This is a genomic window from Iodidimonas gelatinilytica (assembly GCF_008579125.1).
Taxonomy (GTDB): domain Bacteria; phylum Pseudomonadota; class Alphaproteobacteria; order Sphingomonadales; family Rhodothalassiaceae; genus Iodidimonas; species Iodidimonas muriae.
Map to the genome: position 1 here is coordinate 57,377 of NZ_BKCL01000003.1, position 55,613 is coordinate 112,989.

At 55.3% G+C, this 55,613-nt stretch carries 54 protein-coding genes, 1 tRNA gene and 6 pseudogenes (2 of these 61 running past the window's edge); 32 read left to right on the forward strand and 29 right to left on the reverse strand.

Translation table 11 applies throughout. The annotated features are described in order from the left end of the window. The 3 genes and pseudogenes from dnaK to hrcA all read right to left on the reverse strand — a co-directional run. Positions 1-1,627, reverse strand: a pseudogene (gene dnaK, locus JCM17844_RS05000) (molecular chaperone DnaK) (it extends 295 nt beyond the left edge of the window). 211 nt (positions 1,628-1,838) lie between these two features. Continuing rightward, on the reverse strand, positions 1,839-2,501 hold the full coding sequence (gene grpE / locus JCM17844_RS05005; protein WP_210431403.1) for a nucleotide exchange factor GrpE: 663 nt from the start codon (positions 2,499-2,501) through the stop codon (positions 1,839-1,841). Between the two features lie 70 nt (positions 2,502-2,571). Beyond that, a complete protein-coding gene (gene hrcA / locus JCM17844_RS05010; RefSeq protein WP_149999948.1) occupies positions 2,572-3,603 on the reverse strand; it encodes a heat-inducible transcriptional repressor HrcA in 1,032 nt (343 codons plus the stop codon). A gap of 204 nt (positions 3,604-3,807) precedes the next feature. Between hrcA and rph the strand changes: the two genes are divergently transcribed. The 3 genes and pseudogenes from rph (at position 3,808) to hemW (ending at position 6,304) form a co-directional block, all read left to right on the forward strand. Continuing rightward, entirely contained in the window at positions 3,808-4,527 is a 720-nt protein-coding gene (gene rph, locus JCM17844_RS05015; RefSeq protein WP_149999949.1) for a ribonuclease PH, read from the forward strand. Between the two features lie 13 nt (positions 4,528-4,540). Next, complete coding sequence (gene rdgB, locus JCM17844_RS05020; protein WP_149999950.1) at positions 4,541-5,143, forward strand: RdgB/HAM1 family non-canonical purine NTP pyrophosphatase; 603 nt, start codon at positions 4,541-4,543, stop codon at positions 5,141-5,143. Further along, positions 5,076-6,304 (forward strand): annotated as a pseudogene (hemW, locus tag JCM17844_RS05025) (radical SAM family heme chaperone HemW). The gene rdgB and the pseudogene hemW overlap by 68 nt, the downstream one beginning before the upstream one ends. On the opposite strand, the gene JCM17844_RS05030 reads toward hemW, so the two are convergent. Next, positions 6,282-7,679, reverse strand: a complete 1,398-nt coding sequence (locus JCM17844_RS05030) for a penicillin-binding protein activator (RefSeq protein WP_149999951.1) — start codon at positions 7,677-7,679, stop codon at positions 6,282-6,284. The pseudogene hemW and the gene JCM17844_RS05030 overlap by 23 nt on opposite strands. A 45-nt stretch (positions 7,680-7,724) precedes the next feature. Between JCM17844_RS05030 and rsmI the strand changes: the two genes are divergently transcribed. From rsmI to gshB, 4 genes are all read left to right on the forward strand, one after another. Then, a complete protein-coding gene (gene rsmI / locus JCM17844_RS05035; RefSeq protein ID WP_210431405.1) occupies positions 7,725-8,324 on the forward strand; it encodes a 16S rRNA (cytidine(1402)-2'-O)-methyltransferase in 600 nt (199 codons plus the stop codon). A gap of 35 nt (positions 8,325-8,359) precedes the next feature. Continuing rightward, positions 8,360-8,608 (forward strand): hypothetical protein, encoded by a 249-nt coding sequence (locus JCM17844_RS14490; protein WP_210431406.1) that lies wholly within the window; start codon positions 8,360-8,362, stop codon positions 8,606-8,608. Continuing rightward, positions 8,527-9,000 carry a YraN family protein gene (locus tag JCM17844_RS05040; protein ID WP_149999952.1) on the forward strand — a complete coding sequence of 158 codons (474 nt, stop codon included), beginning with the start codon at positions 8,527-8,529 and terminating at the stop codon, positions 8,998-9,000. The genes JCM17844_RS14490 and JCM17844_RS05040 overlap by 82 nt, the downstream gene beginning before the upstream one ends. A 91-nt stretch (positions 9,001-9,091) precedes the next feature. Next, the gene (gshB, locus tag JCM17844_RS05045; RefSeq protein ID WP_149999953.1) at positions 9,092-10,030 is read left to right on the forward strand and encodes a glutathione synthase; all 939 of its coding nucleotides are present in this window, start codon (positions 9,092-9,094) and stop codon (positions 10,028-10,030) included. A 6-nt stretch (positions 10,031-10,036) separates the two neighbouring features. On the opposite strand, the gene JCM17844_RS05050 is transcribed toward gshB, so the two are convergent. The 5 genes from JCM17844_RS05050 to hisB are packed head-to-tail and all read right to left on the reverse strand — an operon-like array spanning position 10,037 to position 13,119. After that, the gene (locus tag JCM17844_RS05050; protein ID WP_149999954.1) at positions 10,037-10,375 is read right to left on the reverse strand and encodes a phosphoribosyl-ATP diphosphatase; all 339 of its coding nucleotides are present in this window, start codon (positions 10,373-10,375) and stop codon (positions 10,037-10,039) included. Further along, positions 10,376-11,137, reverse strand: coding sequence for an imidazole glycerol phosphate synthase subunit HisF (hisF, locus tag JCM17844_RS05055; RefSeq protein ID WP_149999955.1), 762 nt, complete (start codon positions 11,135-11,137; stop codon positions 10,376-10,378). It lies immediately after the preceding gene. Beyond that, the gene (hisA, locus tag JCM17844_RS05060) at positions 11,131-11,871 is read right to left on the reverse strand and encodes a 1-(5-phosphoribosyl)-5-[(5-phosphoribosylamino)methylideneamino]imidazole-4-carboxamide isomerase (RefSeq protein ID WP_149999956.1); all 741 of its coding nucleotides are present in this window, start codon (positions 11,869-11,871) and stop codon (positions 11,131-11,133) included. Before hisA ends, hisF begins: the two co-directional genes overlap by 7 nt. Further along, complete coding sequence (gene hisH, locus JCM17844_RS05065) at positions 11,868-12,524, reverse strand: imidazole glycerol phosphate synthase subunit HisH (RefSeq protein WP_149999957.1); 657 nt, start codon at positions 12,522-12,524, stop codon at positions 11,868-11,870. The genes hisA and hisH overlap by 4 nt, the downstream gene beginning before the upstream one ends. A 1-nt stretch (position 12,525) precedes the next feature. Next, positions 12,526-13,119: an imidazoleglycerol-phosphate dehydratase HisB gene (gene hisB / locus JCM17844_RS05070; protein WP_149999958.1), complete on the reverse strand. Its 594-nt coding sequence runs from the start codon at positions 13,117-13,119 to the stop codon at positions 12,526-12,528. 242 nt (positions 13,120-13,361) lie between these two features. Between hisB and hslV the strand changes: the two genes are divergently transcribed. Further along, positions 13,362-13,922, forward strand: coding sequence for an ATP-dependent protease subunit HslV (hslV, locus tag JCM17844_RS05075; RefSeq protein WP_149999959.1), 561 nt, complete (start codon positions 13,362-13,364; stop codon positions 13,920-13,922). Next, a complete protein-coding gene (gene hslU / locus JCM17844_RS05080; protein WP_149999960.1) occupies positions 13,919-15,232 on the forward strand; it encodes an ATP-dependent protease ATPase subunit HslU in 1,314 nt (437 codons plus the stop codon). Before hslV ends, hslU begins: the two co-directional genes overlap by 4 nt. Before the next feature lie 17 nt (positions 15,233-15,249). On the opposite strand, the gene JCM17844_RS05085 is transcribed toward hslU, so the two are convergent. From JCM17844_RS05085 to JCM17844_RS05100, 4 genes and pseudogenes are all read right to left on the reverse strand, one after another. Further along, a complete protein-coding gene (locus JCM17844_RS05085) occupies positions 15,250-15,864 on the reverse strand; it encodes a Smr/MutS family protein (RefSeq protein ID WP_149999961.1) in 615 nt (204 codons plus the stop codon). Beyond that, positions 15,861-16,241, reverse strand: coding sequence for a 3D domain-containing protein (locus JCM17844_RS15840; RefSeq protein ID WP_235898933.1), 381 nt, complete (start codon positions 16,239-16,241; stop codon positions 15,861-15,863). Before JCM17844_RS15840 ends, JCM17844_RS05085 begins: the two co-directional genes overlap by 4 nt. 27 nt (positions 16,242-16,268) lie before the next feature. Continuing rightward, a pseudogene (locus JCM17844_RS05095) lies at positions 16,269-17,098 on the reverse strand (MltA domain-containing protein); the annotation flags it as partial. A gap of 22 nt (positions 17,099-17,120) precedes the next feature. Continuing rightward, positions 17,121-17,789, reverse strand: coding sequence for a Tim44/TimA family putative adaptor protein (locus tag JCM17844_RS05100; protein WP_149999964.1), 669 nt, complete (start codon positions 17,787-17,789; stop codon positions 17,121-17,123). A gap of 156 nt (positions 17,790-17,945) precedes the next feature. On the opposite strand from JCM17844_RS05100, the gene JCM17844_RS05105 reads away from it, so the two are divergent. Both JCM17844_RS05105 and secB read left to right on the forward strand, forming a co-directional pair. Next, complete coding sequence (locus JCM17844_RS05105; RefSeq protein ID WP_149999965.1) at positions 17,946-18,431, forward strand: FxsA family protein; 486 nt, start codon at positions 17,946-17,948, stop codon at positions 18,429-18,431. 179 nt (positions 18,432-18,610) lie between these two features. Then, positions 18,611-19,150, forward strand: a pseudogene (gene secB, locus JCM17844_RS05110) (protein-export chaperone SecB); the annotation flags it as partial. 108 nt (positions 19,151-19,258) lie between these two features. Here secB and dnaQ read toward each other — a convergent pair. The 5 genes and pseudogenes from dnaQ to JCM17844_RS05135 form a co-directional block, all read right to left on the reverse strand. Next, positions 19,259-19,945, reverse strand: coding sequence for a DNA polymerase III subunit epsilon (gene dnaQ, locus JCM17844_RS05115; RefSeq protein WP_149999967.1), 687 nt, complete (start codon positions 19,943-19,945; stop codon positions 19,259-19,261). Then, a complete protein-coding gene (gene coaE, locus JCM17844_RS05120; RefSeq protein ID WP_149999968.1) occupies positions 19,938-20,612 on the reverse strand; it encodes a dephospho-CoA kinase in 675 nt (224 codons plus the stop codon). Before coaE ends, dnaQ begins: the two co-directional genes overlap by 8 nt. 4 nt (positions 20,613-20,616) lie before the next feature. Then, entirely contained in the window at positions 20,617-21,486 is an 870-nt protein-coding gene (locus tag JCM17844_RS05125; RefSeq protein WP_149999969.1) for a shikimate dehydrogenase, read from the reverse strand. After that, a complete protein-coding gene (locus JCM17844_RS05130; RefSeq protein WP_149999970.1) occupies positions 21,483-22,091 on the reverse strand; it encodes a Maf family protein in 609 nt (202 codons plus the stop codon). Before JCM17844_RS05130 ends, JCM17844_RS05125 begins: the two co-directional genes overlap by 4 nt. Further along, positions 22,078-22,916: pseudogene (locus tag JCM17844_RS05135) on the reverse strand (pyruvate, water dikinase regulatory protein). The gene JCM17844_RS05130 and the pseudogene JCM17844_RS05135 overlap by 14 nt, the downstream one beginning before the upstream one ends. 414 nt (positions 22,917-23,330) lie before the next feature. Between JCM17844_RS05135 and hemE the strand changes: the two are divergent. The 3 genes from hemE to rho all read left to right on the forward strand — a co-directional run bounded on the left by hemE (position 23,331) and on the right by rho (position 26,358). Further along, positions 23,331-24,374 carry a uroporphyrinogen decarboxylase gene (hemE, locus tag JCM17844_RS05140; RefSeq protein ID WP_149999971.1) on the forward strand — a complete coding sequence of 348 codons (1,044 nt, stop codon included), beginning with the start codon at positions 23,331-23,333 and terminating at the stop codon, positions 24,372-24,374. 15 nt (positions 24,375-24,389) lie between these two features. Beyond that, positions 24,390-24,821, forward strand: coding sequence for a protoporphyrinogen oxidase HemJ (hemJ, locus tag JCM17844_RS05145; protein ID WP_149999972.1), 432 nt, complete (start codon positions 24,390-24,392; stop codon positions 24,819-24,821). Between the two features lie 280 nt (positions 24,822-25,101). Next, positions 25,102-26,358 carry a transcription termination factor Rho gene (gene rho, locus JCM17844_RS05150; protein WP_149999973.1) on the forward strand — a complete coding sequence of 419 codons (1,257 nt, stop codon included), beginning with the start codon at positions 25,102-25,104 and terminating at the stop codon, positions 26,356-26,358. A 173-nt stretch (positions 26,359-26,531) separates the two neighbouring features. Here the strand turns inward: rho and JCM17844_RS05155 are convergent, their stop codons facing one another. From JCM17844_RS05155 to JCM17844_RS05165, 3 genes are read right to left on the reverse strand one after another with little or no spacing between them, the layout of a single operon-like run. Further along, on the reverse strand, positions 26,532-27,236 hold the full coding sequence (locus tag JCM17844_RS05155) for a dienelactone hydrolase family protein (protein ID WP_149999974.1): 705 nt from the start codon (positions 27,234-27,236) through the stop codon (positions 26,532-26,534). Positions 27,237-27,275: 39 nt separating this feature from the next. Then, on the reverse strand, positions 27,276-27,743 hold the full coding sequence (locus tag JCM17844_RS05160; RefSeq protein WP_149999975.1) for a methylated-DNA--[protein]-cysteine S-methyltransferase: 468 nt from the start codon (positions 27,741-27,743) through the stop codon (positions 27,276-27,278). Between the two features lie 4 nt (positions 27,744-27,747). After that, positions 27,748-29,748, reverse strand: coding sequence for a thioredoxin domain-containing protein (locus JCM17844_RS05165; protein WP_149999976.1), 2,001 nt, complete (start codon positions 29,746-29,748; stop codon positions 27,748-27,750). Between the two features lie 91 nt (positions 29,749-29,839). On the opposite strand from JCM17844_RS05165, the gene JCM17844_RS05170 reads away from it, so the two are divergent. The 6 genes from JCM17844_RS05170 to JCM17844_RS05195 all read left to right on the forward strand — a co-directional run bounded on the left by JCM17844_RS05170 (position 29,840) and on the right by JCM17844_RS05195 (position 35,843). Continuing rightward, positions 29,840-30,085 (forward strand): DUF6489 family protein, encoded by a 246-nt coding sequence (locus JCM17844_RS05170; RefSeq protein ID WP_149999977.1) that lies wholly within the window; start codon positions 29,840-29,842, stop codon positions 30,083-30,085. Then, positions 30,082-31,449 (forward strand): tRNA uridine-5-carboxymethylaminomethyl(34) synthesis GTPase MnmE, encoded by a 1,368-nt coding sequence (mnmE, locus tag JCM17844_RS05175; RefSeq protein WP_149999978.1) that lies wholly within the window; start codon positions 30,082-30,084, stop codon positions 31,447-31,449. The genes JCM17844_RS05170 and mnmE overlap by 4 nt, the downstream gene beginning before the upstream one ends. A 129-nt stretch (positions 31,450-31,578) precedes the next feature. Then, positions 31,579-33,453 (forward strand): tRNA uridine-5-carboxymethylaminomethyl(34) synthesis enzyme MnmG, encoded by a 1,875-nt coding sequence (mnmG, locus tag JCM17844_RS05180; RefSeq protein WP_149999979.1) that lies wholly within the window; start codon positions 31,579-31,581, stop codon positions 33,451-33,453. Beyond that, positions 33,450-34,079 carry a 16S rRNA (guanine(527)-N(7))-methyltransferase RsmG gene (rsmG, locus tag JCM17844_RS05185; RefSeq protein WP_210431411.1) on the forward strand — a complete coding sequence of 210 codons (630 nt, stop codon included), beginning with the start codon at positions 33,450-33,452 and terminating at the stop codon, positions 34,077-34,079. Before mnmG ends, rsmG begins: the two co-directional genes overlap by 4 nt. A gap of 34 nt (positions 34,080-34,113) precedes the next feature. Then, on the forward strand, positions 34,114-34,911 hold the full coding sequence (locus tag JCM17844_RS05190) for a ParA family protein (RefSeq protein WP_150000177.1): 798 nt from the start codon (positions 34,114-34,116) through the stop codon (positions 34,909-34,911). Next, the gene (locus JCM17844_RS05195; RefSeq protein WP_149999980.1) at positions 34,908-35,843 is read left to right on the forward strand and encodes a ParB/RepB/Spo0J family partition protein; all 936 of its coding nucleotides are present in this window, start codon (positions 34,908-34,910) and stop codon (positions 35,841-35,843) included. The genes JCM17844_RS05190 and JCM17844_RS05195 overlap by 4 nt, the downstream gene beginning before the upstream one ends. 95 nt (positions 35,844-35,938) lie before the next feature. Here JCM17844_RS05195 and JCM17844_RS16430 read toward each other — a convergent pair whose 3' ends face one another. The 5 genes from JCM17844_RS16430 to JCM17844_RS05225 all read right to left on the reverse strand — a co-directional run bounded on the left by JCM17844_RS16430 (position 35,939) and on the right by JCM17844_RS05225 (position 42,725). Further along, positions 35,939-36,505: an NAD-glutamate dehydrogenase domain-containing protein gene (locus JCM17844_RS16430; RefSeq protein ID WP_149999981.1), complete on the reverse strand. Its 567-nt coding sequence runs from the start codon at positions 36,503-36,505 to the stop codon at positions 35,939-35,941. Continuing rightward, positions 36,502-39,714, reverse strand: a complete 3,213-nt coding sequence (locus JCM17844_RS05205) for an NAD-glutamate dehydrogenase (protein ID WP_268885082.1) — start codon at positions 39,712-39,714, stop codon at positions 36,502-36,504. The genes JCM17844_RS16430 and JCM17844_RS05205 overlap by 4 nt, the downstream gene beginning before the upstream one ends. Before the next feature lie 199 nt (positions 39,715-39,913). Next, positions 39,914-40,834 carry an NAD-glutamate dehydrogenase domain-containing protein gene (locus JCM17844_RS05215; RefSeq protein WP_149999984.1) on the reverse strand — a complete coding sequence of 307 codons (921 nt, stop codon included), beginning with the start codon at positions 40,832-40,834 and terminating at the stop codon, positions 39,914-39,916. A 231-nt stretch (positions 40,835-41,065) separates the two neighbouring features. Next, positions 41,066-42,463 (reverse strand): RimK family alpha-L-glutamate ligase, encoded by a 1,398-nt coding sequence (locus JCM17844_RS05220; protein ID WP_149999985.1) that lies wholly within the window; start codon positions 42,461-42,463, stop codon positions 41,066-41,068. Between the two features lie 187 nt (positions 42,464-42,650). Further along, positions 42,651-42,725 (reverse strand) — tRNA-Gly (locus tag JCM17844_RS05225). Positions 42,726-43,017: 292 nt separating this feature from the next. Here JCM17844_RS05225 and JCM17844_RS05230 point away from each other — a divergent pair. From JCM17844_RS05230 to JCM17844_RS05255, 6 genes and pseudogenes are all read left to right on the forward strand, one after another. Beyond that, positions 43,018-43,386 carry a thioredoxin family protein gene (locus JCM17844_RS05230; RefSeq protein WP_210431413.1) on the forward strand — a complete coding sequence of 123 codons (369 nt, stop codon included), beginning with the start codon at positions 43,018-43,020 and terminating at the stop codon, positions 43,384-43,386. Beyond that, positions 43,326-43,946 carry a tetratricopeptide repeat protein gene (locus tag JCM17844_RS05235; protein WP_149999987.1) on the forward strand — a complete coding sequence of 207 codons (621 nt, stop codon included), beginning with the start codon at positions 43,326-43,328 and terminating at the stop codon, positions 43,944-43,946. The genes JCM17844_RS05230 and JCM17844_RS05235 overlap by 61 nt, the downstream gene beginning before the upstream one ends. A gap of 74 nt (positions 43,947-44,020) precedes the next feature. After that, positions 44,021-44,631 (forward strand): annotated as a pseudogene (locus JCM17844_RS17165) (LON peptidase substrate-binding domain-containing protein). A gap of 42 nt (positions 44,632-44,673) precedes the next feature. After that, the gene (locus JCM17844_RS05245) at positions 44,674-44,868 is read left to right on the forward strand and encodes a Trm112 family protein (RefSeq protein ID WP_149999988.1); all 195 of its coding nucleotides are present in this window, start codon (positions 44,674-44,676) and stop codon (positions 44,866-44,868) included. An 11-nt stretch (positions 44,869-44,879) separates the two neighbouring features. Next, positions 44,880-45,221, forward strand: a complete 342-nt coding sequence (locus JCM17844_RS05250) for a gamma-butyrobetaine hydroxylase family protein (protein ID WP_149999989.1) — start codon at positions 44,880-44,882, stop codon at positions 45,219-45,221. 98 nt (positions 45,222-45,319) lie between these two features. After that, positions 45,320-46,057 carry a hypothetical protein gene (locus tag JCM17844_RS05255; protein ID WP_149999990.1) on the forward strand — a complete coding sequence of 246 codons (738 nt, stop codon included), beginning with the start codon at positions 45,320-45,322 and terminating at the stop codon, positions 46,055-46,057. Positions 46,058-46,085: 28 nt separating this feature from the next. Here the strand turns inward: JCM17844_RS05255 and JCM17844_RS05260 are convergent, their stop codons facing one another. Both JCM17844_RS05260 and ubiH read right to left on the reverse strand, forming a co-directional pair. Further along, complete coding sequence (locus JCM17844_RS05260) at positions 46,086-46,640, reverse strand: GNAT family N-acetyltransferase (protein WP_149999991.1); 555 nt, start codon at positions 46,638-46,640, stop codon at positions 46,086-46,088. Then, positions 46,637-47,881 (reverse strand): 2-octaprenyl-6-methoxyphenyl hydroxylase, encoded by a 1,245-nt coding sequence (gene ubiH / locus JCM17844_RS05265; protein ID WP_210431416.1) that lies wholly within the window; start codon positions 47,879-47,881, stop codon positions 46,637-46,639. Before ubiH ends, JCM17844_RS05260 begins: the two co-directional genes overlap by 4 nt. A 289-nt stretch (positions 47,882-48,170) precedes the next feature. Between ubiH and JCM17844_RS05270 the strand changes: the two genes are divergently transcribed. The 4 genes from JCM17844_RS05270 (at position 48,171) to JCM17844_RS05285 (ending at position 53,123) form a co-directional block, all read left to right on the forward strand. Continuing rightward, positions 48,171-50,477 (forward strand): FtsK/SpoIIIE family DNA translocase, encoded by a 2,307-nt coding sequence (locus JCM17844_RS05270; RefSeq protein ID WP_210431417.1) that lies wholly within the window; start codon positions 48,171-48,173, stop codon positions 50,475-50,477. 137 nt (positions 50,478-50,614) lie between these two features. Then, positions 50,615-51,325, forward strand: a complete 711-nt coding sequence (locus JCM17844_RS05275) for a LolA family protein (protein ID WP_149999992.1) — start codon at positions 50,615-50,617, stop codon at positions 51,323-51,325. A 321-nt stretch (positions 51,326-51,646) separates the two neighbouring features. After that, positions 51,647-52,228 carry a hypothetical protein gene (locus JCM17844_RS05280; protein ID WP_149999993.1) on the forward strand — a complete coding sequence of 194 codons (582 nt, stop codon included), beginning with the start codon at positions 51,647-51,649 and terminating at the stop codon, positions 52,226-52,228. 79 nt (positions 52,229-52,307) lie between these two features. Beyond that, positions 52,308-53,123, forward strand: coding sequence for an exodeoxyribonuclease III (locus JCM17844_RS05285; protein ID WP_149999994.1), 816 nt, complete (start codon positions 52,308-52,310; stop codon positions 53,121-53,123). A 104-nt stretch (positions 53,124-53,227) separates the two neighbouring features. Here the strand turns inward: JCM17844_RS05285 and JCM17844_RS05290 are convergent, their stop codons facing one another. Next, on the reverse strand, positions 53,228-53,926 hold the full coding sequence (locus JCM17844_RS05290; RefSeq protein ID WP_149999995.1) for a response regulator transcription factor: 699 nt from the start codon (positions 53,924-53,926) through the stop codon (positions 53,228-53,230). A gap of 116 nt (positions 53,927-54,042) precedes the next feature. Between JCM17844_RS05290 and ribA the strand changes: the two genes are divergently transcribed. Together ribA and JCM17844_RS05300 are read left to right on the forward strand one after the other, a co-directional pair. Beyond that, positions 54,043-55,173: a GTP cyclohydrolase II gene (ribA, locus tag JCM17844_RS05295; RefSeq protein WP_149999996.1), complete on the forward strand. Its 1,131-nt coding sequence runs from the start codon at positions 54,043-54,045 to the stop codon at positions 55,171-55,173. After that, on the forward strand, positions 55,170-55,613 hold the 5' portion of the coding sequence (locus JCM17844_RS05300; protein WP_149999997.1) for a L,D-transpeptidase family protein. It continues 96 nt past the right edge of the window; the window shows 444 of its 540 coding nt (coding positions 1-444); the start codon lies at positions 55,170-55,172; its stop codon lies off the right edge, out of view. Before ribA ends, JCM17844_RS05300 begins: the two co-directional genes overlap by 4 nt.

A 55,613-nucleotide genomic window follows, 5' to 3' on the forward strand; every position in this document is an offset into this window, starting at 1 on the left:
TTCTCTGTCTGGTGAACAAGGGCTTCCGCCTGATTCTTGGCTTCCACCATTTCCCGGCGCTGCTTGTCTTCCGCCGCATGGGCTTCGGCGTCCTTGACCATCTGTTCGATATCGGCATCCGACAAACCACCCGAGGCTTGAATGCGGATCTGCTGTTCCTTGCCCGTGCCTTTGTCTTTTGCCGACACATTGACAATACCATTGGCATCAATATCGAAGGTCACTTCAATCTGCGGCACACCGCGCGGTGCAGGCGGCAAGCCCACCAGATCAAACTGGCCAAGCAGTTTATTATCGGCGGCCATTTCACGCTCGCCCTGGAACACCCGGATGGTCACCGCACCCTGATTGTCTTCCGCCGTGGAAAACACCTGGGATTTCTTGGTGGGGATGGTGGTGTTGCGTTCGATCAAGCGTGTGAACACACCGCCCAGCGTTTCAATACCCAAAGACAGCGGCGTCACATCAAGAAGCAGAACATCCTTCACATCGCCTTGCAACACACCGGCCTGAATGGCAGCGCCAAGAGCCACCACTTCATCGGGATTCACACCCTTATGAGGATCGCGGCCAAAGAAGGATTTTACCGTCTCATGCACTTTGGGCATACGGGTCATGCCGCCCACAAGCACCACATCATCGACTTCACCGGCGGCGATCCCGGCATCCTTCAATGCTTTTTTGCAAGGGTCCAAAGTGCGCTTGACCAGGTCTTCCACCAGCGATTCCAGCTTGGCGCGGCTTAATTTCATGGTCAAATGCTTGGGGCCGGACTGATCGGCGGTGATGAACGGCAGGTTCACTTCCGTTTGCGTGGCCGAGCTCAGTTCGATCTTGGCTTTTTCCGCCGCTTCTTTCAGCCGCTGCAAAGCCAGTTTGTCGCCGCGCAGATCGATGCCGTTTTCTTTTTTGAATTCGTCGGCAAGATAATCAACAATACGCAGATCGAAATCTTCACCGCCAAGGAAGGTATCCCCATTGGTGGCTTTCACTTCGAACACGCCGTCGCCGATTTCCAGAATGGACACATCGAAGGTACCGCCGCCAAGATCATAAACGGCAATGGTTTTGCCTTCAGCCTTTTCAAGGCCATAGGAAAGAGCCGCAGCCGTCGGTTCGTTGATGATACGCAGAACTTCAAGACCGGCGATTTTCCCGGCATCCTTGGTGGCCTGACGCTGGGCATCATTGAAATAAGCGGGGACGGTAATCACCGCCTGATCCACCGTTTCACCCAAATAGCTTTCGGCGGTTTCTTTCATTTTTTGCAAAATGAAGGCAGAAATCTGTGACGGCGAATATTTCTCGCCGCGCGCTTCCACCCAGCATCGCCATTGCCGGAATTGATGATGGAATAAGGCACCATCTCTTTGTCTTTGGTGGTGGTCGGGTCCGCAAAGGTGCGGCCAATCAAACGTTTGATGGCAAACAGCGTATCCTTGGGATTGGTCACGGCCTGGCGTTTGGCGGACTGGCCCACCAGCCGCTCGCCATCTTCCGTGAAGGCCACCATGGAAGGCGTGGTGCGCACACCTTCGGCATTTTCAATGACTTTGGGGTTCTTCCCCTCCATGACAGCCACGCAGCTATTGGTGGTGCCAAGATCGATTCCGATTACTTTACCCATAAGTTTAACCTTTTCCTTCAGCCGGTCCGGTGGGCCACATCAATGCACCCGCACAGACCCCCAATCAGGTTGATTTTGTTCATAAGACCGAACTGCGTCCTTTAACGCCCAAGGGTTAAAGAGGCAACATCCCGGCCCGCGCCTCTGCATATAGGGGCGCTGTTTAAGCCCCGCAAGTCAGTCTTGTTCCGCTTTTCGCAAACTTATTTGCTCAGGCGGTGGTATCCACACCCTGAGCCGCCTTCGACGTACCGGCTTTTGCCACTGTCACCATGGCGGGGCGCAACAGACGATCCCGGATCACATAGCCGGCCTGATACACATCCACCACCGTTCCCGGCGCTTGAGCGTCGGTTTCCACTTCGGCCATGGCCTGATGGAAATTGTGATCGAATTTTTCGCCCTTGGGGTCGATGCGCTTGATACCGTGCCGCTCAAAAGACGAGAGCAAGTCCCGCTCGGTCATCTCCACACCGTCCACAAACACCTTCAAGGTGCCATCCTCTCGTGCCGACGCGGGCAGGGCATCAAGGGTGCGCCGCAGATTGTCGGAAACCGCCAACAGATCGCGGGCAAAGCTGGAAATGGCATAGGCGCTGGCGTCCTGTTTTTCCTTTGCAGTGCGCCGCAATACATTTTCCACCTCGGCACGGGCCCGCATGGCGGCATCGCGCAAGGTCTCCACTTCGGCTTCAAGGGCTGCAATACGGGCCTTTTCGTCCGCACCGCCCTGTTGCGATTGATCCTGTGCCGCATCCCCGGCTTTCCCGTCCGCTTCATGGGCGTCAACTTTATCGGTCGGCGCCGGGTTTGGCGCGTCCGTCATCTTTTCAAAAGCAGTGTCCTGCCTGTTTTTCTCGTCCGATCCGCTCATAGCGTTCGACCGCCTCCAATTTTTACACCAATGGCTACGTTAAGATCACAGCCGGGTCTTGGGCTTCACCTTATAAAAGCCGCCCGATAACCTTGGCTGTGTAATCCACCATCGGAATGATCCGTGCATAATTGATCCGGGTTGGACCAATCACACCGATCACGCCAACGATCTTGTTGTCGCCCTTCATATAGGGAGAGACGACGAGGGAGGAACCCGAAAGTGAAAAAAGGTTGTTTTCAGAGCCAATAAAAATCTTCACACCTTCGGCATCGCGGGCCGATTCCAGCAGCCGCGTCAGTTCCTGCTTGGTTTCCAGTTCGTCAAACAGCTTACGAATACGCTCCAGATCCTCCAGCGCCCGCACATTTTCCAAAAGATTGCCGCGCCCCCGCACGATCAACGAAGGATTGCCATCCCCCGTCCATGTGGCCAGCCCCTCTTCCACCACCTTGCTGGTCAGCGCATCCAGTTCTGCCTGTTGCTGCGCCAATTCCCGTTCAATCACCTGACGCGCCTCTTCAAAGGTGCGGCCTTTGAAGCGGTTGCTCAGATAATTTCCCGCCTGCACCAAAGCAATGGGCGGCAAGCCTTTGGGAAGGGTAATTACCCGGTTTTCCACCGCGCCATCATCCGACACCACCACCACCAAGGCCCGATCCGGCGGAAGCGGCACAAATTCCACATGTCGCACTGGTGATTCGGTTTTGGGGGCCATCACAAGGCTGGCACAATGGCTCAGTCCCGACAAAAGATTGCTGGCATCTGCCAACACATCTTCACGCCGCCGCCCCTGCCCTGCACATTGCACATCAATATTGGCGCGCTCTTCATCCGTAAGATTGCCGATTTCCAGCAGGCCATCCACAAACAGGCGCAGACCCAGTTCCGTGGGCACGCGACCCGCCGAGGTGTGGGGAGAATAAATCAGACCGGTTTCTTCCAGATCGGCCATCACATTGCGGATAGAAGCCGCCGAAAGGTCAATGCCGGGCTGACGCGAAATGGTGCGAGACCCCACAGGATCACCGGTATCGAGATAGGATTCGACAATGGTACGAAAGATCGCGCGCGAACGATCGTTCAGTCTTCCGATCTGCATGATGCCGGTCCCGTCCTTTCTCCTTCGTCTAAATCATGTAAGGGCCCCGACGCGCCTCGTCAATCAAGGGGGTGGACGCCGCATGGCCGCACCGGCTAGACAACGGCTGGAAATCTTGGAAAACCACCGAGCATCCGCCGAACTGTCACCTCTGTCCCCTTGTCCCTTTTGCCGACAGTCCGGCCAATATTTTGGAGACGTCTTATGCGCCCGTCCGGCCGTGCCCCCGATGAAATGCGTTCCTTGAGCCTTCTACGCGGTTTTTCCAAGCATGCCGAAGGGTCTTGCCTTGTGAAATTCGGCGACACCCATGTGTTATGCACCGCCAGTCTGGAAACCCGCGCCCCCCATTGGTTGCGCGATACGGGCAAGGGCTGGGTAACGGCTGAATATGGCATGTTGCCACGCTCCACCCACAGCCGCATGGACCGAGAAGCCGCACGCGGCAAACAATCGGGCCGCACCCAGGAAATCCAGCGCCTTATTGGCCGGTCCTTGCGCGCCATCATGGAACTTGAAGGTCTGGGCGAGCGCCAGATCCGCATCGATTGCGATGTCTTGCAAGCCGATGGTGGCACCCGCACCGCCGCCATCAGCGGGGGCTTTGTGGCTTTGGTGGATTGCCTGCGCTATATGCGTGATGCCGGTTTGATCGAAACCCTGCCGATCCGCGAGCCGGTGGCCGCCGTCTCTTGCGGGCTTTATAAGGGCAATCCGGTGCTTGATCTGGATTATGATGAAGACAGCGCCGCAGAAACCGACGCCAATTTCGTGCTCACCGCCTCGGGCGGCATTGTGGAAATTCAAGGCACCGCTGAAGAAGCCCCTTTTTCCGAAGAACAGTTTTTGCGGTTGATGCGGTTGGCCCGCATTGGGTGTGACCGCATCATTTCCGAACAAAAGCGGGTTTTGGGCCTGAAATAAGGGAATTGGACAAATGCCCCGCGCCTTCACCGAACATCGCATCGTCGTGGCCAGCCACAATCCCGGCAAAATACGGGAAATCCGCAATTTGCTCACCCCATTGGGCATCAAGGTGCAAGCAGCGGATGAGCTGGGGCTTATAGAGCCTGAAGAAACGGGGAAAACCTTCCTTGAAAATGCCGACTTGAAGGCACGTGCGGCAGCAACCGCTTCCGGGATTGCGGCTTTGGCCGACGATTCCGGGCTTTGTGTTGATGCGCTTCAGGGGGCTCCGGGAATCTATTCCGCCCGCTGGGCAGGGCCGGACAAGGATTTCGCCTTGGCCATGGCAGAGATAGAGCGCAAACTTGACGGTGCACCAAGCGCCGCCCATTTCACCTGTGCGCTAAGCCTTGCATGGCCGGACGGGCATGTGGAAAACGTGGAAGGGATCATTGAAGGCCGGTTGCGTTTTCCGCCCAAGGGTACGCGCGGTTTCGGCTATGATCCCATCTTTGTCCCCCATGGCTATGATATCAGCTTTGGCGAGATGGATCCGGAGAACAAACTTGCCATCAACCACCGCGCCATCGCCTTTAAAAAAATGCTCAAAGCCTGCTTTGACCGCGCAAACTAAGGCAAATGCCGCCGCCCCTCTTGCGCTTTATGTGCATTGGCCCTTTTGCGAGCGCAAATGCCCCTATTGTGATTTCAACAGCCATGTACGCGAGCAGGTGGATCATGATGCTGGAGGCGAGCGCTTTTGGCGGATATGCGCCATTTCGCCCAACAAACGCCGAACCACATCCTGCACAGCATTTTCTTCGGGGGCGGCACACCGTCCTTGATGCATCCCCGAACCGTTGCAGCGCTCATCGAGGAAGCCGCAATACTCTGGCCAACCGTAGATGATCTGGAAATCACGCTAGAAGCCAATCCGTCCAGCGTAGAAGCGGCACGGTTTGCCGCCTATCGCTCCGCCGGTGTGAACCGCGTATCTTTGGGGGTTCAGGCCCTTGATGATGCATCTTTGCGGTTTTTGGGGCGGTTACATACTGCGGATGAAGCCTTACGCGCCCTTGAAATTGCCCGTACCACCTTCGACCAGCTGTCTTTCGACCTGATTTACGCCCGCCCTGAACAAAGCCTTGCCCAATGGCGAGAAGAATTGACCCGCGCCTTATCATTCCATGCGGGGCATCTTTCAGCCTATCAGCTGACCATCGAGCAAGACACAGCCTTTTTCCGTCGCCATGCGCGGGGGGAATTTCATCTGCCCGATGAAGATCTGGCCGCCGACTTGTTCGCCCTGACGGAAGATTTGGCAGAAGCGCAGGGCCTGTTGCCCTATGAGATTTCCAACTATGCCAAGCCGGGTGCCGAATCGCGGCACAATCTGGCCTATTGGCAAGCCGGCCATTATGTGGGCATTGGCCCCGGCGCCCACGGACGGTTGCCTTTGCCCGAAGGCGCAGCCCTTGCCACTCAGCAATCAAAGCGCCCGGAAACCTGGCTAGATCAGGTGGAAAACAAGGGCCATGGATCAGAAAATACCGAAACCGTTACCGCCGACCAGCGCTGCGAAGAAGCGGTAATGATGGGCCTGCGCCTGACCAAAGGCATCGACAAGGCGCTGTTCGCCGCCCGTTTGGGCCGCCCTTTAGAGCAAGCCGTAAATCCACAAGCCATGGCCGATCTGATCGATCTTGGCATGCTTTGCGACAGCCCGACGCATTTGGCAACGACCCCCGACGGGCGCTTGTTGCTCAACAGCCTTACGAGTCGTCTTTTAAGTTGAAGTCCACACGGCCCAGCCTTTGGCGCTGAAAGCCTGAAGGCGCAGAATCAATGACCTGAAAGCCGGTGCGGCGAATTTCCAGCACCGCCAACCGCCTTTGCGCCACGCCGTTGCCACCAAACCGAAACGCCCCGTCAAGGCCGGTGAACCCCGCCGGATTTTCTAGAACAACCGCAGAAAAGCGCTCTTCTTTCAAAGGATTGCGTGCCAAAGTGGCGATTAGCGCCATACCGTCATAAGCCAAAGTGGCAATGCGCGGACCGGATTTGCCATAAGCCGTTTCATAACGCTTCAAAAAATCACGGGGGGCTTTCGGGTCCGGAGCCGGAAACCATGCGCCGCGCAAAGGCGGTTCGCGGGTCAGCGCGGGTTCATCCCATAAGCCGGTGCCCAAAAACTGTACGCGCTGTGGATCAATTTCATAATAAGGCAAAAGCGGCCCCAAAGAGCGCAACAAGGGATCGCCCTCCGCCAGCAACAGCGCATCAAATCCCGGTTCGCCCAGTGTTTCCTGATTTTCCAAGCGCTTTAGAATCTCGTTCGACAGATCATCGCCCAAGGCTTCCAGCGCCCGCACTTCCGCCAGATATGCGGCACGGCGGCTATCATAGCGGGCCAATTGCTTCACTGGCTCTGCCATCAGATCGGGATCAGGGTCATAACGAACCAAAGACACCAAATCACCGCCCATATCCAACACGGCAGGCCCAAAGCTTTCCAACACCCGGTCACCATAAGCCGAATGCGGCACCAACCCCGCCATGCGCTGATGGCCCTGGCTTCGCGCATAAGCAATGATGCGTCTTACATCCTGATCAGGCATGAACCCCATCAGATACACACCGTCGCCCGCCACATGGCTGTCATTGGAAAAGCCTATCAACGGAATATTTTGCGTGCGTAAAACACCGGCCGCCGCATCCACCGATTGCGCCAAAAGCGGCCCCAAAACAATGCTAACGCCGGCATCCAGCGCCTGTTGCGCGGCCCGTTGTGCGCCTTGTGCCGTTCCCAATGTATCGAAGGGCAACAATTCCAGCCGGGGATCATAGGCATCAAAAAGCGCCAAAGCCGCCGCATCGCGCATGGCCGTCCCCACATCGGCAGCCGGGCCGGAAAATGGCAAAAGCAAGCCAATGCGGATCGGCTCGAACGCGGGCGCATCGATCGGGGTCTGCCCTTGCTTTACATCCGGCCCATCATAGAGCACTTTCGGCGCATCCGTTGACGGCACAGAAGACGGCGGGCTTTGCGGCCCGCTGGCACAGGCAGACAGTAAAAGACTGGCACAAAAGGCGGCGGTTCCAATCAGATAGCGCATCCGGTTCTTTTCCAAAAATCCAAAAAGATCACCCTTGCAGGCTTTATCAGGCATAAGCTAGCTCTGATACAAAATAGGCGCAAACAACAAGGCAAAAGCGTGGCACGTTTCATTGAAGACAGCACAGATGCACCGGTCTCCCCCGGCCTTTATATCGTGGCCACACCTATCGGCAATCTGGGGGATATCAGCCACCGCGCCCTTGAAGTTTTATCCAGCGTGGATCTGATCGCTTGCGAAGATACGCGGGTCAGCCTGAAGCTTCTCACCCATTATGGCATCAAAAAGCCGTTGCTATCCTATCACGATCATAATGCCCGGTCTGCCGGCCCGAAAATTTTGAGCACATTGGCGAAAGGGCAAGCGGTCGCGCTGATATCGGATGCAGGAACACCGCTGATTTCCGACCCTGGCTATCGTTTGGTGGCCGATGCCCGCGCCGAAGGCCATCGGGTGATCCCCATTCCCGGAGCCTGTGCCTTTGTGGCGGCCGTATCGGCCAGCGGCCTGCCCACCGACAAAGTGATGTTTTTGGGATTTTCCCCACCCAAAAGCGTGGCGCGCAAACAGTTTGTCACGCCCTATCAGCGGCTGGAGGCCACTCTGGTTTTATATGAAAGCCCCAATCGGCTAGTGGCGGCGCTCACCGATTTCGCAGATATTTTAGGCGACCGGCAAGCGGCCATCTGCGTGAACTGACCAAACGCTATGAAGATATTCGCCGGGGCAGCCTTTTGGAATTGGCACAGGATTATGCGGGCCAGGAAGGCCGCATCAAAGGCGAGATTGCCATCATTATTGCACCCGCCGAAACAACAAAGATCGAAACGGGCGATCTGGACCCCTTATTGCGAAAGGCTTTAAAAGACCTGTCGGTACGGGAAGCCGCAGCAGCGGTTTCATGGATGACCGGGGAAAAGCGCCGCACGGTTTATCAAAAAGCACTGGCGATCAAAGCGGAGATGGAGGACGGGACATCATAACCGGCAAACGCTCTTCAAGGCTTTCGCGCAAGCAGGCGGAAAAGCGCGGGCGCACCGCCGAATTTTGGGCCGCCTTTTATTTGCAAATAAAAGGCTACCGCATCCTTGCCCGGCGCTATCGCACTCCTGTGGGGGAGCTTGATCTGGTTGCAAGGCGCGGCGATACCCTTGTTTTTATCGAAGTGAAAGCACGGCAGGATCTGGCCTTGGGCATGGAAGCCATTTCGCATAACCAGCGCCGGCGCCTTCACCGGGCCGCTTTGGCCTTTATTACGCGGCAACCAGAATTCCACGCCTTTGCCCTGCGCTTTGATGCCATCATCATCCGGCCCTTTTCTCTGCCACACCATATTGTTGATGCGTGGCAAAGCGCCTCTGTCGGGGATCTGTAAGCGCTTAAGGGAAAAGCGCCGCCGTTTCCCTTTCCCAAGGCTAAAAGCACGCTTATATAGATGTGTTTGCAACATTTTCCGGAGCATCATCATGGGGTTAAACGTCGCCATTCAAATGGACCCGATCGAAACGGTCGACATCAATGGAGACAGCAGTTTTGCGCTGGGGCTTGAAGCTCAAAGGCGCGGCCATGCGCTTTATCATTATCTGCCCGATGATCTCAGTTGGCGGCAAAAGCGCGTTACCGCCAAAGGACGCGCCATCCATTTGCGGCGCGAACCGGGCAATCATGTGAGCAAGGGAGCCGATGAAACCCTTGATCTGGCCGCCCTCGACGTGATTTTAATGCGGCAAGACCCTCCATTTGATCTGGGCTATATCACCGCCACCCATATTCTGGAGCATATCCACCCTGAAACGCTGGTGGTGAATGATCCGGCGTCTGTGCGCGATGCCCCTGAAAAGCTGTTTGTCACCCATTTCGACGATCTGATGCCCCCCACCTTGATCACCCGCAGCAAAGACGAGGTGGTGGCCTTCCGCGAGGAATATAAAGACATCATCGTCAAGCCGCTTTACGGCAATGGCGGCGCTGGCGTGTTCCGGCTACAACCCGGCGATCAGAATCTGGCTTCATTGCTGGAATTGTTCGCCGATATCTACCGCGAACCCGTGATGGTGCAGCGCTATATTCCGCAAGTACGCCAAGGCGACAAGCGTATCATCTTGATAGACGGAGAAGTGGCCGGGGCCATCAACCGCGTCCCCGCCGAAGGGGAAGCGCGATCCAATATGCATGTGGGTGGACGGGCGGAAATTTCGACCCTGACCAAGCGCGACCAGGAAATCTGTGACCGTTTGGGGCCAGAACTGAAAAAACGCGGCCTGATCTTTGTCGGCATCGATGTGATTGGTGATTATCTCACCGAAATCAATGTAACATCCCCCACAGGCATTCAGGAAATCGACCGCTTCGACGGAGCCAATCTGGCAGGCCTCGTCTGGGATGCCATTGAAGGGCGGCTATAAAACGCCTCAAGAAGGGCGACGGGCTTTTTCCTCAAGGCCCGAAAGCCCTTCCCGGCGGGCAAGCTCGGCCAGAATATCCGAAGGATGAAGCCCCGCATCGGCCCATAAAACCAGCAGGTGAAACAGCAGATCGGCGGATTCCGCAATCATATCCGGGCGATCATCCAACACTGCAGCCAGCGCTGTTTCCACCGCTTCTTCCCCCAGCTTTTGGGCGATTTTCTTACGGCCCTTGGCGTAAAGATGCGCCACATAGCTTTCATCGGCAGCCGCCGTTTTTCGGCTTTCGATGGTTTCAAAAAGCTGGTCCAAAGGCGTCCAATCGGTCTGTTTTGTTCCGGGCATTTATTCCTCCCGCACCGCAATGCCAGCCCGCGCCATATGCGCCTTGGCTTCGGCCACGCTATGCGCGCCAAAATGAAAGATCGAGGCCGCCAACACCGCAGACGCATGGCCCTTCATGACCCCGTCCACCAGATGATCGAGACCGCCCACGCCGCCTGACGCGATAATCGGAACAGGAACCGCATCGGCAATGCTGCGGGTAAGCGACAGATCGAAACCGGCGCGGGTGCCATCGCGGTCCATAGAGGTGACCAGCAATTCCCCGGCCCCCAAACTTGCCGCCTGTTTGGCGAACTGAATGGCATCAATGCCGGTGGGCGTGCGCCCGCCATGGATGAAAATTTCCCAACGATCCGGCCCCACGGCCTTGGCATCCACCGCCACAGTGATACATTGGGAGCCAAATTTTTCCGCCAATTCGGCAATCAATTCCGGATTGGTGACCGCCGCCGTGTTGATGGCGATTTTATCCGCACCGGCCAAAAGCAGTTTCCGCACATCCGCAGCCGAGCGCACCCCGCCGCCCACAGTCAACGGCATGAAACACATTTCGGCGGTGCGAGCCACCACATCAAACAGCGTGTCACGCTTTTCATGGCTGGCGGTGATATCGAGAAAACACAGCTCATCCGCGCCCGACGCATCATAAAACCGCGCCTGTTCAACCGGATCGCCCGCATCCACCAGATCGACGAAATTGACGCCCTTGACGACCCGCCCGTCTTTCACATCAAGGCAGGGAATGATGCGTGTTTTCAACATGGTACAGATAAAACCTCAAGCGCCGCCCGCAAATCGATGGCCCCATCATAAAGGGCGCGGCCAATAACCATACCATCAATGCGCCCCGTGGTTTTGTGGGCCATCAGGCGCAGGCTTTCCACATCCGCCATATCACGCACGCCACCAGATGCAATCACCGGAATGGTCACCGCATCGGCCAGATCCGCCACCGCCTGCCAATTTACCCCCATCAACATGCCGTCGCGGTCGATATCGGTGAAAATGATCGCCTCGACACCCGCATCTTCAAACCGTTTTGCCAGATCGGCGGCATCCATTTGCGAAGTTTGCGCCCAGCCTTCTGTGGCCACCTTGCCGCCCCGCGCATCAATACCAACAACGATACGGCCCGGATGCGCCTTACAGGCCGCCTTCACAAGATCGGGGGTTTTTACCGCCACAGTGCCAAGAATAACCCGGCGCACCCCCAATTCCAGCCAATGATCTATATTATCCATGCTGCGCAAACCGCCGCCAAGCTGCACCGGCACATCCACCGATGCCAATATCGACTGCACGGCCTGCGAATTTTCAGACCGTCCGGCAAAGGCCCCATCCAGATCCACCAAATGCAGCCATTGGCAACCCGCGGCCACAAAGTCTCGCGCCTGCGCCGCCGGATCGTCATTGAAAACGGTGGCTTTGGCCATCTCGCCTTTCAACAGGCGCACGGCCTTGCCCTCTTTCAAATCAATCGCCGGATAGATGTTCATGGTCGCCATTCCAAAAAATTATGCAGCAATTTGAGGCCGGTTTTTTGGCTTTTTTCAGGGTGGAATTGCACCCCGACAAGAGTATCGCGCCCGATGGCTGCCGTTAATGCCGCCCCATGATGTACCTGTGCCAAAAGATCACGGTCCGATGCCAAGGCCATATGATAGCTGTGCACAAAATAAGCGTGATCCCCCGCCTTGATGCCGGCAAATAGCGGATGGTCCTGCCCCTGACCGGTCAGCTCCAAAGCGTTCCAGCCCATATGCGGCACTTTCAAAGCCGGGTCCTTTGGCTTAATAGGCTCCACCTGGCCTTCAAACCAGCCAAAGCCCGCATGACGGCCATGCTCCAAGCCAATCTCGGCCATCAATTGCATGCCCACGCAAATGCCCAAAAAGGGCCGCGCTTTGTTTATGGCCACCTCTGTGATGGCTTCAACCATGCCGTCGATGGCGGATAAGCCGGCATAACAATCGCCAAAAGCCCCAACGCCGGGCAGCACCACATGATCGGCCTCCAAAACGTCTTTGGTCTGGCCCGAGACCACAATACGGCACCCAAGATCCGCTTCCGCGGCCACCCGCTCCAAAGATTTGGCCACCGAGCGCAAATTGCCGGAGCCATAATCAATCACACAAACCGTTTGAGCCATATCAACCGCCAATGGTTCCCTTGGTGGAGGCAATCTGATCGCCCCGACGGGGATCAAGCTCCACCGCCATCCGCAGGGCCATAGCCAATCCTTTGAAGCAGGATTCGATTTTATGGTGATTGTTCAGCCCATAGAGATTTTCCACATGCAGCGTTATACCTGCGGCAAAAGCAAAGGCGCGGGCGAATTCTTCGAACAATTCCGTATCCATTTCCCCCAAGCGGTCCTGCGTGAAGGCCAGTTTCCACACCAAAAAGGGCCGCCCGGAAATATCCACCGCCACCCGGCTCAGGGTTTCATCCATGGGCACATAAGCATGGCCATAGCGGCGGATACCGCGCCGCTCGCCCAACGCTTTCTTGAGCGCCAGACCAAGGGTAATGCCCACATCTTCCACCGTATGATGAGCATCGATATGCAGATCACCTTCGGCCTTGATGGTGATATCCATCAGGGAATGGCGGGCAAGCTGTTCCAACATATGATCGTAAAAGCCGATACCGGTGGCAATCTCCGCCCGGCCTTCGCCGTCAAGGCAAAGGGTAACGGCGATATCTGTTTCCTTGGTTTTACGCTCGACACTGGCACGACGCATGGGCCAAATCCTTCCAACGGCATCTTTGGGACTGTGCTGGCTATAGCAGCCACAAAGGCCGAGGCCAAGCGGCACGGCTATGCCTGATGAAGCGGCCTCTCCCATCCAATAAGACCCAGACCATAGAAAGAAACCCATCGCAAGACCCGGCTATGCACCTGTGGAACCAATCATTCCGGCTCCCTCGTCTTGCGATTAGCGGGGGGGCTGTCTATATGCCTTTGGTCATTGAAGGGAGAGCCATGACAGATCAAGAAAGCAAATTTCCCGGCTGGCACGGCACCACCATTTTATGCGTGCGCAAAGGTGGCACGGTGGTGATGGCCGGTGATGGACAGGTGTCCATGGGCCAGACCGTTGTGAAGAACAATGCCCGCAAAGTGCGACGTATTGGCAATGGGCAGGTCATTACAGGTTTTGCCGGAGCCACCGCCGACGCCTTTACCTTGCTGGAGCGGCTGGAAGCCAAGCTGGAACGCCATCCCGGCCAATTGATGCGCGCCTGTGTGGAATTGGCAAAAGACTGGCGTACCGACCGCTATTTGCGGCGGTTGGAAGCCCTGATGGCGGTGGCCGACAAGGATGTAAGCCTGCTGCTGACCGGCACGGGCGATGTTTTGGAACCACAAGATGGCCTGATCGGCATCGGTTCGGGCGGCAATTATGCCCTATCGGCGGCCCGTGCCTTGCACGATCTGGATCTCGACGCCGAAGACATTGCCCGCCGCGCCATGAAAGTGGCCGCCGATATCTGCGTCTATACCAATGAAAATGTTCTGATTGAAAAGCTAGAAACCCAATGACGTCCTTTTCCCCCCGCGAAATCGTTTCCGAACTGGACCGCTTCATTGTCGGCCAGAAAGATGCCAAACGCGCTGTGGCCATTGCCCTGCGCAATCGTTGGCGACGCCAGCAGCTTGATGACACGCTGCGCGATGAAGTGCTGCCGAAAAATATCCTGATGATCGGCCCCACAGGGGTGGGCAAGACCGAAATTTCCCGCCGCCTTGCCAAGCTGGCCCACGCCCCTTTCATCAAGGTGGAAGCCACAAAATTCACCGAAGTGGGCTATGTGGGCCGCGATGTGGAACAGATCGTCCGCGATTTGGTGGAACAGGCCCGCTCCATGGTCCGCGAGGAAAAGCGGCGCGATGTCACATCTCAGGCGGAGTTGGCGGCAGAAGAACGGGTGCTGGATGCGCTGGTTGGCAAAACGGCCTCCCCCGATACGCGCCAAAGTTTCCGCGTGAAATTACGCGAAGGCCAGCTGAATGATAAGGAAATCGAGCTGGATCTGGCCGATACCGGCCCCACCGGCATGCCCACAATGGATATTCCCGGCATGCCCGGCGCTCAAATGGGCATGATCAATTTGCAAGATATGCTGGGAAAAGCCTTTGGTGGCCAAAAAACCAGCCGCAAAAAAATGACGGTCGGTGATTCCTATCAATTGCTGATCGATGAAGAAAGCGACCGCCTGCTGGACGATGATGCCATCACCCGTGACGCCATCACGGCAGTGGAGCAAAACGGCATCGTATTTCTGGATGAAATCGACAAGGTTTGCGCCCGCGAAGACATGCGCGGCGGCGATGTCAGCCGCGAAGGCGTACAACGCGATTTGCTTCCCCTGATCGAAGGCACAAGCGTTTCCACCCGCTATGGGGCCGTGAAAACCGATCATATTCTGTTCATTGCCTCTGGCGCATTTCATCTGGCCAAGCCGTCTGACTTGCTACCGGAATTGCAAGGGCGCCTCCCCATTCGGGTGGAACTAACGGCCTTAGGCAAGCATGATTTCGAACGCATCCTGACAGAGCCGGAAACCTCGCTGATCCGCCAATATAAAGCGCTTTTGGCAACCGAAGGGGTGACGCTGGAGTTCACAGAAGACGGGATTGCCGAAATTGCCGGGATTTCCGCCGATATAAACAGCAAGGTGGAAAATATCGGCGCACGGCGGCTGCATACGGTATTGGAACGGGTGCTGGATGATATCAGCTTCACCGCCTCGGACCGGGCGGAAGAAACCGTTACCATCACCGCCGATTATGTGCGCGAACATCTGGGCAATCTGGCCGATCAGTCCGACCTGTCGCGCTTTATTCTTTAAAGGCTGCCCTTATAATTCTAGCGACGGCGGCGCAACAACACATAAAGCGCCCCGTCGCCGCCATGAGTGTCATGGGCCGGGCCATAGCTGTGCACAAGGGCCGATAGCTGCGGCGATTCCAGCCAGATCGGCACCATCCGCTTTAAAACGCCAGAGCCAAGGTCAAAACTGTCGCGGCGGCGAAAAGCCACCGGATCGTCACCCGATTGCGCCCGATGCCGTCCGCCTTTCCCGGTAATGACCAAAACGGCCCGCTCGCCGCGCGAAACGGCCGATGCGATATGGCCGCAAAGCCGCGTAAAAGCCTTTTGCTGCGTAAGGCCATGCAAATCGATACGGCTATCGATCGGTTTGTGCCCCCGGGCCAGCTTGCGTTGTTGCCGCCGGTCCAATGCCGGGGAAACAAGCGCGGCAGGCGGCCCCATTTCCTGAGGCTTCGCATCATAGCCGAATGCCGACATGTGCTGCGAAAACACATCTTCAACAGCCCGCGCCGCCCCTTTGCCCGGATGGCTGTTTTTAGGCAAGGGCGGGGCCGCCGGACGGTCTTTCAAGGGGCGCACATCGCGGGTAATGCTGTCCCATAATTTCTGATCATCAGAGCTGATATAATTCTTGCGGCGGCGGGTCATGCGGAAGGCTCCGCAGCATGAAGCAACTTGTCCGCCAAAGCATTCGGCAAAAGCAGCCAGAACCGGCCTTTATTGGCCATATGCCCGGCGATATATGCGGCCTCTTCGCCAAATCCCCAAAAGACATCACCGCGCACCCCGCCGCGAATGGCCCCACCGGTATCCTGAGCGATCATCAGGCGCTGCAAGGGCAAGGGCGGATTGCCCGGCGTTTCGGGATCGGGATAGGTGGTATCCAACCACAAGGGAGCGCCAAGAGGCAGATAGGCGCGATCCACCGCCAAGCTGCGCCCCTCTGTCAAGGCAACACCTTCTGCACCCAATGGGCCATCGCCTTCAAGCTGGCGGAAAAACACATAAGAAGCATTTTCCGCCATCAGGTCAGCTCCGGCCACCGGATTGTCCCGCAGCCAATCAGCAATGGCGGGGGCGGAAATCTGCTCGCGCGGTAAAATCTTGCGCGTCACCATCAAGCGGCCAAGGGACGTATAGGCATGGCCATTGGGCCCATCATAGCCCAATGCAATCACCGAACCATCGGGCAGGCGTGCCCGGCCAGATCCCTGAATTTGCAAGAAAAACACATCCACCGGATCATCGGCCCACAACAATTCCAAACCACGGTTTGCCAATGCGCCGGCTCGATCTCGGCACGGCTGGCAAAGGGGCGCAGACGCCCGTCCACCACTTCACCGGCGATGCGTCGACCGGCCAAATCCTCGCGGAAATGTCCCAAATCCACCGTAACAAGCTCCGGCGGGCGGCGATAAAGTGGAATATTATGGGTGGCATCAGGGGTTCGGCTGGCATGAATCAAAGGCTCGTAATAGCCGGTGAACAGCCCTTGATAAGAGCCATCAAACATCACCGCCACCGGGGTAAAGCCATCCTCGAAATACACCCTGATCCGGTCTCTTTCCCCGCCATCCAATGCCAAGGCCGCCTGGCAAAGCTCTGCCCAGTCACCCGCAACACCCCCCACAGAAGACGGGGTGACCGGACGGTCTTCAGGAAGATCAAGCCGACGGGCGCAACTTTTATGGAACGCGGCAAGGGCGGAGGACAGATCATCGGTGCCCCAACCGGGAAGATCGCTCCACCGGGCCTGTGACCAGCTTATGCCTGCTTGTGGCTTGGGGCCTTTTTCATAGGGCCAGCCAAAGACAAGCCACAAAAATGCACCCAGACCGGCCAAAACAAGAAACAAACCGATAAGGGTGCGTTTTTGAAGCATCACAAAGCCTGTCGGGATGGGATCACTCGGAGCGGGTGGCCACCAAAAGCCAAGCGGGGTCCGATGATTTCAAATCGCGTTCAAAGGTCCAGACATCATTCACCATCACGGTGTCCGAACTATTGCCCTCGATCACCTCATCGCGGTCATTCATCGTTACCAAAACGATTTCCGCCTTATAGGCCACGGTAATTTCCGCCACCGATCCGACTAATTTGGCATCCTCGATACGAACATCCGCAAGATCAAGCACCCGGCCCTGTGCCGTTTGGGAAGCCTCTTCCCGCGCGGTGATGGCGGCGTTGAAATCTTCATAAACATCATCATTCAAAAGCCCGCGCAATTCCTCGCGGTCACCCCGCCAAAAGGCTTCCAAAACCATGGGATAAACCGACCGCGCCCCATCGATGAAGGCATCCACATCGAAATAGCTGTCCACCTTTTGCATGGCGCGAAAGGCTTTACGCAGGGCGGGGTTTGCTTCCAGCCGCACAACGGATTCGCGATCCATATGGGCTGCCACGGGGTCATCGCCAACACCGGGCTGACCCACATGTGGTGCGCTGCCATCGGGGCGATGTTCAGGCTCTTCGCCGGTCCGCCGCCCTAAAAGGCTGCGTAAACGCAATGCGATAAAGCCCGCCACCATGGCCAGCAAAATGATATCGATAAATTGAAAACCTTCGCCCATTCCAAAATCCTGAATGTGGTACTGCTTTTGATCGGTCCGTCTTATGATACCATGAGACGGCTTTACCCCAAGGACAGATTGCCATTGCCGTTTCTATGCCTACATCTATAGACGAATACGCACGATAGATAAGCCTCTCGCCCCGAAAGGACAAGCATGGCGCTGCTCTTCCTTCTTTCTCTTATTCTCACACCGCTGGTGGAAATCAGTATTTTTATCTCTGTCGGCGAAGACATTGGCGCGTTTCCCGTGCTGATTCTGATCCTTGCCACGGCCGCTATCGGTGTGGCCATTGTCCGCGCCCAAGGCGTAGAGACCATTCGCCGCGCCCGCGCCGAACTGGGCGCCAATCGGGCTCCGGTCATGGAATTGATGCATGGGGCAATGTTGGCTCTGGCCGGCTTGTTGCTGTTGATCCCCGGCTTTCTCACCGATTTTTTGGGCGCTTTGTTACTTATTCCACCTTTGCGTACATGGATCGCCTTCCGTATTTTTCGCCATAGCCGCCCCGGAAGCGCCCATGTGGTTATTGAAGGCGAATTTTGGGAACAATCCGATACGCACAAGCCTGAGGACGGCGGGCCCTATGGGATAGACCGGCTTGGCGACGATCTGGCCGGCCCCGATGATCGGACCCGATAAGGAGAGACGAGTCTCCGGCGGCCTGAAGGTTGTCTGGCCCGCCGGTTCGTGCTAGCGAAATCGCGATCCTGAAAGGGCAGCTCCATGACTGTTGCTCAATCAGACAGGATATATTTTGAAAACGCAGATCAGTTGAAGGAACGTCAGATCATGGCGGAAAACGAAACAAACGGTGGCGCACAGGCGCGGCACAAAATCAGCAAACCGCACAAGCAGGACCGGCAGCCGCCGTGCTGGCGCAATATGTGAAGGATCTCTCGTTCGAGAATCCCAATGCCGCCAAGGTCTTCCAGGCCCTGTCGAACCCCGAAGGCCCCAAACCCGCCATTGAGGTGAATGTCAATGTGGGGGCGCGGCGCATGGGTGAAGAAGCCTATGAAGTGGATTTGAAAGTGACCGCCACGTCAAAAGTTGGCGAAGACACCGCCTTTGCCGTGGAACTGCTTTATGCGGGCCTGTTCGGGGCGCGCAATCTGCCTGAAAACATGATTGAGCCGTTCTTGCTGGTGCAGGCCCCGCACATCCTGTTCCCCTTTGCCCGCCGGATCGTTGCCGATACGGTGCGCGATGGTGGCTTTTCGCCCCTGATGCTGGACCCCATCGATTTTGCAGCGCTGTATCAGCAACAGCGCGCCGCGGCAGCACAACAGCAGCCCCAGCAAAGCGGAGCCACAAGCCTTGGCGAGATTGATCTGGGCGAGCCGCAAGGCAACGCCTGATCTTACGGTCGGTTATAAAAGAAAGGGCCGGGGGCAGTGTCTCCGGCCTTTTTATATGGAGCCATCCCCCAAATGCTGCATCAAGCGCATAGGGGATATGTCCGGCCCCTAATTTTCCCAAATGGGGGATTTCAGGCGCTTGATAAAGGCCTGATGAGCCGCCAGTTCCGCCTCATTGGGGGCATGGGGGCGGGGATCGCGCCGGATCGGCTTATCGAAAGCGGGGCCGTTTGTGGCCAGATTTTTCTTGGCGCGCCCACCCGCCTGAAAGCCAAGGCCATGTTGCCGTCCGCCGCGTAATTCCAGATAAACTTCTGCCAATATCTGACAATCGAGCAGAGCATCATGGTGTTCTCGCATGGAATTATCCACGCCCAGCCGCTTGCACAGCGCATCCAAAGACAATTTTTGCCCCGGAAAGCGGCGTCGGGCGATTTCCAGCGTATCGACAAAGCGCGTTTTCGGGAGCACGGGACGCTGGATTTTTTTCAATTCGAAATTGAGAAATTTCATATCGAAATCGGCATTATGTGCCACCAGATTGGCCCCATCCACAAAGGCCAGAAAGTCATCGATCACCGCATCAAAGATGGGCTGACCTTCCAGCATGGCATCGGTAATGCCATGCACCGCCGCGGCACCGGGGTCCATTGGACGCATGGGATTGATAAGCGTCATATATTCGCGCCCGGTGGGCAGAAAGTCGATCAGTTCCACCGCGCCGATCTGCACCAGACGATGCCCTTGTGACGGGTCCAGACCGGTGGTTTCCGTATCAAACACAATTTCACGCATGGGGCGGTTTCCTGTCGGCAGGCAAAGCGAAAGTGGACCAATGATCATCAGCGACAGGCCAGGGCCAAACACCGGCCTTCACGCCCTGAAGATCACGCAACATAGCGGTAATATCGCGCAGCATGGGCCGTTTTCCATCCCCTGAATTCAAAATATAATCGGCGCGGCGACGTTTTTCCGCATCGGGCAGTTGTTGCGCCAGCACAGCATTCAATCGCTGTTCTGTCATCCCCGGCCTTGCCAATGCCCGCGCCTTTTGCACAGGCGCTGGAGCGGAAACCACCGCAACCCGATCAACTTTCGCTTCACCCCCGGTTTCAAATAATAACGGAATATCCAGCGCTGCCAAAAAAGATGCCTTTTGGTCCGCATCGGCTAAAAACCGCCTTTGCGCATCAAATACTTTAGGATGCAGAATCTGCTCCAACTGCGCCAATTTATCCGGCTTGCCAAAAACCTGCGCCCCCAAGGCCTTGCGGTCCACCGCCCCGTTTTGCACAACACCGGGAAAAGCCGCCGCCACCGCATCCACCGCCCCGCCACCTTCTGCCAGCAGGCTATGAACAGCCGCATCGGAATCAAAAACCGGAATATCAAAGCGGCGCAACATGCGCGCCGCTTCGCTTTTTCCCATGGCGATGGACCCTGTCAGCCCCAAAACAATCACGGATTCAATCTCCGTCCAAAGCTTTCAATAAAAGATCCTGAACCTGCGCATCCACAGACGGTTTTTGTCCAAAAAACGCGTCAAAGGCCGGAACGGCTTGATGGATCAACATCCCCAGCCCATCCACAGCAATCAGATCACGCGCTTTCGCTTTTTTCAAAAGCTCTGTTTGCAAGGGGCGATAGACAAGATCATAAACCACCGATCCGGAAGGCATCAAAGACAGGGAAATATCCAAAGGCGCTTGCCCCACCATGCCCAAGCTGGTGCTGTTGACCAACAAATCCACATCTTTCAACAAGGCCGTGCGATCTTGCCAGCCTGCGGCAACCACGCGCTTGTCATCCAGTGCCGCCACCAATGATTGGGCCCGTTCTTGAGTGCGGTTGGCGATATAGATCTGCGCCGCCCCTGCATCCAAAAGCGCCACCACCACCGCTTTTGCGGCCCCGCCCGCGCCCAGCACCAGACTATGCGCATTTTTAGCGCGCCATCGGGGCGCACTTTGCTGCAAATGGGCAAGAAAACCACCGGCATCGGTATTCCGACCAAACAACCGCCCATTATGATCCACGATGACCGTATTCACGGCCCCGATGCGCCGCGCCAAAGGATCAAGACGATCCACCAGTTTTGCTGTCATTTCCTTATGGGGAACCGTTATATTGACCCCGGAAAACCCCATAGGCACAAGCGACCGAAGCGCCGCTTCCAGATTTTGCGGCCGGATCATCAAGGGAATATAATCCCCTTTGATATTCAATTGACTAAGCCAATATCGGTGCAAAAGCGGCGACAAGGAATGTCCGATAGGCCAGCCCATCACGCCAGCCAACTTCCCCGCTGCGGCGGCATTTTGTGATCCGATGCTCATTGCGCCATGATCCCATGATCTCGTAAGGCGCCCAATAAGGGCAAAAGCGGCAAGCCGAGAACGGAAAAATAATCTCCGTCGATGCGCTCAAACAATGTCGCGCCCTCGGCCTCAAGCCGATAGCCGCCCACAGATTGCAACAGCTCGTCATCAGCCTGATCCACATAGTGATTCAGAAAGTCATCACTAAAATTCCGCATGGACAGGCTAACAAAACAATCTGCACACCACACACAAACCCCGCCCTGTATCAGGGCCACCGCGCTGTGCAAATGGTGGCTCTGACCGCGCAAATCCTGCAATTGAGCCCGCAATTCTTGCCGGTTGGCCGCTTTAGACATCAGGTTTTCCTTATAAAGAAGCGTCTGATCCGCACCGATAATCCAATCATCGGGATGGATTTTAGACACCGCTTTTGCTTTGGCGGCCGCAAGCGCCGGAGCGATCTGGTCCACCGCACCGCCTTGATCCCTTATCTGTGTTTTGATCCGGCTTTCATCCACAGCACTTACGATTTGACGAAAAACCACACCGGCACTTTTTAGCAAATGGGCGCGGGCAGGGGACCGGGACGCCAAAATGAGCGCCGGATTATTTTCCCGCATCAGACAGACCCGCTTCACGTGCGGAATGAAGGCGCAACACCGCCGCTGCCGTTTCTTCGATAGAACGGCGGGTCACATCGATCACCGGCCAATGATGGGCGCTACATAACCGCCTGCAAGCCAACACTTCCTCTTTGATCGCTTGCATATCCACATAGCTGGTGGACGGCGCTTCTTTAATGGTGCGCAAGCGATTAGTACGAACCTGAACCAGACGATCCGGGCTGGCAGTCAGACCAACCACAAGGGCATCCAGGGGGCCTTCCAATTCGGGCGGCAGGGGCGCATTGGGAACAAAAGGCACATTTGCGGTCTTAAAGCTTTATTGGCCAGATAGATGCTGGTGGGTGTTTTCGATGTGCGCGACACCCCCACAAGGATGATATCCGCCGACATCAACCCCGTTGCCAATTGCCCGTCATCATGGGCCATGGTGAAATGCAACGCATCGATGCGATCAAAATAATGGCGATCCATTTCATGCTGGCGGCCGGGGAGCCCGCGTGACCGCGCCCCTAAAAACTGCCCCAGGGATTCAATGACCGGATCCAGAACAGACACATGGGGAATATTCAAAGCCGCACAACGGCGAGTCAGTTCACGCCGGATATCTTCATTCACCAAAGTATACATCACCAGACCGGGACGATCTTCGACAAACTCCATGATGCGTTCCATCTGGCGCGGCGTGCGCACCATCGGCCACATATGCTTTTCCGCCCGCACATTTTCAAACTGTACCAAAGCCGCCTTGGCCATGGCTTCCAGTGTTTCCCCGGTGGAATCGGAAACCAAATGAAGATGAAACCGCTGTAAATCGGACATGGCTGTTCCCAATGTCATAACCCTGTGGATAACTTTTGAATGGTTTTGTTGTTTTCGAGCGTGTGGGACATTCGGGCAAAGTTGAAGGTTTTTCTCCCATATTCGTTATCAGTTATCACCAGCCAAAATTTTGTGGATAATTTTTCGCCTCTCTTTTTTCAAAGCCTCCCTGTTTGGCTGGCTTTTCAAAACAGAATTTATTGAAATATCACTCTATTCCGCCCCGTTTTTCAAAAAGAGTCTGCAAAATCCGAACGCTTTTCCAATCGGTTTTCCTACTGGAAATAACGATCCACAAACTGTAGATCATTCTGTGGATAACATTTCATCCCCGTTACCCACAGGGATTCACTACCACCACTACCTCTTTATTTTAAAAGATAGTAAGTGGTGGATAGCCAAATCGGAGCGGCAATGAGCCCAAAACCCCTTCTCAATGTTCTTCAAGGTCAGCGCGAAACCCGCCCTCCTTTCTGGTTTATGCGTCAGGCTGGGCGCTATCTGGCGGAATATCGGGCCGTCCGTGAAAAAGCCGGATCTTTCCTCGATTTGGTCTATGCACCGGATTTGGCCACCGAGGTGACATTGCAGCCGGTGGAGCGGTTAAACACCGATGCAGCGATCCTGTTTTCCGATATTCTGATCGTTCCCCATGCTTTGGGGCAGGATTTGGATTTCCGTCAGGGCGAAGGGCCGGTTCTCGATCCCATCCGGTCTGTGAAAGATCTCCATCGTTTATCGCACCAGCGCTTGGATGACCGGGCGACCCCGGTTTATCAAACGGTGCGCCAAGTGGCCGGTGCCTTGCCCGACCATGTGGCTTTGATCGGCTTTTGCGGTGGGCTTTGGACCGTTGCCAGCTATATGGTGGCCGGACGCGGCGGGGATGATCAGGCCGCAGCCAAAGCCTGGGCTTTTTCCGATCCCGAAGGCTTTGATGCGCTTTTGAGAATTCTGGAAGATGCCAGCTTCACCTATCTGATGGGCCAGATCAAAGCCGGGGCAGAAGTGATCCAGATTTTTGAAAGCTGGGCCAGCAATCTGCCCGAACCAGCCTTTGAACGCTTTGTCATCGAGCCCACAAGGCGTCTGGTGGCGCGTTTGAAGGATACGGCGGGGGATGTTCCCATTATCGGCTTTCCACGTGGTGCAGGGCCTCTCCTCGGGCGCTTTGCCGAACGTAGCGGTGTGGATGCGGTATCTTTGGACAGTGGTATGGTTTTATCTTTTGCTGATGAAACCTTGCCAAAAGGATTGGCTGTGCAAGGCAATCTGGACCCGCAATATGTGGTGGCAGGTGGGGCTTTGATGGAAAAGGAAGCAACGCGTATTTTGAACGCTCTTTCAAACCGTCCGCATATTTTCAATCTGGGCCATGGTTTTGTGCCCTATACTCCGGTTGATCATGTGGAACGTTTGGCGGCATTTTTACACGGTTGGCCGGATCAAGCAGCCTGAAAGGACGTTTCCATTATGGACGGAACGCTTTATTTATGGGTGAAAGCCCTGCATCTGATTTCGGTGATTTTCTGGATGGCCGGCATGTTTATGCTGCCGCGCTATTTTGCCTATCATGCCGAGGCTGAAATTGGCTCGGACGAAGACCGGAAATGGCAAGAACGAGAACGTAAACTTCTGAGAATCATCATTAACCCGGCGATGATTGCCACATGGGTTTTTGGTATTTCTTTGGCGATATCCTATGGCTTTTCTGAAATTTGGCTGCATGTAAAATTGCTGTTCGTTGTGGGTTTAACCCTGTTGCATCATGGTTTGTCCCGTTGGCGGAAAGCCTTTGCCCGCGGCGAAAACAGCCACAGTTCAAAATTTTATCGTCTGGTGAATGAAATTCCCACGCTTTCAACCATTGTGATTGTCATTCTTGTGATTGTAAAACCCTTTTGATGATAAGGGATTATCGATATTTCTTAATAAGGTGAGGCGCGTTTTTTGAATGGCAATGGAATTATTTTTCTTGACTTGCCAAATTCAGATGATAGCGTTCCGCAAAAGTGGTATAGCTATATGAAAGTCATTTTCTTCATGATAGCGAATGTGCCGCATCGTCTATGAAATTGGCCCTATATAACCTTGATTTTATAGGGGCGATTGAAGTTCCCGCCTTATCCAATGTCTCCTCTATCTTAAAGCGTTTGGTTTTTAACCTCGCTCAGAGTCACACTTCATGAATCTGCAAGACCTAAAGAACAAGACCCCCAGTGAGCTGTTGTCACTCGCTGAGGAACATGGCGTTGAAAATGCCAGCACCATGCGCAAACAGGATATGATGTTTGCCATTTTGAAAAACCTGGCCGAACGGGGCGAAGATATTTCCGGCGGCGGGGTTATCGAAATTTTGCAAGATGGATTTGGGTTCTTGCGGTCGCCCGAAGCCAATTATCTGGCAGGACCGGACGATATTTATGTCAGTCCCAGCCAGATTCGCCGCTTTGGTTTGCGTACCGGTGATACGGTTGAAGGGCAAATTCGTGCGCCAAAGGATGGCGAGCGCTATTTTGCTCTTTTGAAGGTGAATACCATCAATTTCGACGAACCGGAAAAAGCCCGTCATAAGGTGAATTTTGACAATCTGACGCCGCTTTATCCCGATGAACGGCTGTCTTTGGATCCGCAAGATCCCACCGTCAAGGATTTGACACCGCGCATCATTGATCTGGTGGCACCCATCGGAAAAGGCCAGCGTGCTTTGATCGTGGCGCCGCCGCGCACCGGGAAGACCATGGTTTTGCAAAATATCGCCAAAGCCATCACCCGCAATCATCCGGAAGTGTATCTTTTGGTGCTGTTGATCGATGAACGGCCCGAAGAAGTGACGGATATGCAACGTTCTGTGAAGGGCGAAGTGGTGTCTTCCACCTTTGATGAACCGGCAACCCGCCATGTTCAGGTGGCGGAAATGGTGATTGAAAAAGCCAAGCGCCTGGTGGAACACAAAAAAGACGTGGTGATATTGCTTGATTCCATCACCCGTTTGGCCCGTGCCTATAACACCGTGGTTCCCAGCTCTGGCAAGGTGCTGACCGGTGGTGTGGATGCCAATGCCCTGCAGCGCCCCAAACGTTTCTTTGGTGCGGCGCGTAATATCGAAGAAGGTGGATCACTGTCGATCATTGCCACGGCTCTTATTGAAACTGGGTCGCGTATGGATGAAGTGATCTTTGAAGAATTCAAGGGAACCGGTAATTCCGAGCTGGTTCTGGATCGTAAAGTTGCTGATAAGCGGGTGTTCCCGGCTATCGACATTCTGAAATCCGGGACCCGGAAAGAAGAATTGTTGATCCCCAAAGCGGAATTGGCCAAAACATGGGTTTTGCGGCGTATTTTGCAGCCTATGGGCACCACCGATGCCATCGAATTCCTGGTTGGAAAGCTCAAGGAAACCAAAACCAACGAGGATTTCTTTACCTCGATGAACCAATAAGCCGAAATTTCTCGGTCGATATTTTAAAAGCCCTGCCTATATGGCGGGGCTTTTTGTTGCCAAACCGCCAAGGATTTGGTTCTGAATATATTTGTGGCTTATCCCTTCAGGAAAGGGCGGCTTATGTTCCACGTGGAACAAACACCGCCCTCTTGGAAAGCTCTTGCTAAATTTTATCCCAGCCGGGTTTTTAAAAATTCCAGTGTTCTGTCATTGGCTTTTTTGGCGGCTTTTTCATCATAATGCGTGCCGCCGGGGCGGGCAAAAGCATGGTTCATGCCTTCATAATCATGGAGTGTGATCCGGGGATGGTTATCCAGAGCATTGTGCATGGCTTGTTGTGCCGCTTTGTCGACAAATTCATCTTCTGTGGCCACATGCAAAAGAAGATGCCCTTTGATAGTGTCGGCTTCATCCAATTTGCTATCGATGCTGACGCCATAATAGCCGACAGCAGCATCGGCATCGGTCCAGCATGCGGACAAATAAGCAAGAAATCCGCCAAGACAATAGCCAATAACACCGGCTTTTCCGTTGGAGCCATCGGCTTTGCGTAACCAGGACAAGGCTGTTTGAATATCGTCTATGCCTTTATCCACATCAAAGCCTTGATAGAGTTCAAAAGCGCGATCCCAGTCCTTTTGTATTTTGTCATTCAGCTGAATCCCCGGCTCTTGTCGCCAGAATAAATCCGGGCACAGGGCCATATAGCCTTGATTGGCCAACTGATCGCAAATTTCGCGCATGGGTGTGTTGATGCCGAAAATTTCCTGAATCACCACGACCCCCGGCCCGGTTCCAGAGTCGGGAAGGGCGAGATAGCCTGTATAGGATCCAGACCCGTCTTTTGCGTTCAAGGTGATATATTTGGCCGGCATTTCAGATCTCCACTTGGCAAAATTGAAAAGAGAAGTGTGTTAAAGGTCCAGTTGATGGGGAATGTTTACCCCTTCAAGCCGCAAAAGCGCTTGTTTCGTTTCCACACCGCCTTCGCCGGAATATCCAGTGAGCTTGCCATCGGCGGCGAGAATACGGTGGCACGGAATAAGGATGGGCAAAGGATTGGCCCCGCAAGCACCTCCTGCAGCACGAGCGACCGATCCAGTTTTTTCCGCCAGCTCTTTATAGCTGATGGTGGTGCCATAAGGGACGGTAGAAATAGCTGCCCAAATGGCTTTTTGGTGATCGGTGCCTTGTGGGGAAAAGGGCAAATCGAAATGGGTGCGTGTGCCATCGAAATAGGCGTGTAACTGGGAGCAGGCCTCTTCCAAAAGGGCACTGGGGGCCTGATCCGCACCCCAGCCCCAATCCAGTGCCACAAGCGCACCATCTTCTTCAAACAGGGTCAAATCCCCCACAGGACTGTGCAGAGAGAGTAACGGCATGTGCCTATCCTTTTTGGGTTTGGCGGGCCTTTATAAAGGCGGCCCGTAAATCATCCGATGGCCCAAGAGGCGGTGAGCAGCTTTGATGGGCGCAAATGGTCAAACTATCCGGCGGCAGGGCTTTTGAAAGATCGTCATGGATCACTGCATTGGGTAGGGAAAGATCATAGACTGCTTTCATGAATGTAGTTTGGCGTGCTGTGCCATCTTTATGTCCAAGGGTAATGTCCACGCCATTGATCAGCGTGTCATAGCCATTCAAAAAACCCAGAAGAGGGAAAAACTGCCCCACGGCCTCACCGGAAAAGGCGGTGATAAGTCGTTCGGCCCGATCTTTCCAAACCGGATCGCCGGTAATCATGAAGAGTTGGGCAAAACATTCCAAAATTGTCCCATTGCCAGAAGGCTGTGCGCTATCCCGAACAGTTTTCGGGCGCAAGATCAAATTGCCATCATCCTTGGCGCTGGTAAAATATCCACCTTCTTGGGGATCGGCAAAGAGCGTTTCCACCACAGCGCACCAACCGAGAGCGGCATCCAGATAGTCCGGTATTCCCGTGGTTTGATAAAGCGCAAGGGCGGCAAGGATCATATGTGCATGATCGTCCAACAAGGATATATCGAGACGGCGGGATTTTCGCGCAGAATGATAAAGACGGCCATCAGATCCGCTCATATCAAGCTGGATCGCCTTGAACGCGGTTTGTGCCATATCCAGCCAATCGGAGCGGTCGAAGGCACTTCCTGCATGACAGGCGGCACGGATCATCATGCCGTTCCAGTCGGTCAAGGTTTTATCATCCCATCCCGGACGGGGACGAAAGTCGCGTTCACGGAATAAAACGGTCCGGCAATCGGCCAAACGGCGTTCGGTTTCCGCATCCAAAGGCCAGACTCCGGTCAGGCGGTTTGGAATGGAGACACCCTCCCAATTGCCCTGCGGAGAAATATCATAGACGTGTTTGAACAAGGCTGCGTCATCGGCATTTAAATGCTGGTCGATTTCTTGCGTTGTCCAGACATAGAATTTGCCTTCTTCGCCTTCGCTATCGGCATCGAGGGATGAGGCAAAAGCGCCGGATTCTACGGTCATTTCCCGCCGCACCCATTCCATGGTTTCAGCGACCCGCTGCTTATAGAGATCCGAGCGTGTTTCGCGCCATATTTGGGTGTAAAGATCGACCAATAACGCATTGTCATAAAGCATTTTTTCAAAATGTGGGACCAGCCAGCGTTCGTCCACGCTATAGCGTGCAAAACCGCCACCCAGATGATCGTAAAGACCGCCTAAAGCCATTTGATCAAGGCTGCGGATCACCGCATCGGACCAGTGGGCATTTTCGGTCCGGATGGCTCCGCGCCATAAAAACTCCAGCAAGAAAGGTTGCGGAAATTTCGGAGCGCCGGCCATACCGCCATGGCGCGGGTCCATATGATGGAACAGCTTTTCCGCTATCTGGTCCAGCATATCGGGGGCAAGATCTTGTCCCGGCTTGGTTTTGTTTTGCTGTACCAGATGGGCCATAAGCGATTGGCAGTTCTTTTTTACGGCATCCGGATTGGCATGATAAATTCCTGAAACGCGTTCTAGAACATCGGCAAAGCCCGGACGGCCATGGCTGGCGGCTGCGGGAAAATATGTGCCACCCCAAAAAGGAGTTCCATCGGGCGTCAAAAACATGGTGAGCGGCCAGCCGCCTTGTTGCCCCATAATGGCAAGGGCCGACATGTAGATCGTGTCCAGATCGGGTCTTTCTTCACGATCAACCTTAATATTAACGAATAAATCGTTCATAAGATTGGCAATATCTTCGTTTTCGAAACTCTCATGGGCCATCACATGGCACCAATGACAGGCGGCATAACCCACAGATAAAAGGATCGGAACATTGCGCTCTTTGGCTTCGGCCAGCGCTTTTTCTCCCCAAGGACGCCAGTGGACCGGATTGTCTGCATGCTGTAGAAGATAAGGGCTTGATTCAAAGCGTAAACGGTTGTCTGTCATGGAATCTGGTCTCACATTGAAGATCGTTCGGGGAGGGGCCGTGGACGCAAAGGCTACGCCCCATGATCGCACATCGCAAGGAGACGTTGGAATGAAGATTTCTGTGGATGTTGACTGTACCCCGAAGGAATTACGCACATTCTTTGGCTTGCCGGATGTGGAGCCTTTGCAAGAAGAAATTTTGGCCCAGATGAAACGCCGTGCCAGTGAAGGTTTAAGCCCTGAAGACATGCAAAACCTTATGTCGGCGTGGATGACAGGGGCGACGACAGGCATGGAAAAACTTCAAAAAATGATGTTTTCAGCCATGAAGCCCAGTGATAAGCCGCGCGGATGACTCGTCTCCGAAACAGAGAGTGCGATTCTGAAAGCATCTTCGCCTTGGCCAGCGCCCGCGGCCGGGCCGGTGTGTCTGTGATCCGTATTTCAGGTCCGCAAGCGGCCTTGGCTTTGCAAGCACTGACCGAAAAACCGTTGCCAACGCCGCGTATGGCGCAGGTGCGGGCTTTGTACGATCCCGTGAATGGTGCCCATCTGGATGATGCGCTGGTCTTATATTTCAAAGCGCCTGCCAGCTTTACCGGTGAAGATGTGGTGGAGCTGCATGTGCATGGGGGCCGTGCCGTTCTGGACGGGGTGCTGGATGCGTTGTCGCGGATCGAAGGGTTGCGTCCGGCTCTGGCAGGGGAGTTTTCCCGTCGGGCCTTTGAAAATGGCCGGATGGATTTAACCGAGGCCGAAGGGATCAATGATCTGGTGATGGCCGAAACGGCTTTGCAGCGTATGCAGGCTTTGCGGCAGATGGGCGGGGCCTTGGGCGCACTTTATGAACGCTGGCGGATGGCGTTGCTGGAAGCATTGGCGCGGATCGAGGCGGATATCGATTTCCCCGATGAAGATTTGCCCGAAGATATGACCCTGTCGGTGAAGCCCTCTTTGGAAGCCCTCTGTGCCGAGATGAAAACCCATCTGGCCGATGGACGGCGCGGCGAGCGGTTGCGGAACGGGGTGTCTATCGTGCTTTTGGGGGAACCCAATGTTGGAAAATCCAGCCTGTTGAACACCATTGCCAAGCGGGACGCGGCGATTGTGTCTGATATTGCCGGAACCACCCGCGATGTGATCGAGGTGGCTTTGGATCTGGATGGCTATCCGGCCACTCTGATCGATACGGCAGGCTTGCGCGAAACCGCTCATAGCATTGAAAGTGAAGGGGTGCGCCGGGCTTTGGAGCGGGCGGAGCATGCAGATATTCGCCTGGTTCTGGTAGAAGCGAAAGACTGGCCCGCCTTGCCAGAGCCCATCGCAGATTTGCTGGATGAAGAGGCCATTTTGGTGGTGAATAAAGGCGATTGCTTGAAAGCACCTTCTTATGGTCAGCAAAAGGGCGCACAACCGACATTTGTTATTTCGGTGACCGAACAGCAAGGTCTTGATGCCTTGATGGCCTGTCTTACGCAAAAGGTTACAAGCCTGTGCGATATTGGCGAAGCACCCGCCATTACGCGCATTCGTCATCGTATGGCCTTACAGGAAGCGGTCGACTGTTTGGAGCGATTTTTCCAATCTGCACAACAAGATGCGGTGCTGGCGGCGGAAGATGTGCGCTTGGCCACACGGGCTTTGGGGCGGATAACCGGCCGGGTGGATGTGGAGTCTTTGTTGGATATCGTGTTTTCTTCCTTCTGTATCGGGAAGTGATGTTTCACGTGGAACATCACTAAATTCTACGGAAATCTGCCAAATTTCGTCCTTCTTGTTTGACCTTTCACAAGAGGCAAAATACAGTGCGCCCCTTGGTGCGCGGGCGCAAATGCAGGATTTCAAGTGGTGAATACGGACTTTGATGTGATTGTCATAGGCGGCGGACATGCCGGCTGCGAAGCCGCAGCGGCGTCGGCTCGCATTGGTGCCCGTACTGTTTTGATCACCCATAGGCGCAACACCATTGGCGCTATGTCATGTAATCCAGCCATTGGCGGGCTTGGCAAAGGCCATCTGGTTCGGGAAATTGACGCGATGGATGGGCTGATGGGCCGGGTCGCCGATGCATCTGGAATTCAGTTTCGCTTGCTGAACCGGCGTAAAGGTCCGGCTGTACAAGGCCCCCGGTGCCAATCGGACCGATCCTTATATGCCAAAGCCATGCAGGATATGCTGGCGGACATGGAAAATCTGTATATCTGCGAAGGTGCGGTTGAGGACCTTGTCATCAAGCAAGATGGTCCCGCGCAATCAGTAGAAGCTGTTGTATTGGCGGATGGGACAATCCTGCGCAGTGCGCGGATTATTCTGACAACAGGCACGTTTTTGCGTGGATTGATCCATTTGGGCGAGAAAAAAATCCCGGCCGGACGGGTAGGGGAAGCGCCTTCCATGGGTTTGTCCAAAACATTGGAATCCGCCGGCTTTCAAATGAATCGCCTGAAAACCGGCACACCACCGCGTTTAGATGGGCGTAGCATTGATTGGTCGGTGTGCGAAGCGCAGCCGGGCGATACGCCGCCGGTTCCATTTTCTACATTGACGGAAACCATCACCGTTCCGCAAATCGATTGCCATATAACCCGAACAACGGTTCGCACCCACGATATTATCCGCGCCAACCTTCATCGGTCCCCCCTTTATTCCGGTCAAATTGAAAGCCGGGGGCCGCGCTATTGCCCGTCGATCGAAGATAAAATTGTGCGGTTTGCGGATAAAGAGAGCCACCAGATTTTCCTTGAGCCGGAAGGGCTTGATGATCCGGTGGTCTATCCCAATGGCATTTCCACCAGCCTGCCAGAAGATGTTCAGCTGGATTTGGTGCGCTCGATCCCCGGATTGGAAAAGGCCGAAATCATTCGTCCTGGTTATGCCATTGAATATGATTTTATCGACCCCCGTGAATTGCGGCCTACATTGGAAACGCGGCGGGTATCTGGGCTATATTTGGCTGGCCAGATCAATGGGACCACCGGCTATGAAGAGGCGGCGGCGCAAGGTTTGATGGCCGGAGCCAATGCAGCCAGAGCGGCGGGAAATAGTGGTGATTTTTGTTTGGACCGGGCCGATGCTTATATTGGCGTGATGATTGATGATCTTATTACCAAGGGGACGCGCGAACCCTATCGCATGTTCACCAGCCGGGCGGAATATCGTCTGCATTTACGGGCTGATAACGCCGATCAAAGGCTGACAGACAAGGCCAAAGAGGCTGGTTTGGTGGGGGGTGTTCGGGCATCCCGTTGGGCAGAAAAATCCCAAAAACTGGAAAAGGCACGGGCGGTTTTGGAAAGCCTGAATCTGACACCGGATGAAGCCACTCGGCATGGTTTGTCCATTCGCAAGGATGGTCGTCGCCGGACAGCCATGGAATTGCTGAGCTATCCAGATATGTCGATGGAACATTTAACGCCAATCTGGCCCAATGATCTGGCGTCCATATCGCCTGATATCGCTGAACAAGTGGCTATTGAAGCGCGCTATGCAACCTATCTGGGCCGCCAGACAAAAGACATCGAAGCCTTCCGGAAAGATGAAAAACTGATCATTCCGGCGGATTTCGACTTTACCGACTTGCCTGGTCTTTCGCGGGAGCTTCAGGAAAAATTCGCAACGGTGCGTCCGGCAACCTTGGGGGCGGCTGCGCGGATTTCCGGTGTAACACCAGCGGCTTTGACGCTTTTGCTCGCGCATTTGAAACGCCGGTCGAAAGCCGCATGATGGGGCGCGATGAAAGTCTGTGGCGTGACCGGCTTGGTGTTTCACGTGAAACAATGGACGCACTGGCGGTTTATGAACGCCTTTTGAAAAAGTGGCAGGCCCGTATCAATTTGATCGGGCCGGCAACGGTGGACCATATCTGGACGCGGCATTTTCTCGATTCTGCCCAATTGATCGCCCATATTCGGGATCATAGCGCCCATCAACTGCCCGCCCATTGGCTTGATTTCGGGGCAGGGGCCGGATTTCCGGGACTGGTTCTGGCCTTATGCGGGGCCGGTCGGGTTGATCTGGTTGAAAGCGATCGGCGGAAATGCAGCTTTTTGCGGCAGGTAATTTTGGAAACCGGCGCTTCGGCCCATGTTCATACGGCCCGGATCGAGGCCTTGCCGCCATTTCCTGTGGACCTGATCACCGCGCGGGCTCTTGCGCCTTTGGATCGTTTGTTGGACTATGCTTATGCCTTTGCCACACCCCAAACGGAAATGTGGTTTCTAAAGGGGAAAGAGGTGCAGTTGGAACTGGAAAACTGCCGGAAATCATGGGTTTTTGACGCAGAAACCTTTGAAAGCTGGACGGACCCTCAAGCGATGATCGTGAGATTAAGGACGGTAAGCCGTGCATAATAATTCTCTCCAAGACAATGGATCTTCGCAAAATCTGGATGGGCACCAGCCCAATATCATTGCGGTTGCCAATCAAAAGGGCGGTGTGGGGAAAACCACCACAGCCATCAATTTGGCCACGGCGCTTGCGGCGATCGGGAAAAAAGTTCTGATCATCGATCTGGACCCGCAAGGCAACGCCTCTACCGGCTTTGGCATCGATCGGTCCAAGCGCAAATTATCCTCTTATGAACTGATCACCGGCGAGGCGGATATTGCCGCGGTGCTGGCACCCACAGCGGTGCCAGGGCTTTATATTATTCCGTCCACCATTGATTTGTCGGGGGCCGATACGGAATTGGTGACCATGTCGCGGCGTGCGTATCGTCTGCGCGATACCTTGGAATTCGATCCCTCTTTGGGGAATTTCGATTATGTGCTGATTGATTGCCCGCCCTCTTTGTCTTTGCTGACATTGAATGCCCTGACATTAGCGCAATCGGTTCTGGTCCCTTTGCAATGCGAATTTTTTGCTCTTGAAGGTCTATCGCTTTTGTTGCGGACCATTGAGCGTGTGAAATCCACCTATAATGCGTCTTTGGCCATTTCCGGGGTGGTGCTGACCATGTTTGACAAACGCAATCGGCTTAGCGATCAGGTGGCGAAAGATGTGCGCGGTTATTTGGGCGATGTGGTGTTCAAAACGGTGATTCCGCGCAATGTGCGGGTTTCGGAAGCACCAAGCCACGGAAAACCGGCTCTTTTATACGATCATCGCTGTTCAGGCAGCCAAGCCTATATGCGCTTGGCCAGTGAGATTTTGAAGCGGGAAAGAAAGGCAAAAGCGGCATGAGCGATCAGGCACCGGAAAAACCCGGCCGCTCTCGGGGCCAGCAACGGGGATTGGGGCGTGGATTATCGGCCTTGATGGACGATTATCCCGTTGAGGATATCAGTGAATCACAGGCACCATCCAACCGTGATACGCGCCTTGTGCCGATCCATTTCTTAAAAGCGAACCCGTTTCAGCCGCGCCGTAATTTTGTCGCTGAAGATCTTGAAACCTTGTCTGCTTCAATTGCTGAAAAAGGTGTGTTGCAGCCTATTCTTGTGCGTCCGGCCTCTCAATCCGCCGATGGCGAACAACGTTATGAAATTATGGCCGGGGAGCGGCGCTGGCGAGCATCGCAAAAAGCCGGCTTGCATGAGGTTCCGGTTCTTATACGGGAATTGGATGATCGTGCCGCTTTGGAAGTGGCCATCATAGAAAATGTGCAGCGACAGGATTTGTCGCCCATTGAAGAAGCAGACGGCTATCAGCGTTTGATTGCAGAATTCGGGCACCGGCAAGAGGATGTGGCGAAAGCGGTTGGCAAATCGCGGAGCCATATTGCCAATCTATTGCGGCTTTTAAGCCTGCCGGATACGGTGCGGGCCATGGTTGATGATGGCCGGTTGAGCATGGGGCATGCCCGCGCTTTGATTGGCAGCCCCGATCCGGAAACATTGGCACAGCGTGTTTTGGATGCCGGACTAAGCGTTCGCCAGACAGAAGCGCTGGTGGCCAAAGGACGGGGAGCAGGGGCAGGGGCCGAGACAGAAAAAGCCGAGGCTAAAAAACGCCGGAAAGACCCTGATACGCGGGCATTGGAAGCCGATCTTGGACAGGCCCTTGGCTTGGCCGTGGATATCAATGATCGGGGCGCTGAAGGGGGCGTGGTGTCTATCCGGTATTTGACATTGGAACAGCTTGATGATCTTTGTCAGAAATTGATGGAGGGATAAGACCTGTTATTTTGGGTCCGTTCCGGTTGATAAAAAAAGCGCCCATCCTTGTAATAGAGGATGAGCGCTTTTTCTTAACCAGCTGATTTTTAAATTTAAATCCCAACAGCGCGTGACAGAATCGAGCGCAGATGGCGGGCGGCAAAACTTAGTTTTGCCACCGAAAGCGGGCCACTGGATTTAAGATCGGATAGCAAGCGGTCCGCCCGCGCCCGCGTCAATTCCTGATCGTCAAACCATTTGATCACGGCTTCCGGACCGTCTGCCTTCCGGTTTTCTTCCAGAATATGTTGGGTCAGTTCGCGCTGTTGATCGGCCAGATCGTCCAGCACGGCACGGGCGGCCAACCGGTCCCAATGATCTTCGGTGGAAAGGGTGTCGCTGGCCTGGCGCAACCAGTCGAAACCGATGCGTTCCCCGACTTCGGAATAAGCACGGCCCACATCCACGACTTTTCTGTCCAGAGCGATGGCGATTTTCTGCACATCGCATGAGAACATAAGCATTTGAAGGGCCACAATTTTCCGGGACAAACCAACAGGTGCGCCCTGTTCTTCATACATGCCGACACGGGTTTTGAAGGCTTCCAGCGACAAGGGCGACAGAACCGCTTCGGGATTGGCGAGCAAAGCGACGACCCCGTCGTCATAGATGTCGATCAGCCCGGAAGGTCAAAAGGCCATTCTTCATTGCGCAAAAACCAGATGGTTTGTTGCTTGATCAGTTCTGAAAGCTCCAGATACATCAGGGTTTGGATGGCGGCGGGCATTTGATGATCGAGACTGTCGATTTCCGGCCACAGATCATTGAGATTGAAGATATCGCGCACCACAAGAAAGGCGCCGATAATCTGATCCACCCCAAGGCCGGTTTCTTCACGCACTTCATAGATGAAGGTCAGCCCCGCGCGGTTGACCACCTGATTGACAAGGGTTGTGGCTATCAATTCGCGCCGCAATCTGTGGGTTTCCAGCGACGAGGAAAAGCGATCGCGCAAGACACTGGGGAAGCTTGCCCCCAGTTCCACTGTCAGGAACGGATCATCCAGCAGGTCGCTGTTCATCAAAATGGCCTTCAGGCTGAGTTTGGCATAGGCCATCAGCACGGAAAGCTCGGGACGTGTAAGGCCTCTTTGCGATAGGGCCAGTTCCGAGAATTGTTCTTCGCTGGGAAGATATTCGATATCGCGGTTCAGCGTTCCTTCGCGTTCCAGGGTGCGAATAAGGCCTGCATGGCTTTCCCGTGCATTGGCCGCGCGGGCTTGTGCATGGCTGATGGCCTGTGTTTGCAAATAATTGTTTTGCAACACAATGTCGGACACCGCATCTGTCATTTCGGCCAAAAGATTGTCGCGAGAGTCTTGATCCAAAAGGTCGCGGCGCATGGCATCGGCCAGCAGGATCTTGATATTTACTTCTTTGTCCGAACAGTCGACGCCGGCGGAATTGTCGATGAAATCGGTGTTCAAGCGGCCGCCTTTTTGGGCAAATTCAATGCGGGCCCGTTGGGTCATGCCCAAATTCGCCCCTTCGCCCAACACCTTCACCTTTAAATCGCGGCCATTGATGCGGATGGCATCATTGGCGCGGTCGCCCGCCTCGGAATGGCTTTCTTCCGATGATTTGACATAGGTTCCAATGCCGCCAAACCATAACAGGTCCGCTTCGGCCTTCAGGATATGATGAATAAGCTGCGCCGGGGTCAGGGCATTTTTTTCAATACCGAGAAAGGCTTGAACTTCTTTTGTCAGCGGGATGGATTTTGCTGTCCGCGGCCAGACCCCGCCGCCTTTGGAGATGAGCGTCGTATCATAATCTTCCCAGCTCGAGCGTTTCAGGGCAAACAGCCGTTGGCGTTCTTTGAAGCTGCTTTCTGCATCGGGATCGGGGTCGATAAAGATATGGCGGTGGTCGAACGCCGCTTGCAAGCGAATGGCGCGGGACAGCAACATGGCATTGCCAAACACATCGCCGGACATATCCCCCACACCGATCACGGTGAACGGGTCTGTGGCAATGTTTTTGCCCATTTCTCTGAAATGCCGTTCAACGGAAACCCAGGCACCGCGCGCAGTGATGCCCATGGCCTTATGATCATAGCCATGGCTGCCGCCCGAGGCGAAGGCATCGCCCATCCAGAAATTCCGGCCGATTGCCAGCCCGTTTGCCGTATCGGAAAAGGTTGCTGTGCCTTTATCGGCGGCCACCACCAGATAAGGATCGTCTTCATCGTGACGCACCATATTGGCGGGGGGCACCACCTTGCCGTCCACCAGATTGTCGGTGACTGAAAGCAGGCTGCAGATAAAGCGCTTATAACAGGCAATCCCTTCTTGAAGAACGGCCTCTCTGTCGCCGCCCGAAGGCAGGGCTTTGGGGACAAAGCCCCCTTTGGCTCCCACCGGAACGATCACGGCATTTTTCACTTGTTGGGCTTTCACCAATCCCAACACTTCCGTGCGAAAATCCTGTCGCCGGTCCGACCAGCGCAAGCCGCCGCGCGCCACCGGCCCCCAGCGTAGATGCACGCCTTCCACACGGGGGGAATAGACAAAGATTTCCCGCCATGGCCGGGGAAGAGGGGCTTCTTCCACATCGCGGGAGCGGATCTTGATGGCCAGGCCGGTGCTGTCGTCGCTATCCGCATCGCAATCGAGCGCTTGATAGAAATTGGTGCGCACTGTGGATTGGATCAGGTTGAAATAGGTACGCAAGATCCGGTCTTCATCCAGACCGTTTACTGTGTCCAGCTGTTCGGTAAAGCGGTCGGCAATGGCTTTGATGGCGGCATCGCGATCCTCTTTGCTGCCTTTGAAGGCAGGGTCGAAGCGGGCGGTGAACAAATCGAACAGGGCGTGGGTGATTTCCGGATAATCGCGCAGACAGCGGGCCAGATATACTTGGCCAAAAGGCAGGCCCAATTGGCGGATAAAGCGCCCATAGGCCCGCAAAACCACCACATCCCGTCCGGTTAGGCCGCAATCGATGACCAGGCTGTTATAGCTGTCGTCTTCCACCTGCCGGGTCCAGACATGAACCAGAAGGGTCTCCACCAAAGGTTTGATGGTCTTGATTTCTAGCGTCTGGTTTTGGGCGCGCAGCAGATAAAAATCATGGATACAACCGCCCGTTTCGCGCTCCAATTCATAGGCGTGTTCGCTGATTACTTTCAGCCCAAGATGTTCCAGCATGGGCAGGCACTGGCTTAGTGGCACGATTTCGGTGCCGTGATACATTTTCAGGCGCAAGGCATCGGGGCGGTCGCTATCGTGGCGATAAAGATCAAAACCGATGCCGCCATTGGCCGCCAGCGCATCAAGCTTGGCAATGTCCAAAATACCGTGGCGCGGCTCGAAATCCTCTTGATAGCTCAAAGAGAAAATATGGCCATATTGTTTGTATAGCTGGATGCCGCGGGCTTCACCATGCTGCTCGATCAGCTGTTCACGCAGCAGGTCTGGCCAGCCTTTTACGGCACGGGCCAGTTGTTCGTCGATTTTCGTCTGCTCGGCGGGCGGAACATGGCCGGGCTTGGTGCGAATGATGAAATGCCACCGGGCCATTACATCTTCAGAAAGCTGGGCGTAATAAACCGAGACTTCGCCATTGAAGGCATTGCACAGGATTTTCTCGATCTCTTGGCGCAGGCCCGAATGATACACATCGCGCGGCACATAAATCAAAGCCGAGACAAAGCGTTCAAACTGGTCGCGCCGGATAAAGGCGCGGGGGCGGGGCCGTTCGCTTAGATGAAGAATCCCAAGGCTGGTGCGCAACAACTGGTCTTCGCTGATCTGGAACAATTCATCGCGCGGGAAGGATTCCAGAATATGGCGTAGGGCCTTTCCCGCATGGCTACGCTTGTCAAACAGCGCCCGGCGTTGTGCATTTTCTACCTTGCGCCGTAAAAGCGGCGTTTCATAAGGCTTTCCGCATAGGCCTGCGAGGTGAACAGGCCGGTAAAACGGCGTTCGCCAACAACTTTTCCGTTTTCATCATAAATTTTCACGCCCACATAATCCATATGAATGGGGCGGTGTACCGTGGCCTTTACATTGGCCTTGGTGATGATCAGGGGGTATCGGGCTGGGTTAAAAAGTGGCGAATTTCCGCCGATATTGCCGTTAACCCTTTGGTGCCGCGCAGGATATAGCGCTTGGGGTCCCGCAAAATTCCAAGGCCGGAACTGTTGATAGGCTTGAAGCTGCCATCTTCAGCACCGCCTTCAAAACGATATTCCCGATATCCCAAAAAGGTGAAGCGATCCGTTCCCAACCAGCGTAAAAAGCGAATGGTTTCTTCTTGCGCGTCCGGGCTGATGGGCGGTGGGTTGACGGTAAGGGACGCTACAGTTTCGTCGATCTTGGCAACCATGGCCCGCCAATCCTGTACGCTGATGCGCACATCGGCAAGAATGGTTTCAATCAGCGCTTTTACCGATGCCAGAACCTTGGGGTCGGATTCGGCGTCGATCTCGACATAAATATAGGATTCGCGGCCCTTACCATGTTCGTGACCCCGTTCAAAATCCACAGCGCCGAGAACATGGCGCCGGGTGCCGTCCTTATCCCGGTCAATCAACAAAATCGGATGGTGGACAGCATGTAGATGATAATGGTGGGTAACGGCCAATCCACCGGTGATGGAATCCACAAGAAAGGGCATATCGTCATTAACAATGGCGATGGCGGTATGCGGTGTGGCCCATCCATCATCCATGGAGCGCGGGTTGATCACCTCTATTTTGGGGGTGCCGGGCTTGCGGTTGGCCCCCATGCGCCACAAATGCAGGGCAATGGCATAAAGGGTTTGCGGTGTTTGGGCGATGACATCGTCGGGCGACGCATGGGCGTAAAACACCTCCAAAAAACGCAAGATATCGTCGCGCTCGTCCTTTGACGCCTGCTCTTTGGCAATCTCCAGAACACTGGAAATAACGGCATCTTTATGCTCGAACGGATTTGCGCCGGAACTTTGCAACGAACCTTCCATGCTTTTTCTCACCGGTTAGGGAGCGGTCATCGCTCCCGATTATCAGGCCCCGGTCTTTCATGTGGGACTGTCCACCGCCGATTGCTTCAAAATTAAGCGAAGGCGTGGGCAAAAGAGTAAAGGCACCGACCGGACTCTTGCCTCTTACCCCTGTCTCGCTCTTCCCATATTGTACAGACAGGTGCAACACCCGTTGGTGCCGCACATGGCTGAAGGCACCGGATTGTGATTTTATCGGTCTTTTCGGCTATATCCGGCGCCGCGTCCCACACGGCTTTCCAAATGGCTGACAATGGCTCCCGCGACATCCAGACCGCTGGTGCCTTCAAATATTTCAAATGCTCCGGCAGGGTCCACATTGACAACCAAAGGCCCGTTTTCCGAGCGCACCAGATCCACAATGGCCGCTTGCAGATTAAGGGCAGCCATGGCTTTTGCGGCAATGCGACGTTCTTCAATGGTGGGGCGGGCTTTTTTCATCACGCGTTTGGCCAAAGAGTCGCTTGGGCCTGCATTTGTGGATTTGGGGGGCTGTACACTTACGCAGCCGACCAGCTTGCGCCCCACCATCAGGCAGCGCAGGGCGGCTCCACCCGCTTCCGTCACATACTCCTGCACCAGAACATGGGCGCGTAAGCCATGCATGGCGTTCAGGACGGAATCGGCGGCTTTTCGTGTATCGGCCACCACAGATCCACGGTCTTCATTGCCTTCCAGAATTTTCAGCATCAAAGGAGCGCCGCCCAGCAGCTTGATCAAATGGGTATTGCTATCGGGTGCATTGGCAACGCCGGTGGAGGGTTGCGGCACACCGCGTCGGGCCAGACGTTGGCTGGTGTGCAGCCGATCCCATGCGGCCGCCAAAGCCACGCTGGAATTCAGGCTGCGCACACCCATTGTTTCAAGATGGCGCAACAGGGCAAGGCCATAGGTCAAGTCTTTCGCAGCCAAATAGGGCAGGGCCGCATCAAAGCGCGGCAGGGCTTTTCCGTTCAGAAAAAGATCAAGCTGCCCCCCGTCAATGGACATGTAACAGCGGTTCACATCCAGAATATGGGCGGCATGGCTGCGGGCTTCCAGGGCATCGACCAGGCGGTCCACGGTGGGGCTTTTTGGGGTTCCGGTGAGCAGGGCGATGTTCAAAGGGCGTTCGGCGGCGTGCACATGGGGAAGGCTATCATAGGCAGAAAGATCCGGCGTGCCTTGGATACAGGACCGGGTCACATCCACCAGAAGACCGCCTTCCAGGGCGCGGCGGCCCAACAACATGCGGTACGACATGGTTTCGCGGTTGGTCAGCGACATTTCTATGGGCCATTCATGGTCGCCAATGCGCGCCAGCGTGCGGATGATAAAGCGCAATTCGGTTTCACCATTGGATGATGTAATCTCGCGCTGTCCCACCAGATCGGCTTCGCAATAAAGCTCGATTTCCGGACGCTCTGGCAAGGGATGCAGGCCGAAACGCACCCGGTTTTTGCCGTTTTTCTCATAGGGATGAACGGAAAAAGCGTGCAGGGACGAGGTTTGTGCGCCGGTATCCACCTTGGCGCGAATGGCGGGAATACCAAGGGCGGGGAGTGCCACCCATTCTTCCCAGCCGACACTGAACACAGATTCGTTTTCCATCAGGCTATATGGCCCCTATTTCCGCGCTCTGTCTATGCTATGTGCGCGCAAGCGCGCTGCAGTCAATGCACCCTTTTTCTTGTTATGCGGGGAGCATGATGCGGAAAGAGGGCGGGGAGTTTATCGGGCATACCAAAAAGGCCGATCACAATGGATCGGCCTTTGGTGCCTGAGATCAGGCAGAAACTGGAGCGGGCGATGAGATTCGAACTCACGACCCCAACCTTGGCAAGGTTGTGCTCTACCCCTGAGCTACGCCCGCATATTGGGTATGACCCGAAGGTCTGTCATCATCTGGTTGGCGGGACTATACTTAAAGCGTTGCAGGATGCAACAGGCTTTTTTTGTCCGTCCGCCCAAACAGCGTGGAGGGCGATATAGGCGCACTGGCCCTGTATGTCCAGAAAAATATTATCCGGAAGGGATATGGCCGCCTTTTTGCCGCGCTATGCTGACTTGATCATGGCTTTGGCGGCTGGCTTGGCGCGAAAAACATGTTAAGACCGCCTTTCAAAGTTGATCGCGTGCCGCAGGCTGAAAAAGGACAGATACGGATGGAACATATCATTTCCGCAAAAGGATCCGATACCGGGGAAGACAAGGCCCTGATCAAGGATGCCGATAGCAGGTCTTTTGTTCAGGATGTTCTGGAAGGCTCGAAAACGCGGCCGGTTCTGGTGGATTTCTGGGCCACATGGTGCGAGCCATGCAAGCAACTGACGCCGGTTCTGGAAAAACTGGTGCGCGAATCCAAGGGTAAAATTGCCCTGATCAAAGTGGATATCGATAAAAACCAGCAGATTGCCGCCCAGCTTCAGATTCAATCGGTGCCCACGGTCTATGCCTTTTATCAAGCCAGCCGGTGGATGCCTTCCAAGGGGCCTTGCCGGAAAGCCAGATCCGCAGCTTTATCGATCAATTGATTACCTTGTCTGGTGGCGCGGACGAGGAAGGCAAGGACATGAATGCCATTCTCGATCAGGGCTTTGCGGCTCTTGCTGCGGGTGACACCAATCTGGCCTTGCGCATTTTTGGTGGTGCCAGCCATGCAGAGCCAGACAATGTGCGTATTTTGGCCGGTCTGGCGCAAACCTATCTGGCCGTTGGTAAAATTGAAGAAGCCCGCGCCCTTCTTGAGTCGGTGGCCAAAGAGGCGGCATCGGACCCTGATATCATCAAGGCGCGAGCCGCTCTGGATCTGATGGATCTTGGCCGCGATGCGGGCGATGTGGCAGAATTGCAAGACCGTTTGGCCAAAGAGCCGGAGAATCATGCACTGCGCTATGATCTTTCTTTGGCGCTGGCGGGCCGTGCGCAGCTGGAAGAAGCCGCCGAACATTTGATTGCCATTATCAGCGCCGATCGTGAGTGGAATGACAATGCGGCGCGCACGCAGCTTTTGAAGTTGTTTGATGTGGCGGGGGCTGCCGATCCTTTCACCTTGCGCTGGCGTCGTCGTTTGTCGTCTATCTTGTTTTCCTGAAGGAGGACCGCGTGGCACTTTCCGGCCGCTCAAAGGACGAGAGTTTACCCGGCGTTTTGCCGGTCTTTCCCCTTATGGGCGCTTTGCTGTTGCCACGCGGCGAGATGCCGCTGAATATTTTCGAGCCGCGCTATTTGCGTATGGTGCGCGATGTGATGGGCGGCGACCGGATGATCGGCATGGTTCAGCCGGTGGATGAAGGGCAAGAGGGTGATCCGGCGCTCTACGGCATTGGATGTGCGGGCCGTATCTGTTCTTTTGTGGAAACCGAAGATGGCCGCTTCTTGATTACCTTGAAAGGGGTCACGCGCTTTAAAATCGTGGAAGAACTTTCCAGCATGACCCCATATCGTCAGGTGAAGGCGGATTATGCTCCCTATGAAGGGGATCGCCTGACGCCAATGCCCGATGCCGGGATCGCACGGCTGATCTGATCGACCGCCTGACCAAATTCCTGGATCGCCGTGGTCTAAGTGCGGAATGGTCGGCCATTGAAAAAGCGCCGGATGAATTGTTGATCAATTCACTGGCCATGATCTGTCCATTCTCCCCGGCGGAAAAACAGGCGCTGCTGGAAGCGAAAAGTCTGCGCGCACGGACCAGAACCATGATCAGTTTGATGGAATTTGCGTTGGCTGACCCGTTATTGGACGAAGACGACCAACAGCCGCCGGTGCCAAATTGAAACCATTGCATCCTTTCTTGATGCGAAAGAACGAGCCGAACCATGACCTTGGAAAAAGACGATATTGATCCGAAATTGCTGGAAATTCTGGTATGTCCCCTCACCAAATCCACCTTGCGCTATGATCGCGCCAATCAAGAGCTGATCAGCGATGATGCGGGATTGGCCTTTCCCATCCGGGATGGTGTTCCCATCATGCTGGTGGATGAGGCGCGTCGTCTGGATGCGCAGGAATAGGACATGATGCCATGCCACGTCCTGTGGATATTGTGCTGAAAACCGCCGAACGTCGTTTGGATCTGTGCTTTGATGATGGGGTGACGGCCCAGTTGCCCGCGCAATATTTGCGGGTTTTTTCCCCCAGTGCAGAGGTGCGCGGCCATGGTGGTGCCAAGCCGCCGGCGGTTCTTGGCAAAGCCTCGGTGGCCATCACCCGCATCGAGCCGGTGGGGCATTATGCCGTGCGGCTGGTGTTTGACGATGGCCATGATAGCGGCCTTTATCGTTGGGATTATCTTTATGAGCTGAGCGTAAATCAGGCGTTGAACTGGGCGGCTTATCTGGCGGATGTAGAAAATACCGGCCGATAGGCGGGCTGTTTTTTGCGGTGGTCCTGTTCAGCCTGCGCTCATCCATCCTGCATTATGGTGAGGTCGATGGTTCAGCGTTGTCTTTGTGGAGGCGGAGGGTGAGGGCAAAGTCCTTTCTGGCGATTTTGGCGGTAATACTTGCCTCTTTGGGTGCCTCTCGGGCTTTTGCGGACCCCATTTTGGATGCGGTGCGCGCCGAAGCCGCGGTCGTGTCTCCTCTGCACCACAAGGTGACGAGAGAAACTCTGGATAATTCCGGGAAAACCCGTCAGCGAAAAGCGGTGTTCGATCCCCGTTTGCCCGAAGGCGAGCGCTGGACATTGCTGGAACGCAATCACGAACCGCCAAGCAAGAAATATCAACGTAAATACGAAGATGATGAAGACCGTGATCCGCCGGAAAGCTACGGACGCGTGCTGCATTATCTGGATGGCCCGGTGACGCGTTTGGCACAAACGGAAACCGATGTGACATACCGGATCGACCGTTTGGGAAAAGGCTCGATCATTCTACATGGGGAAGATATTTCCGATAAGATTTCCGGCGAAGCGGTGGTGGATCTGACCAGCGGCGTTCCTTTTGTGCGCGAGGTGCGGCTTATGGTGGCCGAAGCCTTTAAACCCATGTGGCTGGTCCGCATTGAAAGCGGTGAAGGCTTGATCCGTTTCAAACGCACCAAGGACGGCTATCCCGTGATGCACCGCCAAACCCTGCATGTGAAGGGGGCGCGGCCTTTTGGCCATATCGATTATGAAAGCGATGTTTTGTATCAGGATTACCATCCCATAGCGGCGCTACAAGAGGTCTCGGTCGATCTTTCGGCGCAATATCCTTAAACACACACGCCTATAGGCGCTTGCCGCTTTATTCTCCGGTTCTGGCGTTTATGGCGCGATAGTCTTCCCGGTTCAGGGCAAAGTAGGCGAGGCTATCAATCCCATAAGCCGAGACATGCCCCGCCGGGCGCAGGCCGCATTTCTGAAGCACCTTTTGCGAGGCCGCATTGTCTGTCATGGCAACGCCCACAATGGTTTCAAGTTTCAGATCGTCAAAGCCATAAGAAACAATGCGCCGCGCCGCCTCGGTGGCCAGACCGACCCCCCAATGATCGGGGTGCAGCCGGTAGCCCACTTCAATTTCGGGGCCGCCGTCCAAAGGCTTGAGCATCACCAGACCAAGAAAGGGTCCATCGCCGTCGCGCCATGTGATGGACCACGCCCCCATTCCCGGCGGAATCTCTGTGTTTATGTAGTTTTTATAGATATTTGCGATGGTTTCTTCGCGTGATCTGGGGCGGCCTGTAATGTGTTTCATCACCGCCCGGTTCGCATCCAGTTTCACCAATGCTTCGAAATCTTTGTGAACGAGCGGCGCCAAAACAAGCCGCTCTGTCTCAAAAATCCGGTCCGCATTGCTCATAGGGGATGGCCCTCCAAAAGACGTGGCAATTTGCCCACCGTCCCGCGGGCATGGCTCATGAAAAAGCGCTTTAGCACCGGCAGGCGGTTCACAACGGACAGGCCCAGATCGCGGGCATGGCGAATGGGCGCAATGTCATTGGAAAACAGCCGGTTCAAAGTATCGGTGACCAAAGCCAGCACCACATTGTCTGTGCGCCGCCAGCGTTGATAGCGCTCCAAAACAAAGGGGCTGCCAATATCTTCGCCGCGCCGTGCTGCTTCCACAAGCACTTCGATCAGGGCGGCAATGTCGCGCAGGCCCATATTCAGGCCCTGTCCGGCAATGGGATGAATACCGTGGGCTGCATCGCCGATCAGCGCCAGCCGGGTGTCTATATAGCGTTCGGCCATATGCAGGCCCAAAGGATAGCTCCACCGCGGGCCACAGACAGTGGCCTTGCCTAAAAAGTCGCCCATGCGCCGTTGTACTTCTGCTTCAAAGGCGCGGGGGGATAGTCCCATGATTGCCTTTTCGGAGGAGGCTCTCGCCGTCCATACCAGCGACGACCGGTTGCCGGTCAGTGGCAGAATGGCAAAGGGCCCGTCGGGCAAAAAGCGCTCATGGGCGATGGCGCAATGGGGCAGTTCATGGGCAACGGTGGCAACGATTCCCACCTGATTATACCGCCAGCGCGGCGTCTGGATCGCCGCCTGTTGCCGCATCCGGCTGTTGCGCCCATCGGCCCCGATCGCCAAAGCGGCGGAAACTGTGCGCCCATCTTTTAACACCAGATGGGCGTGCGCCTGATCGCGTGTCACGGCTTCAACCCGCGCCGGGGCCAGAAGATGCAGATTGCCTAATTGGCTGGCCCGAAAAAACAGGGCCTGACGCAAATGCCGGTTTTCCACCATTTCCCCAAGGGGTTGATCGCCGATTTGGGCAAAATCGAAATGCAGGAAATGCCGGGACTCGCCATCCGACACCCGGATTTCTTTGATCGGTTGAGCAGTATCCTCAAGCGGTGGCCAGATTTTCAGGCTTTTGAGCATCTGCACCGAGGCATAGGCAATGGCAGAACAGCGTCCATCAAAGGTTTGTGCTGTCAGATCTTGCGGGGCTTCGGTATCGATCACCGCAATTTCAAGGCCATATTGTGCCAAACCGCATGCCGCCGTAAGGCCCGCCATGCCCCCACCGACAATGGCCACATCAACCCTTAGATCGGGTGCTGCTTTGCTGGAGGATCCATCCATCGCCATAATCAATCGTCCGTTTAAACTTGCCAAGGGGTCAATCTAGCGCTGCTCCATAGAGCCTGTCACGCTTTCTCAACAGGATCCGTGTTTGATGCTTTGGGGGCGCATGGGGATTTCTTGCCAAAGCGGTTGGCAAGTCGGATAGGCTGTTTTACTTTTGTTCCGGATATCCGGGCCGCAAGAGCAAAGATCTTATGGGCTACGGGTTAAAATAGCACGGAGGGCGGGACGCGTGGCGCGAAGACAAACAAAGACCAAACGGCCCCCTTTGCTGCCGGCAGGGGCGATGGCCATGATCCGGCGGGCGGGGTCTTATGTGTCTGGATTTGCTATTGCTTTTTTGGGTCTGAGTATTCTTGTGGCTTTGGCCAGCTTTGATGCCAATGATCCCACCTTGAACCGATCCGCGAATATGGCGGTGAACAATCTGCTGGGCTTTCCCGGTGCGGCGGTGGCGGATCTGTTGTTGCAAACGCTGGGACTTGCCAGCATCGTGATTGCGTTTCCCCTGTTTGGCTGGGCATGGCGGATTGGATCGCGGCGCGGATTGCCCTGGTTCTGGACACATCTTCTGGTCTTGCCCGTTGCGGCCATGGGCTTTGCGCTGGCGGTGTCGCAAATTCCTGCGGGGGCTGGCTGGCCGTTTGACGGTCTTGGCTATGGGGGCCTTTTGGGTGACCGGTTGTCGAGCGGTATGAACAGCATCCGTGAGGCGATCGACCTTGTGATTCCGGGATGGGCGATCAGCATGATCGGATTGCTGGCGGGTGTGCCGGCGTTGTTGGCGGCGGTTGGCATTGCACGCGAGGAATGGATGGCGATCATCCGCGCCATTGGCCGGTTTGTGCGGATGCTAGGGCGTGGGCTTTGGGCGGTTGTGATGCGCTTGCGCCCCGATGGCACGGCGGATGATCTCACGCCAAAGCCCCGGAAGCCGGTGAAAAAGCGCAAAACGAAAGAAGACCATGCCGAACGTATGCGTATCGCCAAAAACCGTATCGAACCGGGCAGTGTTTCAACAAAGGAAGGTCGTCGCGCCAAAAAAGAACGCCAAGGCTCGTTGTTTCCCGAACAGAACGGTTTTCGCCTGCCGCCATTGGATTTGCTGAACAAGCCAAAGGCTATGGATCCATCGTCGCGGCTGAGCGAAGATGCGTTGGAGCAAAATGCCCGGCTTTTGGTGACGGTGCTGGAAGATTTCGGCATCGAGGGCAAAATCGTCCATGTGCGTCCCGGCCCTGTGGTTACCCTTTATGAACTGGAGCCCGCCCCCGGTGTGAAATCGGCGCGGGTGATCGGCTTGGCCGATGATATTGCCCGCTCCATGAGCGCCATTTCCGCCCGTGTTGCGGTGATCCCCGGGCGCAATGCTATCGGCATCGAATTGCCCAACAGCCTGCGCGAAACCGTGCCTTTACGCGAAATTCTGGCCTCGCAAAACTTTGACACGTCCACGGCCAAATTGCCGTTGACCCTGGGCAAGGATATTGGCGGGGCGCCGGTGATTGCCGATCTGGCCAGCATGCCGCATTTATTGGTGGCGGGCACCACGGGGTCAGGGAAGTCGGTTGGCTTGAATGCCATGATCCTGTCTTTGCTGTACCGCCTGCCGCCAGAGCGCTGCAAGCTGATCATGATCGATCCAAAAATGCTTGAGCTGAGCATCTATGACGATATTCCCCATTTGCTGACCCCCGTTGTGACCGAGCCGAAAAAGGCGGTGGTGGCCCTGAAATGGGCGGTGCGTGAAATGGAAGAGCGTTACCGCGCCATGTCGAAAATCGGGGTGCGCAATTTGGCGGCCTATAACAAGCAGGTGGCCGAGGCGGAGGCCAATGGCGAGCCTTTGAAGCGTCAGGTCCAGACCGGATTCGATAAAGAAACCGGCCAGCCGGTTTATGAAGAACAGGCGTTCGATTTCAAACCCTTGCCAATGATCGTGATCGTGATCGACGAAATGGCCGATCTGATGTTGGTGGCGGGGAAGGATGTGGAAGCGGTGGTGCAAAGGCTGGCGCAAATGGCGCGGGCCGCGGGTTTGCATTTGATCATGGCCACGCAACGTCCGTCTGTGGATGTGATCACCGGCACCATCAAGGCCAATTTCCCCACCCGCATTTCCTTTCAGGTGACCTCGAAAATCGACAGCCGCACCATTTTGGGCGAACAGGGGGCCGAACAACTTTTGGGCCAAGGGGATATGTTGTTCATGGCCGGCGGCGGGCGCATTACCCGCGTCCATGGGGCCTTTGTTTCCGATGGCGAGGTGGAAAAGGTTGTTACCCATCTGAAGAAACAGGCTGCCCCCTCCTATGTGGGGGACGTAACGGAAGAACCCGAAGAAGGGTTTGATAGTCCGTTCATTCCCGGACCATCCCGCGAAGACGGTAATGCGGATGCGTCGCTTTATGATAAGGCGGTGGATGTGGTGCTGCGCGACCGGCGGGTGTCCACCAGCTATATCCAGAGGCGTTTGCGCATCGGGTATAACCGGGCGGCATCGCTGATCGAGGAAATGGAGGATCAGGCGGTGATCAGTGCCCCCAATCATGCGGGAAAGCGCGAGATTTTGGTGCCGCAACGGGAAGAAGACGCCTGATAGAACCAAAGATGATGCACATATGTTGCACGGTGCTTTGTGCTTTTTTCATCCCAATTCCCTTTAAAACTGCCATGGTTCAGCCCACATTCAGCCAGATCATGGCAGGGATATTTTTTCAGAATCAGGAATGATCAATGGCACGGGATCTTTTAAAAGCGCTTTTCTTTTCTCTGGGGTCGTTTGCTGCCATCGGTGTTTCAGCTCAGGACGTAGAGAAAGAAGCGGATTCGGATGCTCCCCCGGCCTTGGAAGAGCGCCATGTGGATTCCGTTGGGCTGATGGCGCGGATCAACAAAATCGAAACATTCTTGAACGGTATCGATACGCTGAAATCCACGTTTGTGCAGATTGCCGATGACGGCACCATCAGCCGAGGTGTTCTCAGCCTTGATCGGCCGGGTCGTATGCGCTTTGAATATTCCGACGGCACCCCTTTGTTGCTGGTGAGCGACGGCGAGGTTTTGAGCTTTATCGACTATGATGTGGGGCAAGTGACCCGCTGGCCGATCAATGACACGCCTTTGGCACTATTGGTGGCGAAAACCGTTGATCTTCAGTCCGTTAATGCCATGGTCAATCGTCTGGATGTGGGCGGACAGGCGGTGTATCTGGTTTCCGTCGAGGATCAGGAAGCTGCCGAGCGCGGCAATCTGACGCTGCTGATAGAAGAACGTGCGGACGGATCTTTGTTTTTGCGGGGCTGGGAAGTGGTGGATGGCCAAGGGGCTGTGACACGAATTCGGCTTGAAAATCCGCAGCTTAATCCGGTATTGGCCGATTCCAGCCTATGGCGTTTCAAAGACCCGCGCAAATTGCCCTCACAACGCCGCAAAAGGGTGCGATGAAGGAAGTATTTCGCCCTTGAAATGCCACACTGTGCGCCTATTTACGGAGTTACGGTAGCCTTCCCCTCCCGGAGTTGTGCCCCCCACTTTCCGGTCTGGCTACCGTAAAGCGCTGAAATATGCGCTGCGCCCGGTCGAAGCCCCCCTCGACCGGGCGCCATTTTTAAGTGAGGTTTCCAGGCCCTGCCGAAGCTCCCCCTTGATCGAGAACTATTTTTAAAGCGGGATTTTTGACCCGACTGAAGCTCTTCTCGACCTCGTACCCCGTTATGCGATAGAAGCTGTGTGGTTTTTGGTTTCCCCGTCACAGGACGATCCCCCGTGTCTGCAGATGATCTGAACGATATATTCGAACAGTATCCCACCCTTGCGCCTTTAAGTCGGTTCTGCCGGTTGATCGGGCAAACCCCGTGGTTTCGTCATGTGGGGGACCCCATAAGCGATGATTTGCGCCTTGATGGGCAGCTTTATGCCGCGGCTTTGGGCTTTCCTGAAGCCGAGCCAGCGGTGTTGGCCCTGTGGGAAGATGCCGCCGGTGCTGCGGAAAGTGCCGATTTCAATAGCCCGGCATGGGAAGCGGAAGAACAATTGCGCATGGCTTTGGTGCATGAGGCCTTGCAGCAGGTGGATGAAGATGCTTTGGACGTGGCCCTGACCCATGTGGCGGCGGTGGCTGCCGATGCCGCCAATCGCGGTGCCGAGGATGTGCGCGGCTTTTTGCTGATCGATGATGAAGCCTTTGTGCGGGCCGCCACCGGCGCTGCGGTGCAAATGTGCCATCAGGCGGCTTTGGTGATCGCCTCCGGCGGGGAGGGCGAGCATGTATTTTCCCACAAATTCCAGATTTTCGAACAAGGGCGCTGGCCCGTCGGTATCATTGGCAGCACGCTCAATATTTTTTGAGGGCCGTGCGGTGCTTTTGTCCGGCTATGCTTTAGCAGACCATCTTTTCAACCATATGTAACACCGGAGAATGTGCTTTATGTCATCGCGTCCATCTGATCGTGCCCGAATCGTCACATGGAATGTCAATTCCGTGCGGGCCCGCCTTGATCTGGTGGACCGGTTTCTTTTGGAGCACCGTCCGGATGTTTTGTGCCTGCAAGAAATAAAGGTGCAAACGGATCTGTTTCCCCGATCCTGGTTTGAAGAGCGCGGATATCGTCATCAGGCGGTGCATGGGCAGCGCAATCATCATGGGGTGGCAACGGTATCACGCTTGCCCCTTACGGAGGTGAGCTCCCGCGATTGGTGCGAAAAAGGCGATGCCCGGCATGTGGCGGCCCGTTTGCCCGGGGGGGTGATGTTGCACAATTTTTATGTGCCGGCGGGGGGTGATGAGCCGGATCGAGACAGCAATCCGCGTTTTGCCCATAAATTGGATTTTCTCGATGAAATGATCGCCTGGTCCCGAGAGTTATCGGAACCCAGCATCATGGTGGGCGATCTGAATGTGGCCCCTTTGGAGCGCGATGTATGGTCGCACCGGCAATTGTTGAAGGTGGTGAGCCATACCCCGCCGGAAACCGAGCGGATGGAGGCCATGCGCGCCGCCCATGATTGGGTGGATGTCATGCGTCATTTCGTATCCGCCGATGAACCGCTTTATTCTTGGTGGTCTTATCGGTCCAAAGATTGGCGGAAATCCAATCGCGGGCGCAGGCTGGACCATGTGTGGGTCAGCCCGGTTTTGCAAGGCGGCCTGAAAGCCATGCAGGTCTTTGATGATGCGCGAAGCTGGGAACGACCATCAGACCATGCGCCGGTGATTGTGGATCTGGATCTGCCGGTGGGTTGATTGGCTGCGACGGATAGCAAAAAAGGGCCAAGAAAAAGGCCAGAAAAAAGGGGAGGCAATAAAGCCCACCCCTTTTTCTTTGGCTGCGATTGAATGGCTCTGGCTTAATCGCTTTTTTTGGAAACCAGCCGATAGCCACCGGGTTCTGTCACTAAAAGCCGGGCGTCTGAAGGATCGTCTTCCATCTTTTGTCGCAAGCGATAGACATGGGTTTCCAATGTGTGGGTGGTCACCCCAGCATTATAGCCCCACACCTCGTTCAACAGCTCTTCGCGGCTGACAGATTTGCCGCTGGCGCGATAGAGATATTTCAAGATCGAGGTTTCTTTTTCCGTCAGGCGCAGCTTGGCTCCGGTGGCTTCGCGCACCAACAGTTTGTTAGCGGGCTTGAACACATAGGGGCCGATCTGGAACACCGCATCTTCGCTTTGTTCATGCTGGCGCAGATGGGCGCGCATGCGGGCCAGAAGCACCCCGAAGCGGAAGGGTTTGGTCACATAGTCATTGGCGCCGGATTCCAGCCCCAAAATGGTATCGGCATCGGTATCGGCGCCGGTGAGCATGATAATGGGCACCTTGATGCCCGCTTTGCGCATCATGCGGCAGGCCTCGCGGCCATCGATATCAGGCAATCCCACATCCAGAATAATCAGATCGGGATTGACCTCGCGGGCTTTTTCAATGCCCTTTGATGCGGTTTCCGCTTCGGTCGGCTCAAACTCTTCGTGTAGGGAAAGTTGTTCCGCCAAACCGCCGCGCAAATCATCATCATCATCAACAAGCAGAATTCTTTTAACCGTCATAGCGATTGCATCTTTCCTTAAAGGCTTCGCAAAAACTCATATGATCGGGGTGCCAATCGGTACACGACCCGTTATCTATGGCATACAGTATCCATTGAAACCAGAGTGAGCCGGAGATGGCGACAAGCCCTGCCTATTTACAGACACATCTGCGTGACGACATTGTGATTATAAGAGCCGCAGATGATTTGCGTCGCGGCTTGCCGGTTGTGATCGCCACCCATGACGGGCCGGGCGGGCACAGCCTTATGGTTTTGCCTGCGGAATTGGCCGATGCTTGGCGGTTGGAGCGCCTTTCCATGCTTGGAAAGCCGCAGGTGCTGATCAGCCGTGAACGGGCCGCCGTGTTGAAAATTCATCATAAGGGCCGTGATGCGGTGCGCCTGTCCTGCCCCAAGGACAGCTTCGGCATTCGCGCCCTTGCAGACCCTACGGCGGATTTATCGGCGCCAATGAAGGGACCGTTCCAAGTACAAGAGGCGACGACAGAGCAGGCGGCGCTTGATGAAGCGGCCTTGGCTCTTTTGAAAATCGCCCATTTATTGCCCGCCGCGGTGAGTGTCGATCTTTGCGCGGATGTGCCGCAAGATATGGCGCGTCATCACGGGTTGTTGCTGGTGTCTGTGCCGCAGATCAAAGCCCATATACAGGCGCAAACGGGCGGTCTGATGGTGGTGGCCGATGCGAAACTGCCCATGAAGGGCGCTCCCAACAGCCGCATTGTCGCCTTTCGTCCGGAAAGTGGCGGCACCGAACATTTCGCTATTCTGGTGGGCTCTCCCGCGCCATCGGATGCGGTGTTGGTGCGGCTCCATTCGGAATGTTTTACCGGTGATGCCCTTGGCTCGTTGAAATGCGATTGTGGCAATCAGTTCACCGGAGCGCTTGAAACCATCGAACAGGCGGGCGGCGGTATTGTGCTTTATCTGGCGCAGGAAGGTCGGGGCATCGGGCTTGTGGCCAAGCTCAAGGCCTATGCCTTGCAAGATCAAGGGCATGATACGGTGGATGCCAATCTGCGTCTTGGATTTGCCATCGATGAACGGGAATTTGGTCCGGCGGCGGCCATGCTCAAGGCTCTCGGGTTTCTCCGCATCCGGTTGTTGACCAACAATCCCGAAAAAGTCGCCGGATTGGAACGGGAAGGTATCAAGGTGGTGGAACGGGTGGAACACCGCTTTCCTTCCAACGAGCATAATGCCCATTATCTGGCCACCAAGCGCGACAAAACCGGTCATTTTCTATGAGTGATGATGTGATTTTTGTGCGCGCTCCCGCCCATGAACCGCGCGGCGTGTTGCGCTATCGGGGCATGGACTTTCCCTGTGCCCTTGGCTCGGCGGGGATTGTGGCGGCGTCCAAAGCGCAGGAAGGCGACCGGGCAACGCCTGCGGGCCGCTATCGGCTGGAGAGCGGGTTTTACCGTGCGGACCGGATGGCCCGGCCCCGCTGTGCCCTTGATCTTCATCCCACAAACGAGGCGATGGGCTGGTGCGATGCGCCCCATAGTCCGCAGTATAATCAACTGGTGACGCGGCCCTTTCCCGAAAGCCATGAACGGTTGATGCGCGATGATAGCCGGTATGATTTGTTGCTGGTGATCGGCTTTAACCGTTTGCCGGTGGTGCTGGGCCGGGGCAGCGCGATTTTTCTGCACATGACCGACGACCAGCTATCCCACACCATG

Excerpts from the sequence above, each read along its gene's own strand:
- JCM17844_RS05125 (WP_149999969.1), bottom strand. The coding sequence starts at position 21,486 with ATGAGCATCGGATCACAAAATGCCGCCGCAGCGGGGAAGTTGGCTGGC.
- JCM17844_RS15840 (WP_235898933.1), bottom strand. The coding sequence starts at position 16,241 with ATGGCGGAAAATGCTTCTTATGTGTTTTTCCGCCAGCTTGAAGGCGAT.
- JCM17844_RS05245 (WP_149999988.1), top strand. The coding sequence starts at position 44,674 with ATGACCTTGGAAAAAGACGATATTGATCCGAAATTGCTGGAAATTCTG.
- JCM17844_RS05105 (WP_149999965.1), top strand. The coding sequence starts at position 17,946 with ATGGCGCTGCTCTTCCTTCTTTCTCTTATTCTCACACCGCTGGTGGAA.
- JCM17844_RS05215 (WP_149999984.1), bottom strand. The coding sequence starts at position 40,834 with ATGGAAGGTTCGTTGCAAAGTTCCGGCGCAAATCCGTTCGAGCATAAA.
- JCM17844_RS05195 (WP_149999980.1), top strand. The coding sequence starts at position 34,908 with ATGAGCGATCAGGCACCGGAAAAACCCGGCCGCTCTCGGGGCCAGCAA.
- JCM17844_RS05165 (WP_149999976.1), bottom strand. The coding sequence starts at position 29,748 with ATGACAGACAACCGTTTACGCTTTGAATCAAGCCCTTATCTTCTACAG.
- mnmE (WP_149999978.1), top strand. The coding sequence starts at position 30,082 with ATGACTCGTCTCCGAAACAGAGAGTGCGATTCTGAAAGCATCTTCGCC.
- hemE (WP_149999971.1), top strand. The coding sequence starts at position 23,331 with ATGAGCCCAAAACCCCTTCTCAATGTTCTTCAAGGTCAGCGCGAAACC.
- rho (WP_149999973.1), top strand. The coding sequence starts at position 25,102 with ATGAATCTGCAAGACCTAAAGAACAAGACCCCCAGTGAGCTGTTGTCA.
- JCM17844_RS05260 (WP_149999991.1), bottom strand. The coding sequence starts at position 46,640 with ATGAGCAATGCGGACCGGATTTTTGAGACAGAGCGGCTTGTTTTGGCG.
- rph (WP_149999949.1), top strand. The coding sequence starts at position 3,808 with ATGCGCCCGTCCGGCCGTGCCCCCGATGAAATGCGTTCCTTGAGCCTT.
- JCM17844_RS05085 (WP_149999961.1), bottom strand. The coding sequence starts at position 15,864 with ATGACCCGCCGCCGCAAGAATTATATCAGCTCTGATGATCAGAAATTA.
- JCM17844_RS05100 (WP_149999964.1), bottom strand. The coding sequence starts at position 17,789 with ATGGGCGAAGGTTTTCAATTTATCGATATCATTTTGCTGGCCATGGTG.
- rdgB (WP_149999950.1), top strand. The coding sequence starts at position 4,541 with ATGCCCCGCGCCTTCACCGAACATCGCATCGTCGTGGCCAGCCACAAT.
- JCM17844_RS05030 (WP_149999951.1), bottom strand. The coding sequence starts at position 7,679 with ATGCCTGATAAAGCCTGCAAGGGTGATCTTTTTGGATTTTTGGAAAAG.
- gshB (WP_149999953.1), top strand. The coding sequence starts at position 9,092 with ATGGGGTTAAACGTCGCCATTCAAATGGACCCGATCGAAACGGTCGAC.
- hslV (WP_149999959.1), top strand. The coding sequence starts at position 13,362 with ATGACAGATCAAGAAAGCAAATTTCCCGGCTGGCACGGCACCACCATT.
- grpE (WP_210431403.1), bottom strand. The coding sequence starts at position 2,501 with ATGAGCGGATCGGACGAGAAAAACAGGCAGGACACTGCTTTTGAAAAG.
- JCM17844_RS05290 (WP_149999995.1), bottom strand. The coding sequence starts at position 53,926 with ATGACGGTTAAAAGAATTCTGCTTGTTGATGATGATGATGATTTGCGC.
- JCM17844_RS05250 (WP_149999989.1), top strand. The coding sequence starts at position 44,880 with ATGCCACGTCCTGTGGATATTGTGCTGAAAACCGCCGAACGTCGTTTG.
- hrcA (WP_149999948.1), bottom strand. The coding sequence starts at position 3,603 with ATGCAGATCGGAAGACTGAACGATCGTTCGCGCGCGATCTTTCGTACC.
- hisB (WP_149999958.1), bottom strand. The coding sequence starts at position 13,119 with ATGCGTCGTGCCAGTGTCGAGCGTAAAACCAAGGAAACAGATATCGCC.
- hisH (WP_149999957.1), bottom strand. The coding sequence starts at position 12,524 with ATGGCTCAAACGGTTTGTGTGATTGATTATGGCTCCGGCAATTTGCGC.
- hisA (WP_149999956.1), bottom strand. The coding sequence starts at position 11,871 with ATGAACATCTATCCGGCGATTGATTTGAAAGAGGGCAAGGCCGTGCGC.
- ubiH (WP_210431416.1), bottom strand. The coding sequence starts at position 47,881 with ATGGCGATGGATGGATCCTCCAGCAAAGCAGCACCCGATCTAAGGGTT.
- ribA (WP_149999996.1), top strand. The coding sequence starts at position 54,043 with ATGGCGACAAGCCCTGCCTATTTACAGACACATCTGCGTGACGACATT.
- JCM17844_RS05275 (WP_149999992.1), top strand. The coding sequence starts at position 50,615 with ATGGCACGGGATCTTTTAAAAGCGCTTTTCTTTTCTCTGGGGTCGTTT.
- hisF (WP_149999955.1), bottom strand. The coding sequence starts at position 11,137 with ATGTTGAAAACACGCATCATTCCCTGCCTTGATGTGAAAGACGGGCGG.
- hemJ (WP_149999972.1), top strand. The coding sequence starts at position 24,390 with ATGGACGGAACGCTTTATTTATGGGTGAAAGCCCTGCATCTGATTTCG.
- hslU (WP_149999960.1), top strand. The coding sequence starts at position 13,919 with ATGACGTCCTTTTCCCCCCGCGAAATCGTTTCCGAACTGGACCGCTTC.
- rsmG (WP_210431411.1), top strand. The coding sequence starts at position 33,450 with ATGATGGGGCGCGATGAAAGTCTGTGGCGTGACCGGCTTGGTGTTTCA.
- JCM17844_RS05130 (WP_149999970.1), bottom strand. The coding sequence starts at position 22,091 with ATGCGGGAAAATAATCCGGCGCTCATTTTGGCGTCCCGGTCCCCTGCC.
- JCM17844_RS05155 (WP_149999974.1), bottom strand. The coding sequence starts at position 27,236 with ATGCCGGCCAAATATATCACCTTGAACGCAAAAGACGGGTCTGGATCC.
- dnaQ (WP_149999967.1), bottom strand. The coding sequence starts at position 19,945 with ATGCGTGAAATTGTGTTTGATACGGAAACCACCGGTCTGGACCCGTCA.
- JCM17844_RS05040 (WP_149999952.1), top strand. The coding sequence starts at position 8,527 with ATGGATGACCGGGGAAAAGCGCCGCACGGTTTATCAAAAAGCACTGGC.
- JCM17844_RS05050 (WP_149999954.1), bottom strand. The coding sequence starts at position 10,375 with ATGCCCGGAACAAAACAGACCGATTGGACGCCTTTGGACCAGCTTTTT.
- JCM17844_RS05220 (WP_149999985.1), bottom strand. The coding sequence starts at position 42,463 with ATGGAAAACGAATCTGTGTTCAGTGTCGGCTGGGAAGAATGGGTGGCA.
- JCM17844_RS05170 (WP_149999977.1), top strand. The coding sequence starts at position 29,840 with ATGAAGATTTCTGTGGATGTTGACTGTACCCCGAAGGAATTACGCACA.
- JCM17844_RS05285 (WP_149999994.1), top strand. The coding sequence starts at position 52,308 with ATGTCATCGCGTCCATCTGATCGTGCCCGAATCGTCACATGGAATGTC.
- JCM17844_RS05230 (WP_210431413.1), top strand. The coding sequence starts at position 43,018 with ATGGAACATATCATTTCCGCAAAAGGATCCGATACCGGGGAAGACAAG.
- JCM17844_RS05270 (WP_210431417.1), top strand. The coding sequence starts at position 48,171 with ATGATCCGGCGGGCGGGGTCTTATGTGTCTGGATTTGCTATTGCTTTT.
- JCM17844_RS05160 (WP_149999975.1), bottom strand. The coding sequence starts at position 27,743 with ATGCCGTTACTCTCTCTGCACAGTCCTGTGGGGGATTTGACCCTGTTT.